The organism is Kribbella sp. NPDC049174, assembly GCF_043197365.1.
Lineage (GTDB): Bacteria > Actinomycetota > Actinomycetes > Propionibacteriales > Kribbellaceae > Kribbella.
The window spans coordinates 225,319-279,989 of sequence record NZ_JBICSZ010000001.1 but is presented as its reverse complement, the minus strand read 5'-3'; the positions used below and the strand labels follow the sequence as shown (position 1 = coordinate 279,989).

General features: G+C 68.3%; 59 protein-coding genes and 1 riboswitch (2 of these 60 only partly in view). Of the genes, 31 read left to right on the top strand and 28 right to left on the bottom strand.

Going from position 1 to position 54,671, the window contains the following annotated elements:
* From ACGFIF_RS01365 to ACGFIF_RS01345, 5 genes are all read left to right on the top strand, one after another.
* Positions 1-62 carry the 3' portion of an SgcJ/EcaC family oxidoreductase gene (locus tag ACGFIF_RS01365; protein WP_393150154.1) on the top strand. The gene continues 373 nt to the left of window position 1, outside the view, so only the last 62 of its 435 coding nucleotides appear in the window; its start codon lies off the left edge, out of view; it ends in the stop codon at positions 60-62.
* Positions 63-127: 65 nt separating this feature from the next.
* On the top strand, positions 128-724 hold the full coding sequence (locus tag ACGFIF_RS01360) for a hypothetical protein (RefSeq protein WP_393150152.1): 597 nt from the start codon (positions 128-130) through the stop codon (positions 722-724).
* An 83-nt stretch (positions 725-807) separates the two neighbouring features.
* Positions 808-1,731: a hypothetical protein gene (locus ACGFIF_RS01355; protein ID WP_393150150.1), complete on the top strand. Its 924-nt coding sequence runs from the start codon at positions 808-810 to the stop codon at positions 1,729-1,731.
* A 104-nt stretch (positions 1,732-1,835) separates the two neighbouring features.
* Positions 1,836-2,201, top strand: coding sequence for a hypothetical protein (locus ACGFIF_RS01350; protein WP_393150148.1), 366 nt, complete (start codon positions 1,836-1,838; stop codon positions 2,199-2,201).
* Between the two features lie 54 nt (positions 2,202-2,255).
* Positions 2,256-2,543: a YiaA/YiaB family inner membrane protein gene (locus tag ACGFIF_RS01345; RefSeq protein WP_393150146.1), complete on the top strand. Its 288-nt coding sequence runs from the start codon at positions 2,256-2,258 to the stop codon at positions 2,541-2,543.
* Between the two features lie 37 nt (positions 2,544-2,580).
* Here the strand turns inward: ACGFIF_RS01345 and dnaG are convergent, their stop codons facing one another.
* Positions 2,581-4,491: a DNA primase gene (dnaG, locus tag ACGFIF_RS01340; protein ID WP_393150144.1), complete on the bottom strand. Its 1,911-nt coding sequence runs from the start codon at positions 4,489-4,491 to the stop codon at positions 2,581-2,583.
* Between the two features lie 40 nt (positions 4,492-4,531).
* On the opposite strand from dnaG, the gene ACGFIF_RS01335 reads away from it, so the two are divergent.
* Entirely contained in the window at positions 4,532-5,395 is an 864-nt protein-coding gene (locus ACGFIF_RS01335) for a TolB family protein (protein ID WP_393150142.1), read from the top strand.
* On the opposite strand, the gene ACGFIF_RS01330 is transcribed toward ACGFIF_RS01335, so the two are convergent.
* Entirely contained in the window at positions 5,392-6,633 is a 1,242-nt protein-coding gene (locus ACGFIF_RS01330; protein ID WP_393150140.1) for an NAD(P)/FAD-dependent oxidoreductase, read from the bottom strand. The two genes, ACGFIF_RS01335 and ACGFIF_RS01330, sit on opposite strands and share 4 nt — an antisense overlap.
* Positions 6,634-6,728: 95 nt before the next feature.
* Here ACGFIF_RS01330 and ACGFIF_RS01325 point away from each other — a divergent pair, with 95 nt between their 5' ends.
* The gene (locus ACGFIF_RS01325; RefSeq protein ID WP_393150138.1) at positions 6,729-6,875 is read left to right on the top strand and encodes a hypothetical protein; all 147 of its coding nucleotides are present in this window, start codon (positions 6,729-6,731) and stop codon (positions 6,873-6,875) included.
* On the opposite strand, the gene ACGFIF_RS01320 is transcribed toward ACGFIF_RS01325, so the two are convergent.
* Complete coding sequence (locus ACGFIF_RS01320; protein WP_393150136.1) at positions 6,864-8,093, bottom strand: deoxyguanosinetriphosphate triphosphohydrolase; 1,230 nt, start codon at positions 8,091-8,093, stop codon at positions 6,864-6,866. The two genes, ACGFIF_RS01325 and ACGFIF_RS01320, sit on opposite strands and share 12 nt — an antisense overlap.
* 145 nt (positions 8,094-8,238) lie before the next feature.
* On the opposite strand from ACGFIF_RS01320, the gene ACGFIF_RS01315 reads away from it, so the two are divergent.
* Positions 8,239-8,967 (top strand): DUF899 family protein, encoded by a 729-nt coding sequence (locus ACGFIF_RS01315; RefSeq protein WP_393150134.1) that lies wholly within the window; start codon positions 8,239-8,241, stop codon positions 8,965-8,967.
* Here ACGFIF_RS01315 and ACGFIF_RS01310 read toward each other — a convergent pair.
* The gene (locus ACGFIF_RS01310; protein ID WP_393150132.1) at positions 8,964-9,566 is read right to left on the bottom strand and encodes a RibD family protein; all 603 of its coding nucleotides are present in this window, start codon (positions 9,564-9,566) and stop codon (positions 8,964-8,966) included. The genes ACGFIF_RS01315 and ACGFIF_RS01310 overlap by 4 nt on opposite strands.
* A gap of 74 nt (positions 9,567-9,640) precedes the next feature.
* Here ACGFIF_RS01310 and ACGFIF_RS01305 point away from each other — a divergent pair, with 74 nt between their 5' ends.
* Together ACGFIF_RS01305 and ACGFIF_RS01300 are read left to right on the top strand one after the other, a co-directional pair.
* Positions 9,641-10,219, top strand: a complete 579-nt coding sequence (locus ACGFIF_RS01305; RefSeq protein WP_393150130.1) for a helix-turn-helix domain-containing protein — start codon at positions 9,641-9,643, stop codon at positions 10,217-10,219.
* On the top strand, positions 10,216-11,475 hold the full coding sequence (locus ACGFIF_RS01300) for an MFS transporter (RefSeq protein ID WP_393150128.1): 1,260 nt from the start codon (positions 10,216-10,218) through the stop codon (positions 11,473-11,475). The genes ACGFIF_RS01305 and ACGFIF_RS01300 overlap by 4 nt, the downstream gene beginning before the upstream one ends.
* On the opposite strand, the gene ACGFIF_RS01295 is transcribed toward ACGFIF_RS01300, so the two are convergent.
* Positions 11,421-12,041 (bottom strand): TetR/AcrR family transcriptional regulator, encoded by a 621-nt coding sequence (locus ACGFIF_RS01295; protein WP_393150126.1) that lies wholly within the window; start codon positions 12,039-12,041, stop codon positions 11,421-11,423. The two genes, ACGFIF_RS01300 and ACGFIF_RS01295, sit on opposite strands and share 55 nt — an antisense overlap.
* A gap of 84 nt (positions 12,042-12,125) precedes the next feature.
* Between ACGFIF_RS01295 and ACGFIF_RS01290 the strand changes: the two genes are divergently transcribed.
* Entirely contained in the window at positions 12,126-12,989 is an 864-nt protein-coding gene (locus tag ACGFIF_RS01290) for an alpha/beta hydrolase family protein (RefSeq protein ID WP_393150124.1), read from the top strand.
* On the opposite strand, the gene ACGFIF_RS01285 is transcribed toward ACGFIF_RS01290, so the two are convergent.
* On the bottom strand, positions 12,954-14,480 hold the full coding sequence (locus ACGFIF_RS01285) for a UDP-N-acetylglucosamine 1-carboxyvinyltransferase (protein ID WP_393150122.1): 1,527 nt from the start codon (positions 14,478-14,480) through the stop codon (positions 12,954-12,956). The genes ACGFIF_RS01290 and ACGFIF_RS01285 overlap by 36 nt on opposite strands.
* A gap of 139 nt (positions 14,481-14,619) precedes the next feature.
* Here ACGFIF_RS01285 and ACGFIF_RS01280 point away from each other — a divergent pair, with 139 nt between their 5' ends.
* The gene (locus ACGFIF_RS01280) at positions 14,620-15,897 is read left to right on the top strand and encodes a hypothetical protein (protein WP_393150120.1); all 1,278 of its coding nucleotides are present in this window, start codon (positions 14,620-14,622) and stop codon (positions 15,895-15,897) included.
* 17 nt (positions 15,898-15,914) lie between these two features.
* Here ACGFIF_RS01280 and ACGFIF_RS01275 read toward each other — a convergent pair whose 3' ends face one another.
* The 3 genes from ACGFIF_RS01275 to ppdK all read right to left on the bottom strand — a co-directional run bounded on the left by ACGFIF_RS01275 (position 15,915) and on the right by ppdK (position 19,825).
* Positions 15,915-16,193, bottom strand: a complete 279-nt coding sequence (locus ACGFIF_RS01275; RefSeq protein ID WP_393150118.1) for a YciI family protein — start codon at positions 16,191-16,193, stop codon at positions 15,915-15,917.
* 137 nt (positions 16,194-16,330) lie between these two features.
* Positions 16,331-17,125: a class I SAM-dependent methyltransferase gene (locus ACGFIF_RS01270; RefSeq protein ID WP_393150116.1), complete on the bottom strand. Its 795-nt coding sequence runs from the start codon at positions 17,123-17,125 to the stop codon at positions 16,331-16,333.
* A gap of 42 nt (positions 17,126-17,167) precedes the next feature.
* On the bottom strand, positions 17,168-19,825 hold the full coding sequence (ppdK, locus tag ACGFIF_RS01265) for a pyruvate, phosphate dikinase (protein ID WP_393153605.1): 2,658 nt from the start codon (positions 19,823-19,825) through the stop codon (positions 17,168-17,170).
* A 341-nt stretch (positions 19,826-20,166) separates the two neighbouring features.
* A riboswitch (cobalamin riboswitch) is annotated at positions 20,167-20,370 on the top strand.
* 92 nt (positions 20,371-20,462) lie between these two features.
* Here ppdK and metE point away from each other — a divergent pair.
* A complete protein-coding gene (gene metE / locus ACGFIF_RS01260) occupies positions 20,463-22,694 on the top strand; it encodes a 5-methyltetrahydropteroyltriglutamate--homocysteine S-methyltransferase (protein WP_393150114.1) in 2,232 nt (743 codons plus the stop codon).
* Positions 22,695-22,737: 43 nt separating this feature from the next.
* Here the strand turns inward: metE and ACGFIF_RS01255 are convergent, their stop codons facing one another.
* The 4 genes from ACGFIF_RS01255 to ACGFIF_RS01240 are packed head-to-tail and all read right to left on the bottom strand — an operon-like array spanning position 22,738 to position 28,121.
* Positions 22,738-24,693 (bottom strand): VWA domain-containing protein, encoded by a 1,956-nt coding sequence (locus ACGFIF_RS01255; RefSeq protein WP_393150112.1) that lies wholly within the window; start codon positions 24,691-24,693, stop codon positions 22,738-22,740.
* A gap of 2 nt (positions 24,694-24,695) precedes the next feature.
* On the bottom strand, positions 24,696-26,093 hold the full coding sequence (locus ACGFIF_RS01250) for a sigma 54-interacting transcriptional regulator (protein WP_393150110.1): 1,398 nt from the start codon (positions 26,091-26,093) through the stop codon (positions 24,696-24,698).
* A gap of 45 nt (positions 26,094-26,138) precedes the next feature.
* Entirely contained in the window at positions 26,139-27,416 is a 1,278-nt protein-coding gene (locus tag ACGFIF_RS01245) for a serine hydrolase domain-containing protein (protein ID WP_393150108.1), read from the bottom strand.
* 9 nt (positions 27,417-27,425) lie between these two features.
* Positions 27,426-28,121, bottom strand: coding sequence for a Clp protease N-terminal domain-containing protein (locus ACGFIF_RS01240; RefSeq protein WP_393150106.1), 696 nt, complete (start codon positions 28,119-28,121; stop codon positions 27,426-27,428).
* Between the two features lie 64 nt (positions 28,122-28,185).
* Here ACGFIF_RS01240 and mug point away from each other — a divergent pair, with 64 nt between their 5' ends.
* On the top strand, positions 28,186-28,686 hold the full coding sequence (gene mug / locus ACGFIF_RS01235) for a G/U mismatch-specific DNA glycosylase (RefSeq protein ID WP_393150104.1): 501 nt from the start codon (positions 28,186-28,188) through the stop codon (positions 28,684-28,686).
* On the opposite strand, the gene ACGFIF_RS01230 is transcribed toward mug, so the two are convergent.
* Positions 28,679-29,608, bottom strand: a complete 930-nt coding sequence (locus ACGFIF_RS01230) for an alpha/beta hydrolase (RefSeq protein ID WP_393150102.1) — start codon at positions 29,606-29,608, stop codon at positions 28,679-28,681. The two genes, mug and ACGFIF_RS01230, sit on opposite strands and share 8 nt — an antisense overlap.
* Positions 29,609-29,721: 113 nt before the next feature.
* Between ACGFIF_RS01230 and ACGFIF_RS01225 the strand changes: the two genes are divergently transcribed.
* The 4 genes from ACGFIF_RS01225 to ACGFIF_RS01210 all read left to right on the top strand — a co-directional run bounded on the left by ACGFIF_RS01225 (position 29,722) and on the right by ACGFIF_RS01210 (position 32,328).
* Positions 29,722-30,294, top strand: a complete 573-nt coding sequence (locus ACGFIF_RS01225) for a TetR/AcrR family transcriptional regulator (RefSeq protein WP_393150100.1) — start codon at positions 29,722-29,724, stop codon at positions 30,292-30,294.
* 29 nt (positions 30,295-30,323) lie between these two features.
* On the top strand, positions 30,324-31,376 hold the full coding sequence (locus ACGFIF_RS01220; protein ID WP_393150098.1) for a hypothetical protein: 1,053 nt from the start codon (positions 30,324-30,326) through the stop codon (positions 31,374-31,376).
* A 40-nt stretch (positions 31,377-31,416) separates the two neighbouring features.
* Positions 31,417-31,860: a hypothetical protein gene (locus tag ACGFIF_RS01215; RefSeq protein ID WP_393150096.1), complete on the top strand. Its 444-nt coding sequence runs from the start codon at positions 31,417-31,419 to the stop codon at positions 31,858-31,860.
* A 162-nt stretch (positions 31,861-32,022) separates the two neighbouring features.
* Positions 32,023-32,328 carry a hypothetical protein gene (locus tag ACGFIF_RS01210; RefSeq protein ID WP_393150094.1) on the top strand — a complete coding sequence of 102 codons (306 nt, stop codon included), beginning with the start codon at positions 32,023-32,025 and terminating at the stop codon, positions 32,326-32,328.
* Between the two features lie 35 nt (positions 32,329-32,363).
* Here the strand turns inward: ACGFIF_RS01210 and ACGFIF_RS01205 are convergent, their stop codons facing one another.
* The 10 genes from ACGFIF_RS01205 to ACGFIF_RS01160 form a co-directional block, all read right to left on the bottom strand.
* Complete coding sequence (locus tag ACGFIF_RS01205) at positions 32,364-33,317, bottom strand: phosphotransferase family protein (RefSeq protein ID WP_393150092.1); 954 nt, start codon at positions 33,315-33,317, stop codon at positions 32,364-32,366.
* A gap of 68 nt (positions 33,318-33,385) precedes the next feature.
* The gene (gene ligD / locus ACGFIF_RS01200) at positions 33,386-34,357 is read right to left on the bottom strand and encodes a non-homologous end-joining DNA ligase (RefSeq protein ID WP_393150090.1); all 972 of its coding nucleotides are present in this window, start codon (positions 34,355-34,357) and stop codon (positions 33,386-33,388) included.
* A 123-nt stretch (positions 34,358-34,480) separates the two neighbouring features.
* Entirely contained in the window at positions 34,481-35,983 is a 1,503-nt protein-coding gene (locus ACGFIF_RS01195) for a DUF4832 domain-containing protein (RefSeq protein ID WP_393150088.1), read from the bottom strand.
* Positions 35,984-36,040: 57 nt separating this feature from the next.
* Complete coding sequence (locus ACGFIF_RS01190) at positions 36,041-37,186, bottom strand: ROK family protein (RefSeq protein ID WP_393150086.1); 1,146 nt, start codon at positions 37,184-37,186, stop codon at positions 36,041-36,043.
* 291 nt (positions 37,187-37,477) lie between these two features.
* A complete protein-coding gene (dusB, locus tag ACGFIF_RS01185) occupies positions 37,478-38,599 on the bottom strand; it encodes a tRNA dihydrouridine synthase DusB (RefSeq protein ID WP_393150084.1) in 1,122 nt (373 codons plus the stop codon).
* A gap of 2 nt (positions 38,600-38,601) precedes the next feature.
* Positions 38,602-39,288, bottom strand: a complete 687-nt coding sequence (locus ACGFIF_RS01180; RefSeq protein WP_393150082.1) for a hypothetical protein — start codon at positions 39,286-39,288, stop codon at positions 38,602-38,604.
* A 2-nt stretch (positions 39,289-39,290) separates the two neighbouring features.
* Positions 39,291-40,676, bottom strand: a complete 1,386-nt coding sequence (locus tag ACGFIF_RS01175) for a glycine--tRNA ligase (RefSeq protein WP_393150080.1) — start codon at positions 40,674-40,676, stop codon at positions 39,291-39,293.
* A 91-nt stretch (positions 40,677-40,767) separates the two neighbouring features.
* Positions 40,768-41,058: an antibiotic biosynthesis monooxygenase family protein gene (locus tag ACGFIF_RS01170; protein ID WP_393150078.1), complete on the bottom strand. Its 291-nt coding sequence runs from the start codon at positions 41,056-41,058 to the stop codon at positions 40,768-40,770.
* 13 nt (positions 41,059-41,071) lie between these two features.
* Positions 41,072-41,740, bottom strand: a complete 669-nt coding sequence (locus ACGFIF_RS01165) for a hypothetical protein (protein ID WP_393150076.1) — start codon at positions 41,738-41,740, stop codon at positions 41,072-41,074.
* On the bottom strand, positions 41,737-42,231 hold the full coding sequence (locus ACGFIF_RS01160) for a hypothetical protein (protein WP_393150074.1): 495 nt from the start codon (positions 42,229-42,231) through the stop codon (positions 41,737-41,739). The genes ACGFIF_RS01165 and ACGFIF_RS01160 overlap by 4 nt, the downstream gene beginning before the upstream one ends.
* Positions 42,232-42,306: 75 nt before the next feature.
* On the opposite strand from ACGFIF_RS01160, the gene ACGFIF_RS01155 reads away from it, so the two are divergent.
* Positions 42,307-42,615 (top strand): DUF6703 family protein, encoded by a 309-nt coding sequence (locus tag ACGFIF_RS01155; RefSeq protein WP_393150072.1) that lies wholly within the window; start codon positions 42,307-42,309, stop codon positions 42,613-42,615.
* A gap of 20 nt (positions 42,616-42,635) precedes the next feature.
* Here ACGFIF_RS01155 and eboE read toward each other — a convergent pair whose 3' ends face one another.
* Positions 42,636-43,790, bottom strand: a complete 1,155-nt coding sequence (gene eboE / locus ACGFIF_RS01150) for a metabolite traffic protein EboE (protein WP_393150070.1) — start codon at positions 43,788-43,790, stop codon at positions 42,636-42,638.
* A 124-nt stretch (positions 43,791-43,914) separates the two neighbouring features.
* Entirely contained in the window at positions 43,915-45,210 is a 1,296-nt protein-coding gene (locus tag ACGFIF_RS01145) for a YibE/F family protein (RefSeq protein ID WP_393150068.1), read from the bottom strand.
* Between the two features lie 52 nt (positions 45,211-45,262).
* Between ACGFIF_RS01145 and ACGFIF_RS01140 the strand changes: the two genes are divergently transcribed.
* From ACGFIF_RS01140 to ACGFIF_RS01125, 4 genes are all read left to right on the top strand, one after another.
* Positions 45,263-46,243, top strand: a complete 981-nt coding sequence (locus ACGFIF_RS01140; RefSeq protein WP_393150066.1) for a metal ABC transporter substrate-binding protein — start codon at positions 45,263-45,265, stop codon at positions 46,241-46,243.
* Entirely contained in the window at positions 46,240-46,995 is a 756-nt protein-coding gene (locus ACGFIF_RS01135) for a metal ABC transporter ATP-binding protein (protein ID WP_393150064.1), read from the top strand. The genes ACGFIF_RS01140 and ACGFIF_RS01135 overlap by 4 nt, the downstream gene beginning before the upstream one ends.
* Positions 46,983-47,996: a metal ABC transporter permease gene (locus tag ACGFIF_RS01130; RefSeq protein ID WP_393150062.1), complete on the top strand. Its 1,014-nt coding sequence runs from the start codon at positions 46,983-46,985 to the stop codon at positions 47,994-47,996. Before ACGFIF_RS01135 ends, ACGFIF_RS01130 begins: the two co-directional genes overlap by 13 nt.
* Before the next feature lie 69 nt (positions 47,997-48,065).
* Positions 48,066-48,461 (top strand): Fur family transcriptional regulator, encoded by a 396-nt coding sequence (locus tag ACGFIF_RS01125; protein ID WP_393150060.1) that lies wholly within the window; start codon positions 48,066-48,068, stop codon positions 48,459-48,461.
* A gap of 9 nt (positions 48,462-48,470) precedes the next feature.
* Here the strand turns inward: ACGFIF_RS01125 and ACGFIF_RS01120 are convergent, their stop codons facing one another.
* Entirely contained in the window at positions 48,471-49,085 is a 615-nt protein-coding gene (locus ACGFIF_RS01120; RefSeq protein ID WP_393150058.1) for a hemerythrin domain-containing protein, read from the bottom strand.
* Positions 49,086-49,204: 119 nt separating this feature from the next.
* On the opposite strand from ACGFIF_RS01120, the gene ACGFIF_RS01115 reads away from it, so the two are divergent.
* From ACGFIF_RS01115 to ACGFIF_RS01095, 5 genes are all read left to right on the top strand, one after another.
* Entirely contained in the window at positions 49,205-49,831 is a 627-nt protein-coding gene (locus tag ACGFIF_RS01115; protein WP_393150056.1) for a TetR/AcrR family transcriptional regulator, read from the top strand.
* Between the two features lie 56 nt (positions 49,832-49,887).
* Positions 49,888-50,376: a MerR family transcriptional regulator gene (locus ACGFIF_RS01110; RefSeq protein ID WP_393150054.1), complete on the top strand. Its 489-nt coding sequence runs from the start codon at positions 49,888-49,890 to the stop codon at positions 50,374-50,376.
* Positions 50,377-50,428: 52 nt separating this feature from the next.
* Complete coding sequence (locus ACGFIF_RS01105) at positions 50,429-50,647, top strand: aldo/keto reductase (RefSeq protein ID WP_393150052.1); 219 nt, start codon at positions 50,429-50,431, stop codon at positions 50,645-50,647.
* On the top strand, positions 50,587-50,997 hold the full coding sequence (locus ACGFIF_RS01100; RefSeq protein WP_393150050.1) for an aldo/keto reductase: 411 nt from the start codon (positions 50,587-50,589) through the stop codon (positions 50,995-50,997). The genes ACGFIF_RS01105 and ACGFIF_RS01100 overlap by 61 nt, the downstream gene beginning before the upstream one ends.
* An 84-nt stretch (positions 50,998-51,081) precedes the next feature.
* On the top strand, positions 51,082-51,576 hold the full coding sequence (locus ACGFIF_RS01095) for a GNAT family N-acetyltransferase (RefSeq protein WP_393150048.1): 495 nt from the start codon (positions 51,082-51,084) through the stop codon (positions 51,574-51,576).
* A 10-nt stretch (positions 51,577-51,586) separates the two neighbouring features.
* Here the strand turns inward: ACGFIF_RS01095 and ACGFIF_RS01090 are convergent, their stop codons facing one another.
* Entirely contained in the window at positions 51,587-52,681 is a 1,095-nt protein-coding gene (locus ACGFIF_RS01090) for an S-(hydroxymethyl)mycothiol dehydrogenase (protein WP_393150046.1), read from the bottom strand.
* A gap of 153 nt (positions 52,682-52,834) precedes the next feature.
* Here ACGFIF_RS01090 and ACGFIF_RS01085 point away from each other — a divergent pair, with 153 nt between their 5' ends.
* The 3 genes in view from ACGFIF_RS01085 to ACGFIF_RS01075 are tightly spaced (at most 35 nt apart) and all read left to right on the top strand, a layout consistent with a single transcriptional unit that may run on beyond the window.
* Positions 52,835-53,713, top strand: coding sequence for an ABC transporter ATP-binding protein (locus tag ACGFIF_RS01085; RefSeq protein ID WP_393150044.1), 879 nt, complete (start codon positions 52,835-52,837; stop codon positions 53,711-53,713).
* On the top strand, positions 53,710-54,519 hold the full coding sequence (locus ACGFIF_RS01080; RefSeq protein WP_393150042.1) for an ABC transporter permease: 810 nt from the start codon (positions 53,710-53,712) through the stop codon (positions 54,517-54,519). The genes ACGFIF_RS01085 and ACGFIF_RS01080 overlap by 4 nt, the downstream gene beginning before the upstream one ends.
* Before the next feature lie 35 nt (positions 54,520-54,554).
* A protein-coding gene (locus tag ACGFIF_RS01075) for a histidine kinase (RefSeq protein ID WP_393150040.1) crosses the window boundary here: on the top strand, positions 54,555-54,671 show its beginning. Its footprint extends 1,095 nt past the window's final position; 117 of the gene's 1,212 nt are visible here — the first part of the coding sequence; it begins with the start codon at positions 54,555-54,557; the stop codon falls past the right edge of the window.

Below are 54,671 nucleotides of genomic sequence, written 5' to 3'. Positions count from 1 at the left end.
CCAAGGAGGACGGGCAGTGGCGCCTGGTCGCCTGCCAGAACACCGAGGTCGTTTCCGACTAGGTCGGGCCGATCGATAACTTCTGACCTCCCGGGGGCATCTAACGAGTGTCCTTAAGGGGGGCACCGTGAAATGTATTCCCACCATCCACATCCGCAGTCCGATCCGCACCGCCATCGCGGTGCTCGCTGTAGCCGCCGTACCGGCGGGCGCGGTCGCTGTACCGGCGCTCGCCGGACCGGCCACGACCGTCACCGCCGCCGCCACCTGCCCGACCGGCTGGGGTTCGTTGCCTGAAGCAAGTACATTCCAAGGCGTCGGTCACCTGACCGACGTTCGCACCGGCCGGCACGGCTGTTTCGACCGGATCGTGTTCGACATCGACGGCAAGCCGTCCTGGTTCCGCGTGCAGTACGTGCCGGACATCTCCAGTGTGGGCGAGGGCAAGCCCATTCCGGTCCGCGGCGGCGCCAAGCTGGCGATCGTCCTGCTGACACCGTCGTACGACGAAACGAACCACTACACGTATGACCCGGCGAACTACGACGAACTGACGAACGTGAGCGGCTACCGGACCTTCCGGCAGGTCGTCAGCGCCGGCAGCTTCGAGGGAGAGACGACGATCGGACTCGGCGTCCGCGCCCGACTGCCGTTCCGGGTCTTCACTCTCGCCGGCTCAGGCTCCACGAGCCGCGTCGTCGTCGACGTCGCCCACAGCTGGTGACCGCCGTGCGCACGCATCCAGCCGGCAACAAGGCCAACGAGAGGTTCACCATGTCCCGACGGAAGCGAAGTGCAGGAGTGGCGATGGCCGCTGCTCTGATGTTGGCAGGAACCATTTCTGCAACCGCTGACGCGGCGACCTCCCGAGCCGGCGCGATCGCCGCGGCGTGTGGGCTGGGCGTGGGTTCCGTGACGCCCGGCGGTGATCACACGTCCACTTGGCTCACGGCAACGTCGCCCATCACGTCTCGGCCGGGCGCTGTGCGCAAGAACATCTATCCGGACGGCCAGGTCCGCCTCAGTGGAGCCATGGCGACCGACCCCGATGTCACTGGATACGACTCGGTGGTCGGTGGCTGGGTCGTGATGGGCTCGACGATGTACCAGAGCAGCTACCGCGTCGGACTGGACGGCGAGATCAACCCCGAGCACATCGGGCTCGTACCCGTCGGCAGTGGGTGGGGTGACATGACCGCGTTCGAGACGGTCAGGTACTACCCGTTCACTCCCAACGGCATGCCCGGGGTGACGAATCAGTACGCACTCCGCGCGGACGGCACGCTCTTCCGCTGGACGATGGCCAGCGCCGACAGCCGTCCTCTCTGGAGCAACAAGCAGTCCGCGCCGGGGTTCGCGGCGGTGAAGACCATGGCGATGATCAGTCAGACGGCCACCTACGACACCTTCCTGGCAACCACCCGAGGCGGAGCGCTCTACACGATCCGGATCCCGCGCACCTCGCCGATGAAGCCGATCGTGAAGCAGGTGCGCAGTTCCACCTGGCAGGGGTTCGAGTCGCTCATCATCGAGAAGTGCGGTGCGTACGGGACATTGCTACTCGGCATCGACAAGGACACCGGCTCCGGATACCTGTACGCCGTCGGCCACGCCAACGGCACCGCCACGGTGATCAAGGGCCTCGGCAAGGTGCCTGGGACCTTCACCGACCCGGTCTACTTCAGGCAAGCCCTGCGCCCGAACGACGCACCGATGCTCTTCGGCGAATGACGCAACTTCTGCCGCGGCAGACGCATCAAGTTCAGTAGAAGCACACCCCTTGTGCGCGCCGACAGGCGCGCACAAGCCAACTTCGGGGAACAGATGCTCAGTCCATGGAGAACGCGCAGGCAGAGCCGTGCCGCCGCACGTACGAGACGTTCTTGATGAACACTCGCGGCGGGGCGCTCTACACGGTCCGCATCCCGACTACTTCGCCGATGAAGCCGATCGTCAAGGTCGTGCGCAGTAGCACCTGGCAAGGCTTCGAGTCGTTGACTGCACAGAAGTGCGGCCAGTACGGCGTACTGCTGCTCGGCATCGGCAAGGACACCGGCGCCGGCTACCTGTACGCCTTTGGTCACGCCAACGGCACCGGCGCGGTGATCAAGGGCCTAGGCCGAGTCCCCAGCACTTTCGACGACCCGGTCTATTTCCGCTGGGGCGTCATATCGGTCCTGGACCCGATCTTCGGCGAGTAGATCTGAGTAGTTCACCGCATGTGGTGCAGCCGGTCGCGAAACGACGATGAGCGCATGACGAAGCCTATTCAGCCATCGAACACTGCTGCGTATTACGTCCAGGCCGTTCTGTCGTTCGCTATCTCGTTGACTGCGATGGGACTCGCTCTGATCTACCTGCCCGCGGCCGGATGGGTGCGAGCGTTCCTGGCCCTCGGTCTGCTGTTCGTCGTCACGTCGACGATCACGCTCTCCAAGGTCATCCGCGACCGGCAAGAGATGTCCGAGGTCACCAACCGCGTGGATCAGGCCAGACTCGACAAACTCCTCGCCGAACACGACCCCTTCAAAGTCGACGGGTGAAGGTCAGCGGCGGGGCAGCTCGGGCATGGGGCACACGCTAGAGGGCGCCGGAGATCGCCTTCTTGCGGAGTTCGGCGCGGTAGGCCTCGAGGGCGATGAGTTCGCCGAACATGCGGTTGTAGTCGTCCGCCCGGTCGATCGGGTTGGTGCGCTGCAGCTTCGACTTCAGGTCCTGGATCCGGCGCGCGCAGGTCAGCTCCTGCAACCGGGCCAGCAGGGCCAGCGCGTACGCCTCGTCCGGTTCGCGGCCGAGCCGGAGCGGGTCGACGGCCAGCGCGCCCACCACCGCGGCGGCGGGATCGTTGCCGATGGCATCGCGTACGGCGACCACCCATGCCTCACCGGGAGCCGCGGCCGCTGGGCCGCCCGCCTTCGCCATCGCGGACCGGATCGCGGCCAGCCACGGATGGGTGAAGTCGTGGTCGTCCAGCTCGTCGAAGGCGACACCGACCAACGCCGGATGCTGCATCGCGATCTTCAGCACGTCCCACTCGATCACGAACCGCTGGTCCCGCGGCGACGGCACGTCGACCCGGGGCGGCGGCGGAGGAGCGGCCTCCCCCTGGACGACGACCGGCCGGTCACGCTCACGCTCCGGTGTGGGGGCGGCGGGACGGGACGCCGCGCGATACACCTCGGTACGCACCTGGTCGACCTCCATCCCGAGATGCCCGGCGAGCTCACGGGTGAACGCGTCCACCTTCGACCGGTCGCGGATGCTGACCACCAGGCGAGCGGCGTCGCGCAGCGCGTCGATCCGCGTGTCGGCGCGATCCAGGTCGTACTTCGACAGCACGTTCGCGAGCACGAACCGGTACAGCGGCACCCGCCGGCCGATCAGCTCGCGGACCGCGGCGTCACCCTTCTGCAGCCGCAGATCGCACGGATCGAGTCCGTCCGGCTCGACCGCGACGTACGTCTGGGAGGCGAACGCCTGGTCCCCCGCGAACGCCTTCAGCGCCGCCCGCTGGCCGGCCTCGTCACCGTCGAAGGTGAAGATCACCTCGCCGCGGAACTGGTCGTGGTCCAGCAGCAACTGCCGCAGCACCCGCGCGTGGTCGTCGCCGAACGACGTCCCGCAGGTGGCGACGGCCGTCTGGACGCCGGACAGATGGCACGCCATCACGTCGGTGTAGCCCTCGACGACCACGGCCTGGCGGCCCTTCGCGATCTCGCGGCGGGCGAGGTCGACGCCGTACAGGACCTTGGACTTCTTGTAGATCGGGGTCTCGGGGGTGTTCAGGTACTTCGCTTCGATCCTGTCGTCGTCGAAGAGCCGCCGGGCGCCGAACCCGATCACGTCCGACGATGCGTCCCGGATCGGCCACATCAGCCGGCCGCGGAACCGGTCGTACAGCCCGCGCTGCCCGTCGGCGGAAAGCCCGGACGCGACCAGCTCGGCGTTGGTGAAGCCGCGACCCCGCAGATGCGCGGTCAGCGCCTCGCCGCCACGCGGCGAGAACCCGACGCCGAAGTGCACGGCCGCGTCCTTGTCGAACCCGCGTTTGTCCAGGAACTGCCGCCCGAGCGTCGCGTCGGGCGCGCCGAACAGCTGCTCGACGAAGAACTCGGCGGCGACCTTGTGCGCCTCGACCAACCGGGGCCGCTGGTTCGCCGGGCCGCGCTGGATCGGCGCGCCGGAGTCGTCGTACCGGAGCTGGATGCCGACCTTCGCGGCCAGCGTCTCGACCGCCTCGTGGAAGGTGATCTGGTCGATCTTCTGGATGAAGTCGATGACGTCGCCGCCCTCTTGGCAGCCGAAGCAGTAGAAGAATCCGCGCGACGGGGTGACATTGAACGACGGCGACTTCTCGTCGTGGAACGGGCACAGACCCTTCAGCGATCCGCCGCCGGCGTTCTTCAAGGTCACGTACGAGCCGACGATGTCGTCGATCCGGGCTCGCTCGCGCACCAGCGCGACGTCCTCGTCCTTGATCCGGCCTGCCACGCCGTGAGTCTAACTGGATCGATCACATAGGTTGGCGGGCATGCCACGAACTCTTCGCCCAGGTCAGCGAGCCGAGCTGTACGTCGTCGACGTGAGCACTGGCGACCACCGGCTGATCCACAGCTCGACCACCGTGCTCTTCGAGGCGCCGAACTGGACCGCCGACGGGCGGCTCGTCGTCAACGGCGACGGCCGCCTGTTCACGGCCGCACCGGACGGGCTGACCGAGATCGACCTCGGCGGGATCCCGCCGATCAACAACGACCACGTCCTGAGCCCGGACGGTACGACGATCTTCGTGTCGGCCGATGACGGACATTTGTACGCCGTACCGCTCGACGGCGGCGCTCCACGGCGGGTGAGTAACGACCGCGGACCAGGCTTCCACCACTACCTGCATGGGGTGTCGCCGGACGGGCGGACGCTCGCCTACATCGGTCTGGAGCAGGTGGGTGACCGCCGGGTGACCAACGTGTGGACGATCCCGGCGGCCGGCGGCGCCGACGTCCAGGTGACGAACGACGAGCACGCGGACGACGGCTCGGAGTACAGCCCGGACGGGAAGTGGATCTACTTCAACTCCGAGCGGGCGTCCACGACGCCGGGTCACGCGCAGCTGTTCCGGATCGCGGTCAGCACCGGCGAGGTCGAGCAGCTGACGTTCGACGAGCGGGTCAACTGGTTCCCGCACCCCGCGCCGGACGGCTCCGCGATCGCCTACGTCAGCTTCCCGCCCGGCGCCCAGGGGCATCCCGCGGATGTGGACGACGTACGCCTGCGCCTGCTGAGCCCCGACGGTGAGATCCGTGAGGTCGCGACGCTGTTCGGCGGCCAGGGCACGATGAACGTGCCGAGCTGGTCGCCGGACAGCCAGAGTTTCGCGTACGTCGCCTACCCGCTCTAGACGTCGGCCAGGTCGATCGAGGAGTCGGCGAGCCGTTCGGGGTCGAGCTGCTTCCGGGACCGGATCAGCTCCTGGATGGCGTCGGTCGCGCCCCACGTGTTGACGTGCATCCCGGCCAGCATGCGCCGGTCGTCGTCGAGCCAGAAAGCGAGATACGCACCCGAGGCCGGGTCACCGCGCAGCACCACCTGGTACGACGCCCCGCGCGGAACGTCACCGGCGTACTCCATGCCGAGGTCGTACTGATCGGTGAAGAAGAACGGGAGCGCGTCGTGCGCGACGTCCTGACCGAGGATCGCCTTCGCCGCCGACTTCCCGGTGTCCTTCGCGTTCTGCCAGTGCTCGACCCGGACCGGCCGGCCGAACAGCGGGTGCTCCCACCGGACCACGTCGCCGGCCGCGTACACATCCTCGGCGGAGGTCTGCAGGTCCGGACCGGTCACGATGCCGGACCCGTTCTCCGGTGTGGCGACCTCGATACCGGCGTCCGCGGCCAGCTCGGTGTTCGGCTGCACGCCCACGCCGACGATGACCAGGTCCGCCGGGATCACCTCGCCGTCGGAGGTCCGCACGCCGGTCACCTTGTCGGTGCCTTCGAAGCCCTCGACCCCGGTGCCGAACTTGAGGTTCACACCGTGCTGCCGGTGCAGCTCGGCGAACAGCTCCCCGACCTGCTCACCGAGTACGGCAGCCAGCGCGGTGGACTGTGGCTCGACCACGGTCACCTCGCAGCCGCGTTCCCGCGCGGCCGACGCAGCCTCGAGGCCGATCCAGCCCGCGCCGACCACGACCACTCGCGGCTTGGCGGCGTACGCGTCGGACAATGCCTGCGACTCCTCGGCCGTCCGCAGGTAGCGGATCCCGGGCAGGTCGGCACCAGGTACGTCGAGACTCCGCACGCGGCTGCCGGTGGCGATCAGGAGCTTGCTGTAGGACACCGGTGAACCGTCGTCCAACGTGACGGTGTGGGCCGCGGTGTCGAGGCCGGTGACGGTCGTGCCGAGTCGCAGGTCGATGCTGTTGTCGTCGTACCACTGCTGGTCGTGCAGTTGCGCGACGTCGGTCTGGTCCTTGCCGAGCAGGACGCCCTTGGACAACGGCGGTCGCTCGTACGGCAACTTGGTCTCGCTGCCGATCAGGACGATGCCGCCGGTCCAGCCGTCGTTCCGGAGCTCTTCGGCGGCGGTCGCACCCGCGAGACTCGCGCCGACGATGACAATCTGCTCTGCGTCAGTCATACCGACGACTCTAGTCGTCGAACCCCTGTCGCGTTCCTCGCGAGTCGGCTACCTTGTCGCAGGACATCATACGTCCTATATCCTCACCCACAACGGTGCGGCGCCGCTTCCAGGGCACCGTCGACGAGGTCCGCATGTACCGCAGCGCCCTGCCGACGGCCGACCTCAACCAGATCCGCCTGACCAACAAGCCCATCCGCTCCCAGCTCGGCCTGGACCTCCCGTTCAGCTCAATCAACTAACAGCTGGGTGTGCCAGGCCTGGGCGGAAGGGTCGGTAAGAGAGGCGACCTGGTCGACGATGACGCGCAGGCGGGCGTTGTCGTCGGGTGCATCGGCGAAGTCGGCCTTGAAGGCGGCGTCGAGGTGCAACGGCGCGGACTTCCAGAGCGCCTCGACCAGTTCGGTGAGGAGCTCGCGTTGGGAGGCGCGGCGGGCTTGGCGTTCCGGGGAGTTGAGGACGTGGAACATGCCGACGCCCTTGAGCAGACCGATCTCCACCCGGATGCCGTCGGGGACGATCAGGTCCGCCTCGTAGCGGATGAGTCGTGACCGGCCGAAGACAGCGTGCGTCGCCTGCTCGGCCGCGGTGCAGAAGCGGCCGATCAGCTGACTGGTCAGGTCCTTCAGCCCGCCGAGCGCCCGCCGGCTGTCGTCGAACGACGCACCCGGCCAGTACGGCAAGCCGGTCAACCGCCGCCACCCCTCGTCCAGCTCCGCATCCGTTGCCTCCGGCAAATACAGCCGCCGGACGATCTCCCAGTACGGCGCCCGGTCCGCGGCCACCGCGGCCAGGTCGATGTGATGGGCAACGATCCCGTCCTCGACGTCGTGCACCGAATACGCGACGTCGTCGGCGAAGTCCATCACCTGCGCCTCCAGGCACCGCCGTTCACCGACGCCCTGACGCAACCACTCGAACACGGCGAGATCGTCGTCGTACACACCGAACTTCCGCTCACCCGACCGCCGGGGCCACGGGTACTTCGTCGCGGCGTCGAGCGTCGCCCGGCTGAGGTTGAGACCGACACTGCGGCCGGCCGGATCGAACGCCTTCGACTCCAGCCGGGTGAGCAGGCGCAGCGTCTGTGCGTTGCCCTCGAAACCGCCGATGTCCGCCGCGACCTGGTCGAGCGCCCGCTCGCCGTTGTGCCCGAACGGCGGATGACCGAGGTCATGCGACAGGCAGGCCGCGTCGACGATGTCCGGATCGCAACCGAGCGTCGAGGCCAACTCCCGGCCGATCTGCGCGACCTCGAGGCTGTGCGTCAGCCGATTGCGGACGAAGTCGTCACTACCGGCCGTGACGACCTGCGTCTTGGCCGCCAGCCGTCGCAATGCGGCACTGTGCAGCACGCGCGCGCGATCGCGAGCGAAGGCGGTCCGCCCCGGCCGCTTGACCGGCTCGGCCACCCATCGCTCGGCGTCGTGCTCGTCGTACCACTCATGCTGCTTCCTCATCACAGCTCAGCGTAGCCGCCGCCACCGACAGTTTCGTGAACAGAACAAGGGGAACCCGGAAAGAGCACAGGGCCCAGGTCGAGACCGACGAACCGGCTCCGACGTCCCGATCATGACCGAGAAGAAGCAACGACAGGAACCAGTCATGAAAACGGCAACGAACCTGCCCCCGGTCGTCGACCGGGATGCCTTCGAGGCCGAGATCGAGGAACTCCGGATCCGGGAGAAGGCACACAGCCACGAGGGCGACGCGATCGCCGCGGCACGGCGCCGGCTACCGATGGTCGAGGTCGACCCGAACACCCAGTTGATCGGGCCCGACGGACCACTCACCCTGCTGGACGCCTTCGAAGGCCGCAAGCAACTGATCGCCTACTACTTCATGTGGCATCCGGGCCATCCCGCGGCCGAGCAGTGTCAGGGCTGCACCTGGTGCAACACCCATGTCTCGGAGCTGTCCTACCTGCATTCCCGCGACATCACGTACGCCGTGTTCTGCCAGGGCCCGTACGACGAAAGCCGCCGCTACCACGACTTCATGGGCTGGACCATGCCGTGGTACTCGGCTCTGGACTCCCTCGACACCCTCCTCGTCGGCCGCGTCATCGGCCGGATGCATCTCGTCTGTTACGTCCGCGACGGCGACCGCGTGTTCGAGACCTGGTGGACGACCCTCCGCGGCGTCGAGGTGATGGACAACAGCTACTCGCTGATGGACCTCACCGTGTACGGGCGTCAGGAGGAGCACGAGGACTCACCCGACGGCTGGCCACAAGACTGGGAGGTCGGCGGACTGATCACCAACGGACGCCCCATCTCCCAGTGGTCCCGCGTCGAAGCCGGCCGCCCCGACGACCTCACCAGCAACCGCTAAGACAGGCAGTACCGCAGCCAGACGACGCCACCCTCGAAGACCTCGGTGCCGGCGGGCTGGAGGTCCAGGCTGTGCCCCTCCGACCAGCGTTGGCCAGAGCCGACGACGACCGGATGGACCAGCAGAGCCAGTTCGTCGACCAGACCGAGGTCGAAGAGGGCGCCCAGCAACCCGCCCCCAGAGTCGACGCGGACCGTCCGGGCGCCACGTGATCCGAGGACGTTCAGGATCTCGACGAGATCCACCCGGTCGTAACCGGTGACGAGCTCGCGCGTGGTGCTGTCGGGCGGTCGCGCCGGCGTCTGGTCGGCGTACAGGGCAACGACGTCGGACCAGTAGCCGAGCTGTCGGAGGCCCTCCCACTCGCGGACCCGCGCACGGCTGTCCACGACCGCAAGCAGTGGCCCCTCCGGCCGCGGACCCGGATGCGGTGCCGACCGTACGGCGACCTCCTGCGCCAGGATCGTGTCGGCGCCGACCAGCGTCACGTCTTCCTGCCACAGCGTCGCCAGCGCATAGAAGCGCGCGACATCGATGTCGAACCCCGACGTCCTGCCGTCGAGCGACACCGCCACCTGAGCCACCACATGAGGCCGCATGCCGGACAAGCTATGCGCCGCCACCGACAGTCCACATCTTGCAGAGATTTCTTTGCAGAGACTACTCTGCAACTATGCGACGGATTGATGCCCGCAGCCTGCGCGGACTCGCGCACCCGCTCCGGATGAACATCCTGGAGGCGCTCGAGCTGGACGGCCCGGCCACCTCGACCACCTTGTCGGCCAGGCTGGGCGAGAACACCGGCACGATCAGCTGGCACCTGCGGTTGCTGGCCGAGCACGGGTACATCGAGGAGGACGTCGAGCGCGGCACCAAGCGGGAGCGCTGGTGGCGGATCCCGGGCCGGACAGTTCTCGACCCGGCCGAGTTCCGCGACGACCCGGAGACCAGCGGCGCACTGGACGTCTACCTGCGGCATCTGGTCGAGCGGTACTTCGACCGCGTCCGCACGTACGTCGACGAGAACTGGCCGAGCGAATGGCAGACTGCGGCAGCCTTGTCCGACTGGCGCGATCTCCGCCTCACCCCGGGACAACTCCACGCCCTCAACGAGGAGATCGGTGCGGTCATCGACCGCTACACGACGGTCGAACCGGCCGGTCCCGACGCCGAACGCGTCATCGTCCAACTCCAGTCGTTCCCGCGACACTCGTCGACCGCCGGGGACGACTCGGCTTCGGAACAGCCATGAGTCTCCTGCGGCGGCATCGGGACTTCAGGCTGCTCTGGATCGGTGAGACGGTCAGCCGGTTCGGCAGTGCGACGTCGACGGTGGCACTCCCCCTCATCGCCATCTCGATGCTCGAGGCAACCACCTTCCAGGTCGGCCTGCTCACCGCGGCCGCCTGGGCGCCCTGGCTGCTGATCGGCCTGCCGGCCGGCGCGTGGATCGACCGACGCCACCGCCGGCCGGTCCTGCTGGCAACGTCGGCCGCATCCTTCCTGCTCACGGCCGCACTGCCGTTCGCAGCCTGGGCCGGCGTCCTCACGATCCACCTCCTGCTGACCGCCGCCCTCCTCGTCGGCGCCGCAGCGGTCCTCTTCCAAACCGCCTACACCGCCTACCTGCCCACGCTTCTCGACCGCACCGATCACGCCGAGGGCAACGCGAAGCTGCACGGCAGCGCCTCCGCCGCGCAACTCGCCGGCCTGGGCTGCGGCGGCCTCCTCGTCCAGTTCGCCGGACCAGCCAACGCACTCCTCGTCGACGCCGCCACCTTCCTGATCGCCCTCGCCTGCCTGGCGGCCATTCAGTACCGCGAACGCCGTACGACGGACGTCCGCCGAGCAGGCGACGGCATCAGGACCGGCATCGCGCTGGTCGCCAAGGATGTCTGGCTGCGCACCCTCACGATCTTCGGCGCAGTGTCGAACCTTGCCCTGATGGGCTATCAAGCGATCGTGGTCGTCTTCCTGGTCCGCGAGGCCGGCCTGTCCCCCGGCACGGTCGGCGCTCTGATCGCCGCGGCCACGAGCGGCGGCATCCTCGGCGCCTTCGCGGGCCGGCGCCTCGCCGCGCGCTTCGGCACCGCACGTGCGCTGCTCCTCTGCGAACTCGGTCTGCCGACCCTCGCACTGCTGATCCCGCTGAGCAGCCTGAGCCCGTGGCTCTACCTGGTCGGCGGCTTCGGCGTCAGCCTGGGCGTGGTCGGCGGCAACGTGGTCAAGGCGACGTTCCATCAGTCCTACTGCCCGCCCGAACTCCTCGGCCGGCTCACGGCAACAACCTCGTTCGTGAACTACGGGACGATCCCGCTCGGCGCACTGCTCGGCGGCACGCTCGGCGAACTACTAGGCCTCGGCCCAGCCCTGTGGATCACTACAGCCGGCGTACCGCTGGCCGGCCTCGTCCTCTTCTTCTCACCGATCCGGCGACAGCGCGACCTGCCGACTCACCAGGGCAGTGGCGCACCGGTCGCCGACTCCAGCCGGGTCCGAATGGACTGACGCGCCTGGTCGTAGCCGGCCTGGTTGTCATGCAGGATCGAGGCAAGGTTGGCAGCCTCGTAGTACGCGTTCAGGTCGAAGGCCAGTTGCGCCGGATCCGCCTCCAGCTCCCCGCGCTCGACCGCCTCGCGTACGACGTCCTCCATCAGATCCATCCACTCCCGGTGCACACCGGCCAGTGCCTCATGGACGGCTCCCCCGCGAGCGGCGTACTCATGGGAGACCTTCTGGAAGAAGCATCCGCCGGGAAACACCCGGCGACGCGAGTAGTCGATCCAGCACTCGCTCAGCTTCCACACGCGCTCGAGCCCCGGCTCGACCGCGAACGCCGGCGTCACCACTTGGTCCGCGTAGATCCGTCGCGCGGCCCGGATGGTGGCGAGCTGCAGCTCCTCCTTCGAACCGAAGTGCGCGAACAGCCCGCTCTTGCTGATCCCGAGCTCGGTGGCCAGCCGCCCGATCGACAGCCCTTCGAGCCCGTCGACCGACGCGATGTCGACCGCCCGGCGCAGCACCGCGCGGCGGGTCTGATCACCGCGTACCAACCGTCCGTCGACCTTCTCCACCCCGCGATCCTATTCCGCTTGACCTCGCCCTCGTTCCGAACTAATAATACGATCGTTCGTATTGTTTGCCAGCCGAGGAGCGAGATGACAGACATGACAGCGGCGGTCGGGGTGGGGCTGCGGGCGATCGGCGCGGTCTCACCGCGGCTGGCCGGGCGGGTCGCGTTCGAGTTGTGGCGGCGGCCGATGGCCCGCGGTCAGGTCCGCTCGTCGGAGCGGGCAGCGCACGAGTCCGCCCGGGCCGAGGTCGTCGACGGGATCACGACGTACGCCTGGGGCGACGGCCGGCGCCCGGTCCTGCTCGTCCACGGCTGGCGCTCGCGCGCGTCGCGGTACGCCGGTTTCATCACCCGGCTGCTCGAGCTGGGCTACAGCCCGATCTCGTACGACGGCCCCGGCCACGGCGACACGACCCAGCCGATGGGCACGATCCTCGACCACCAGCGCATCATCACCAGACTGGCCGAGCGGTACGGCGACTTCGAGGCGCTGATCGCCCACTCGCTCGGCGTGCCGTTCGCCTTGTACGCCGTCCGCCAGGGAGTCGCGGCCGGACGCATCGTCTCGATCAGCGGGTTCGCCGACTTCGGTTACCTGGTCGACAAGTTCGGCGCCGAGCTGGGCCTGGGGACCAAGGTGAAGAACAACCTGCGCCGCGAGATCGAACGACAGTTGTTCGGCGGCGATCCGGAGATCTGGACCAAGTTCTCGGTCGGTCCGGGTGATGCCGACCTGCTGGTGATCCACAACGACGTGGACGATGTGGTGGATCCGGCGCAGGTCGCCGTACTGCTGGCGTCGTACGGGCCGCGGGCCCGCTTCTCGCCCAAGACCGGACTCGGCCACGGCCGGATCCTGTCGGACCCGGCCGTGATCGAGGAAGCGATCGCCTTCCTGGCAGTCCAGAAAGGCCTAGATGTCGCGGAAGGTCTCGATCTGAGCGCCTAGCGAGTTCAGCCGGGTGGCCAGGTCCTCGTAGCCGCGGTTGATCACGTAGACGCTGCGCAGCACCGACGTACCCTTCGCGGCCATCATCGCGATCAGCGTGACGACGGCCGGCCGCAGCGCCGGCGGGCACATGATCTCGGCACCGGACCAGTGCGTCGGGCCCTCCACCATCACCCGGTGCGGGTCGAGGAGCTTGACCCGGCCGCCCAGCTTGTTCAGGTCGGTCAGGTAGATGGCGCGGTTCTCGTAGACCCAGTCGTGGATCAGCGTCTGCCCGGTCGCCGAGGCCGCGATCACCGCGAAGAACGGCAGGTTGTCGATGTTCAGGCCCGGGAACGGCATCGGGTGGATCTTGTCGATCGGCGCGTGCAGCCGGGACGGCCGGGTCACCAGGTCGACCAGCCGGGTCCGGCCGTTCTCGGCCAGGTACTCCTCGGAGCGGCTGTAGTCCAGCCCCATCTCCTCCAGCAGCGCCAGCTCGATCTCGAGGAACTCCACCGGCGCACGCCGGATGGTGATCTCCGAGCCGGTCACGATCGCGGCGGTGAGCAGGCTCATCGCCTCGATCGGGTCCTCCGACGGCGCGTAGTCGACGTCCACGTCGATCTCCGGTAAGCCGTGCACGGTCAGCGTGGTCGAGCCGATGCCGTCGATCTTCACGCCGAGCAGATCGAGGTAGAAGCACAGGTCCTGGACCATGTAGTTCGAGCTGGCGTTGCGGATCACCGTCACGCCGTCGTACCGGGCCGCGGCCATGATCGCGTTCTCGGTCACCGTGTCGCCGCGCTCGGTCAGCACGATCGGCTTGCCCGGCATCACCGCCCGGTTCACCATCGCGTGGTACTCACCACCGGTCGCCTTCACGTCCAGCCCGAACGGCCGCAGCGCCGCCATATGCGGCTCGACCGTCCGGGTGCCGAGGTCGCAGCCACCGGCGTACGGGAGCTGGAAGGTGTCCTCGCGGTGCAGCAGCGGGCCGAGGAACATGATGATCGAGCGGGTACGGCGGGCGGCCTCGGCATCCATCGCGCCCAGGTCGAGGTGGGCCGGGGGGACGATCTCCAGGTCGCCGGCGTCGTTCAGCCAGGTGGTCCGGACGCCGATCGAGTTCAGCACCTCGAGCAGCCGGTTGACCTCTTCGATCCGGGCGACCTTCCGCAGCGTGGTGCGGCCCTTGTTCAGCAGGCTGGCGCACAGCAACGCGACGCCGGCGTTCTTGCTGGACTTCACGTCGATCGATCCGGACAACTGCCGTCCACCGGCTACGCGAAGGTGGACCGGGCCGCCACCGAGAGAGACAATTTCAGAGTCGAGTGCCTCGCCGATCCGGGCGAGCATCTCGAGGGTGAGGTTCTGATGACCCTTCTCGATCCTGTTCACCGCACTCTGGCTGGTGTTCAGTACGTCGGCGAGTTGCGCCTGCGTCCACCCGCGGTGCTTGCGGGCGTCCCGGATGAGATTGCCGATCCGGCTCAGGTAGTCATCAGTCATGCGCGGGACCTTATCTCACATGTGAGATACCCCAGCACCGACCCGCCGTTGTCAGCGTAGCCAATGTCACTTCACCCCGATCACCCACCCCCGGACCGCTGGCAGGACAGCAAGTCTCGGCCCCCTACAGACTGTTGAGATGTCCGCCGCCTACAGTTACCCCCAACTCCCGCCGCCACCCGGAGAGGACCAGCAGATGCCCGACGACACCTCCGCCGCGGTGGTGAACGAGTTCGAGGCGGAGTCGTGGCCGCTCGAGGCGGCGGCGGACAGCCTGCACTCGGTGATCGACGGCTTCCAGAACGGCGACACCCGGCCGCTGGTCATCGGCGACGGCGACCAGCCGGTGCTGGTGGTGCTGGCGATCGCGGACCTGGCCGACTTCCGGGCCCGGATCGCGGAACTGCTGGCGAACCCGGTCGACGCCGGCTGGCTGCGTTACTACCTGCGCTCCCACTTCGACATGAGCTCCGAGCGGCTGGTCGAGCTGCTCGGGGTGGACACCGACCACGGCCTGTCCTCGCTGGCCAGCCAGGTGAACGTCGAGCAGGCCGCCGTACTGATGCCGGATCATCTGCGCCGGACCGAGGCGGGCGGGAACCCGCTGATGCTGATCGGCGACGGGATGATGGCGACCGCGGCCCTGCTCGCGTTCCCCGCGTTCCAGGTGCTGCTGGCGATGGACGACGAGGGCAAGGTCGAGGACGACTCATGCGCGCACGACGACGAGGAGAAGCCGACCACCCCGCTCGAGGTCCTGGCCGACCGGCTCGGTCCGGTGGCGACCCAGCTCGTCGCCCAGATCAACGCCGGCCGCGAGCCCGGGCTGCCGCGGTACGAACTGCACTTCGAGGACGACCTGGTCGAGCACCTGCGTGACCTGGAGAACCGCGCGGAGAAGGCTCCGGGCGGCGGTGCGTACGACGAGCTCCATGACCTGCTGCACCAGTTCGACCAGATGCGCAGCGGGCTCGTCGAGGTCGAGGAGGACGACGAACCGGGCGAGGCACCGTACCTGGAAGCGGCCGACCTGAAGGCCGCGTTCCCGGATCTGCGGGACAACTTCCGCCGCGGTGCCGACGACCCGTACCTGATCGGTCTCGACGGCCGCCCGCTGGCCGGGCTGATCACCTTCGACCTCTACGAGGAGCTGCAGAAGGTGTCGGTCGAGCTGGACGGCAGCGACGAGGCGCCGGTGCTACCGCTCCCCCAGCCGCGCTGGGAGCAGGGGCCGCCGTTGCTGCCGTTCGAGGCCGCGGTCGAGGTGTGCGAAGCGGTGGTCGAGGACATCTCCAACGGCGAGGCGTCGATGGTGTTCGTCGCCGACGAGGACGGCGAGCCCGAACTGGTTCTCGCCCCCCTCGTCTGGCTCTGGGCCTACGTAGACCACCTCAACCTCGAGGCAGCAGACGTCTAACTCGACCCTCACGGCCCTTAGCTCAACGGAAAGAGCGGCTGCCACTCCGCGAGGGTAGCGATCTCGTAGACACCTGCCGGGGTGTACGGGTCCTTGGCGAGGATGTCGCGGAGCTCGGCCTCGTCGGCGACGTCGTACACGAGCAGGGCGCCGGTCTGGTCGGTGAACGGGCCGGCGGCGACGAGCTTGCCGGCTTCCTTGAGCGCGACCAGGTACTCGCGATGGGCCGGACGGACCTCCAGCCGACGGTCGGTCTCGGCGAGGTCGAAGCGCAGTTGCACGACATAAAGGGCCATGCCGAAAACCCTACACGGCCCCGATTACAAGGGAATTTGGTGCGGGAAGGGAGTCACGAGCCGCCACAGCGGCTGGTTCAGGTCAGACCCGAAAGTCGACGAGTGATCGCCCTTCCCGCCCGGTTATTTTCACTGGTCTATGAGCCCGGATGCAAGGGGTTGGTTAAGGAAATTGCTGCGGACAGTTGAGTCAGGTAACGCTTGGTGATCGAACCCCCGCCGGCGTCGATCAGAGTGCCGATGCAGTCGTACAGTCCGTCACGCCGCTCGGTTGTCAAGGCCCGATGTCCCGAGTACGACGACAGCACATCGAGGTACTCCGAGGTCGTATAGGTCAGCTCCCACTCGTACCGCCGGAACTCCACCGGCGCGAACCGGCCGGTCGCGTCGACCTCGGACGAGTCCTTCGGAATCGCATCCGCCGGCTGCAGTCCGGTCGTGTCGGCATCGTCCATGAACCGCTGGTAGCAACCCATCATGTCCGCGAAGAACTGCACGCTGCCGCCGAGGATGTGCTCGGTCGACACGACGGCGAGCAGGCCGCCTGGCCGCAGTACGTCGGCACATCGCGCCACCCGGGTCGCCGGGTCGAGCCAGTGGAACGCGGTGGCCGAGATGACCAGGTCGAACTTCGCGGCCGGCAAGTCCCAGCTATCGAAGTCCGCCACGATCACCTCGACCTCGGGGAGTTTGGCCTGCGCGACCCCGGCCAGGTCGGGACTCAGCTCGACTGCCGTGACCGACCAGCCACGCTCGACCATCGGCTTCGTTGCCTGACCGGTGCCGGGGCCGATCTCCAGCACCCGCGGCTGATCCGGATTCCCGAGTAGTTCGGCGATGTCGTCGTACAAGGCCGGTGGGTAGGTCGGTCTGACCCGGTCGTACAGCTCGGCGTCTTCCCCGAACGTCTGGCGCAGCAACTCCCGGCTCATGCTCGCAGGTTAGTGAGCACGAGCCGGGGGCGCTGCTGATTTTCAGGCCAGTGCGGAGCGGCCGGCCTCCAGCCGGGCGACCGGGATGCGGAACGGCGAGCAGGAGACGTAGTCCAGGCCCACCTCGTGGAAGAACTGGATGCTGTCCGGGTCGCCGCCGTGCTCACCGCAGATGCCGAGCTTGAGGTCGGGCTTGGTGGCCCGCCCGCGCTCGACCCCGGTGCGGACGAGTGCGCCGACACCCTCGCGGTCGATCGACTCGAACGGCGACACCGCGAAGATGCCCTTCTCCAGGTAGCGGGAGAAGAACGCGCCCTCGACGTCGTCGCGGCTGAAGCCCCAGGTGGTCTGGGTCAGGTCGTTGGTGCCGAAGGAGAAGAAGTCCGCCGCCTCGGCGATCTGGTCCGCGATCACCGCCGCGCGCGGCAACTCGATCATCGTGCCGATCGGGATCGACCATTCCACGCCCACCTCGGCGAGCACACCTTCCACCTCGTCCCGGGCCAGCATCAGCTCCTGGACCGCGCCGACCAGCGGGATCATGATCTCCGGCCGCGGATCCTTGCCCTGCTCACGCAGTTCGGCGGCCGCCGACGCGATCGCCCGGACCTGCATCGCGAACAGGCCGGGGATGACCAGGCCGAGCCGGACCCCGCGCAGGCCGAGCATCGGGTTCTCCTCGTGCAGCCGCTCGACCGCGGTCAGCAGCGCGGCGTCGTGCCCCGGGTCCTGACCCCGTTCGCGCGCCAGCGCCACCTTGACCGCCAGCTCCTCCATCGACGGCAGGAACTCGTGCAGCGGCGGGTCGATCAGCCGGATCGTCACCGGCTGCCCGTCCATCGCGGCCAGCAACTCGAGGAAGTCGCCGCGCTGCAGCGGCTCCAGCTCGGCCAGCGCGGCCGCACAGTCGGCCTCGTTGTCGGCCAGGATCAGCCGCTCGACCGACTCCCGCCGCTCACCCAGGAACATGTGCTCGGTCCGGCACAGCCCGATCCCCTCGGCCCCGAACCGCCGGGCCCGGGCCGCGTCGTCGGCCGTGTCCGCGTTGGTCCGGATGCCGAGGCGCCGTACCTCGTCCGCGTGGGTGATCAGCCGGTGGACCGCCGCCACCAGTTCGTCGCCGTCGTCGGCGGCCAGCGAGCCCTCGAAGTACTGGACGACCGGGGACGGGACGACCGGGACCTCACCGCGGAACACCTCGCCGGTGGTGCCGTCGATCGAGATCGTCTCGCCGGCCTCGATCACCGCGCCGTGCACCGTGATCGTGCCCTCGGCAACATTCACGTCGAGTTCCTCGGCACCGCAGACACAGGTCTTGCCCATGCCGCGAGCCACCACGGCCGCGTGCGAGGTCTTGCCGCCGCGGCTGGTCAGGATGCCCTGGGCCGCGATCATGCCGTGCAGGTCGTCCGGGTTCGTCTCACGCCGGACCAGGATCACCTTCTCGCCCTTCTCCGCGGCCTCCACCGCGGCGGCCGAGGTGAACACGACCGTGCCCGAGGCCGCCCCCGGGGACGCACCGATTCCCTTGGCGATCTTCTCCTTGTCCGCGTCCGCGTCGAACCGCGGGAACATCAGCTGCGCCAACTGGGCGCCCGTGACCCGGCGGAGCGCCTCGTCGGTGTCGATCACACCCTCGTCGATCAGGCTGGTCGCGATCCGGAACGCGGCCGCCGCGGTGCGCTTGCCGACCCGGGTCTGCAGCATCCACAGCTTGCCGCGCTCGACGGTGAACTCGATGTCGCACAGGTCGCGGTAGTGCCCCTCGAGCTTGGCCATGATCGCCATCAGGTCGTCGTACGACGTCTTGTCGAGCTGCTCCAGGTCCGCCAGCGGGACGGTGTTGCGGATGCCGGCCACGACGTCCTCACCCTGCGCGTTCTGCAGGTAGTCGCCGTACACACCGGGCTGGCCGGTGGACGGGTCGCGGGTGAACGCGACGCCGGTGCCGGAGTCCATGCCGAGGTTGCCGAACACCATCGCGCAGATGTTGACCGCGGTCCCGAGGTCGGTGCCGATCCGCTCCTGGCGGCGGTAGAGGATCGCCCGCTCGGAGTTCCAGGAGCCGAAGACCGCCGCGATCGCGAGGTCCATCTGGGACCGCGGGTCCTGCGGGAACTCCCGGTCGGTGTGCTCGTGCACGGCGTGCTTGAACGTCTCGACGAGTGCCTTCAGGTCGTCGGCGTCCAGGTCGAGATCACTGCGCGCCCCCTTCGCCTCCTTGGCCGCATCCAGCGCCTGCTCGAAGACCTCACCGTCCATCCCGAGCACGGTCTTGCCGAACATCTGGATGAGTCGCCGGTACGCGTCCCAGGCGAACCGCGGGTTCCCGGACTGATGGGCCAGACCGTTGACCGAGTCGTCGTTCAGGCCGACGTTGAGGACCGTCTCCATCATGCCCGGCATCGACGCCGCCGCACCGGATCGGACCGATACCAGCAGCGGGTCGTCGGCCTGGCCGAGCTTCTTGCCCATCTTCTGCTGCAGCACGTCGACATGGTGGTCGATCTCGTCGGCCAGCTCCGGCGGGACCGCTCCGGTCCGCAGGTAGACCTTGCAGGCCTCGGTGGTGATGGTGAAACCGGGCGGCACGGGAAGGCCGAGATTCGTCATCTCGGCCAGGTTCGCCCCCTTTCCGCCGAGTAGCTCCTTCATGTCCTTGTTGCCTTCGGCGAAGTCGTAGACGAGTTTCGACACGATCACTCCCTGGGTTGCAGGCGGTGTTTGCGGCGCGGTGAGATGGCCCGCTCGGCCCATCGACTCCGGTGGCGGGGGCGTGTTTTCAGAGTAAGCCCAAAAACCAGTCCAGTTGAACACTGGTCTCACGATGTCGACGTGACCCTGCCCACAGGTCGAAGGCCGGAAAACCCTTCCCTGGTTGACAACGCGAGACAATCACCACGTTTGACGTCGATTCGCAGTAACCGCGGTTCAGTCGCCTTTCAGTTGGGTATCGGAGTGCTTCCGGGTGTCCACTGGGTGGGCTTTTTCTCGGACAGCGGCGGCCGTGAGCGGAAGCGGATACGCTCGGCGGTACCGACGGTTCGCCTGGCACACGCGGTACGTGCCGGGCGAGGCAAGAGGGAACCCGGTGTGAATCCGGGACTGCCCCGCAGCGGTGAACGGGAACGACCGCCGTCAACAGCACTGGACACCTCGTCCGGGAAGCGACGGCCAGTAGGACCACCGGCCAGTGGCCGGCTCGCCCGTGAGTCCGAAGACCTGCCGCCGGTCCGCGCCCCATCCGGTGCGCGGAGGATCGGTGGTCTCGTGGGAGGACCCGTCCGGCGTCCTCGCGACCCCGCCGATCCATCGGCACGCTCGCGAGGAGAGAGACGTGAACACAACAGTGCTGGGCTACCCGCGCATCGGTGCGGCCCGCGAACTCAAGCACGCCGTCGAGAAGTACTGGTCCGGCAGCAGTGACGCCACCGAACTGGAGGCGACCGCCCGCCGACTCCGGGCCGGCACCTGGCGCGACCTGGCCGGCCTCGACGTCGTCCCCGGCAACACGTTCTCGTACTACGACCAGATGCTCGACCACGTCGAGCTGTTCGGCGCCGTCCCGGAACGCTTCCGCGCACTGGGCCTGTCCAGCCTCGACACGTACTTCGCGATGGCCCGCGGCCGCGACGGCGTCGTACCGCTCGAACTGACCAAGTGGTTCGACACGAACTACCACTACCTCGTCCCGGAGCTGGACAAGAGCACGGTCTTCCGGCTGAACCCGGCCAAGCTCGTCACCGAACTCGCCGAAGCACGCGACCTCGGTGTCGAACTGCGCCCGGTCCTGATCGGGCCGCTCACCTTCTTGTTGCTCTCCAAGTCGCAGGACTGCGAGCCGTTGAGCCTGCTGGACCAACTCGTCGAGGTGTACGCCGAGTTGCTCGGCCGACTCGACGTCGACTGGGTCCAGCTCGACGAGCCGGCTCTGGTCCAGGACCGCACCCCGGCCGAGCTCGACGCGCTCCGGCGTACCTACGACAAGCTCGCGGCACTCACCGACCGCCCACGCCTCCTGGTGGCCACGTACTTCGGCGACCCGGGTCCAGCGCTACCTGTGCTGGCCTCCACGGACGTGGACGGTCTAGCCGTGGACCTGGTCTCCGCACCCGGTCTCATCCCGCAGGTCGCCGCACTGCCGTCGCTGCGACGCAAGACCGTCGTCGCGGGCGTGGTCGACGGCAGGAATGTCTGGCGCACCCCACTGGGCGATGCACTCTCCACCTGCACCACTCTGCTCGGCTCTGTCGGCCGACTCGAGGTCTCCACCGCCTGCTCGCTCCTGCACGTGCCGTACGACATGGAGGTCGAGGACGAGCTGGATCCGCGAGTGCGCGAGCGCCTCGCGTTCGCCCGTCAGAAGGTCGACGAAGTCATCCTGCTCGGGCGTGCGTTGAGCTCTGCCGAGGGTGTCGACGTCGACCTCGCCAAGCCGGCAGGTGGCCCGGTGAAGGAGTCCGACCTGGTCCGCGACCAGGCCGTCCGGGACCGCGTCGCCGCAATCCGCCCCGACGACAGGCAACGCCCGCCGTACGACGAACGCCGCGAAGCGCAACGATCACTGGGACTGCCGCTGCTCACCACCACGACCATCGGGTCGTTCCCGCAGACCGCCGACCTCCGCCGTACCCGGGCCGACCTACGAGCCGGCCGGATCGACGAGGCCACCTACGACGAGCGGATCCGGGCCGAGATCGCCGATGTGATCCGGCTGCAGGAGGACCTCGGTCTGGACGTCCTGGTCCACGGTGAGCCCGAGCGCAACGACATGGTTCAGTACTTCGCCGAGCGGCTCGACGGCTTCGCCACCACCCGACTCGGCTGGGTCCAGTCGTACGGCAGCCGGTGTGTCCGCCCGCCGATCCTGTACGGCGAGGTGTCGCGGCCGACCGCGATGACCGTGCCGTGGACGTCGTACGCCCAGTCCCTCACCATCCGACCGGTGAAGGGCATGCTGACCGGGCCGGTGACGATGCTGGCGTGGTCGTTCGTCCGCGACGACCAGCCGTTGCCGGTGACCGCGGACCAGGTCGCGCTGGCGTTGCGCGACGAGGTCGCCGATCTCGTCGCGTCCGGGACCAGGATCATCCAGGTCGACGAACCGGCTCTGCGCGAGCTGCTCCCGGTGCGCGAGGCTGATCGGAAGGCGTACCTCGACTGGTCGGTCGGCGCGTTCCGCCTGGCCACCGGTGGCGCGCCCGCAGCGGTCCAGGTGCACACGCATCTGTGCTACTCGGAGTTCGGCGCGGTCATCACCGGGATCGACGGGCTGGACGCGGACGTCACCACGATCGAGGCGGCGCGGTCGCGGATGGAGGTGCTTGCGGATCTGGCCGCCGTCGGCTTCCGGCGCGAGGTCGGGCCCGGCGTCTACGACATCCACTCACCGCGGGTGCCGAGCCTCGAGGAACTCACCGTGCTGATCCACTCAGCACTCGCCACGACGTCGGCCGAACAACTGTGGATCAACCCGGACTGCGGCCTGAAGACCCGCGGCTACGCCGAGGTCGAGCCGGCCTTGCGCAACCTGACCACCGCCACCCAGCAGGTCCGCGCAACTCTCTAAACCCGCGGACCGGGGGCAGCCTGCGCTGTCCCCGGTCTTGTGGTCACAGCTTGCGACGGGTCCTCAGGTAGTCGCCGACCACGGCTGCGCCCAGTCCGTCGAGGTCGGGCGCCAGCACACGGCCGCCGCTGCGGCGAGCCAGGAGATCGACGAAGGCGTTGAGTCGTGGGTCCTCGCCGAGCCGGAACACGGTCAGCGACGCGCCCAGCTTGGCCAGTCGGTCCACCTCGAAGATCGTCTTCCGCAACGTCGCCGGCTCGGGCGGATAGGAGAACTCCGCCGTCCCGTCCGGCTCCAGGTGAGCGGTCGGCTCGCCGTCGGTCACCATCAGCACGACCGGCTGCGCGTCCGGGTGACGACGCAGGTGCCGGCCGGCCAGCAGCAGGGCGTGATGCGCGTTCGTCCCCTGCTCCCAGGTGCCCTCCATCCCGATCAACTGCGGTAGCTCGACGACTGCGGCGTGCCGCCCGAAGGTGATCAGCTGGAGTGCGTCGTTCCGGTACCGCGTCGAGATGAGTTGGTGCAGCGCGAGTGCCGTCCGCTTCATCGGCAGCCAACGGCCCTCCTGCACCATCGACCACGACGTGTCCACCAGCAACGCGACCGCGGCCCGGGCCCGATGCTCGGTCTCAGCGATCTCCACATCCGCCACGTCGAGCTTGACCGACCCACTCCGCGAGGCAGTCCGCAGTACGGCGTTCCGCACCGTCCGAGGCACGTCCCACGGCTGGGTGTCGCCGAACTGCCACTGCCGTGTGGACCCGACCAACTCACCGGCCGCACCGGCGTTGGCGGCGTCGCGCTCACCAGAGCCCCGAGCAGTCCGCAGTACGTCGGCCAACGCCGTCTGACCGAGTTGCCGCAGCGCCTTCGGCGACAACCGCAGCGATCCGTCGGGCGCACGCTCCAGCAGCCCTTGGTCGCGAAGCTGTCGCTCGAGCTCGGTCAGCCGACGCGCGTCGACCGTCGCCTCATCGCCGAGCTGCCGGGTGAGTGCCTCGAGGTCGATGTCCTCCAGCCGCGCACCCGGATACGACTGCGCGAGCTGCTCGGCCAACGCATCCAGCTCGGCCAGGTCCGACATCGCCCGCGCACCCTCGGCCAGACCGAGCGGATCGTCACCACTCATCCGCTCCGAACCACTCCAGTCCTCCCCCGGCCGGAGCGACTGCAGCTGCGCGTCCAGCTGCGACAGCTGCTGGGCGAGCTGCGGACTGCCGAACGCCTGCTGCGACAACTCCATCAGCTCGGCCCGCTGCTCAGGAGTCATCGAGTTGAGCATCCGCTGCGCCGCGGCCGCCCGCTGCGCCAGTACGTCGATCAGTTCGTCGACGTCCCGTGGATTCTCCGGGAAGAACTCGCCGTGCTTGGCCATGAACTCGTCGAACAACTGCGGCACGTCCGGCCGGTCCTGCGCGTGCGCGGCGAGCAACGCGTTCAGGTCGGTGAGCATCTCGTTGATCCGGGCAACGTCCTCGGGCGTGGTCTGCTGCAGGGCCTCCTTCATGCCCTCGAACCGCGACCCGAGCAGCTCCCGGCCGAGCAACTCCCGGATCTGCTCGTACTTCTCCCGCGCCTCCGACGACTCCCACTCGTAGTTGGCGAGCTCCCGGACGGCGGCCGCCGTACCGGACGGGAGTGCGTCGAGCTCGGCCTCCTTGAACCGGGCGTCGTCGGACGGGTTCGGGAACAGCTCGCGACGTTCGGCCGCCAGCGCCTCGTCGAGCAGGCGCTGGACGTCTCGCAGCGTCCCGTCCAGGTTGTGCCGCCGCTGGATCTCGCGGCGGCGCTCCCACAGCCTGCGGGTCAGATCGTCCAGACCCTGCGTACTCCGGGTGCCGCGCCGGAGCATCTCCTCCAGCGCGGACCGCGGCGACGAACCGTTCATCACGTCGCGGCCGATCTCGTCCAGCGCGTCGCGCAGATCCACCGGCGCGGCGAGCGGATCCGGCCCGTCGTGCCACGGACCGTAGGACCAGCCTTCCGGTATGGAAGTCATGGTCAGGCTCCGTACACCGTGGTGTCGTTGTCGGCGTCCTTGGCCACCCGCTTGGACAGATACAGCGCTTCCAACGCGAGCTCGACCGCGGCGGCGATGCGACCCGGCGACTCGTCCGGCTCGACGCCGGCCCGGGCAGCGACATCGTGCAGCACCGGCAGCTCGGGTAACGCCGCGAGCACGTCGCGGCCCGGCACTCGTTCACCCGTGGTCACAAGGTTGCCGTCGGCAATGGCATGCGCGAGCGGGCTGAGGTCGAGACCCGCGAACCGCTCCCGCGCGGTGTCCGCGACCGACCGGCGCAGCAGGTACTCGAGCAACTCGATCTCGCGCCCTTCCTCGCCCGGCTCGAACTCGAGCTTGCCCCGCAGGACGGCGGGCACCGCCTCCAGGTCGACCGGACGCGCCACCGCCGGCACCTCACCGGTGATCGCACTCCGCCGCAACGCGGCCGCGGCGATCGTCTCGGCCGCGGCCACCGCGAACCGGGCCGAGACACCCGACCGCTGGTCGATCGCGTTCGACTCGCGCAGGTGCCGGACGAACCGGGCCAGCACCTCCAGCAACGGCTCGCCGACCTCGGCGGTGAACTCGGCCTCCTGCCGGATCACGTCCACCTCGGCCTCGATGTCGAGCGGGTAGTGGGTCCGGACCTCGGCGCCGAACCGGTCCTTCAGCGGGGTGATGATGCGGCCGCGGTTGGTGTAGTCCTCCGGGTTGGCCGTTGCCACCAGCAACACGTCGAGAGGCAGCCGCAGCGTGTACCCGCGGACCTGGATGTCGCGCTCCTCCATCACGTTCAGCAGCGCGACCTGGATCCGCTCGGCCAGGTCCGGCAGTTCGTTGATCGCGACGATCCCGCGATGCGACCGCGGCACCAGACCGAAGTGGATGGTCTCCGGATCACCCAGGCTGCGCCCCTCGGCCACCTTCACCGGGTCCACGTCGCCGATCAGGTCACCGACGGACGTGTCGGGGGTCGCGAGCTTCTCGGCGTACCGCAGGCTGCGGTGCAGCCAGGCGACCGGGAGGTCGTCGCCGAGCTCGGCGGCCCGGCGACGCGACGCGGGCGTGATCGGGTCGAGCGGGTGCTCGGGGAGCTCCGCCCCCTCGATCACCGGGGTCCACTCGTCCAGCAGACCCACCAGGGTGCGCAGCAGCCGGGTCTTGCCCTGACCGCGCTCACCCAGCAGTACGACGTCATGCCCCGCGAGCAGGGCGCGTTCGAGTTGCGGAATCACCGTCCGGGTGAATCCGACGATCCCGGGCCAGGGGTCACGACCGGCCCGGAGTTCCTTCAGCAGATTGTCACGGATCTCGGCCTTGATCGACCGTGGAAGATACCCGGCGGCCCGGAGGTCACCGGCCTTACGGGGAAGTTCAGCAGGTGCACTAGTCACCCTGAAGACGTTAGCTCGGTCACCCCAAAATGCACCCGGTTTATCTCATCGCCTGGGCGTGACCCGGCCCGAGGTGAACACGTGGGTCGGGGTGAAGGTGATCGGGACCCACGGGTGCGTCGGCGACTCCCGGGTGACGAAGTGGTTGCCGTCGGCAGGCAGGGTCGGGCGCAGCTCGTACTCGTGCACCGGCTCCTCGGCGAACGCCAGCCGCTCCCCGGTGGCCTGGTAGCGCATCACCAGCCCGTCCTCCCGCCGTACGACGTCCAGCCGCACGCTGGCCCGTTCGTAGCGGCCGACCTGACGATCGTCGATTGGAACGTCGGCAGGCTGCGGCGGCTTCGGATGCGCGACACCGACGTAGTGCGTGAAGATATCGGACGCGAGCGGCTCGAACAGCGTGGTGCCGTTGCCGGAGTTGGTGAGCAGGCACATGACCAGCCGGGCCTCGGGATCGATGCGAAGGAACGCCAACTGGGAGATCGTCGTACCGTCGTGGCCGAAGAGTCGGCGGCCGTTCCAGTCGTAGATGCGCCAGGCAAGACCGAGGTCGTTGAAGCCGCCGATACCGCCGGCGTACGGCACCTGTGGCTCCTGCATGGCCGCGTAGCGCTCGTCGGTCAGGTGCATCCGGGCGAACTCCAGCAGATCGCCCGCACTCTGTGTGATCAGCCCCGCCGGGCCGATGCTGCGCGGGAGCTGCCAGGTCTTGACCGGCGAACCGTCGCTCAGCACGTGGCCGAGCGCCGCCCGATGCAGGATCGCTTCCTCCGGCAGCGTGACTGTCTCGGTCAGCCCGAGTGGCTCGACCAGTCTGGCCTTGAGCGACTCGTCCCAGGTCCGGCCGTCGAGGACTTCGATGACCCGCCCGAGCAGGACGAAGCCGGCGTTGCAGTAGGAGTACGCCGTACCAGGCTCGAACAGATTGTCCACCTCGCCGAGCAGTCCGACGTACTTCTCGAGGCAGTCGTCACCACGGCCGGTGTCGGTGAACACGTCGCCGTCGATACCGCTGGTGTGGGTGAGCAGGTGACGGACCGTGATCCGTGGATCGATCGGTGCCTCGGGCAACAGTTTGACGACCGGGTCGGCCAGGTCCAGCCTCTGCTCCGCCGCCAGCTGGACGATCATCGTCGCGGTCCACGGCTTGGTGATCGAGCCGACCTGGAAGAGCGAGTCGGCGGTCGTCTCGACCCCGGTCGCCGCGTTCAGGACGCCGTACGGCGCGATCGTCGTCTCGCCGTCGTGCCAGATCCCGAGCACCGCACCGGGAACCTCCGCCGCCACCGCCAACTCACTCAACCGCGCAGACCAGTCAGGCATGCGCCCAACCTACTTGGCTGCCTCGATCAGTACTCGGAGTGCGGCCCAGCACGCCGACTCGTCGAGCCCTTGCTCCTCGAGGATCTTGGTCGCGATCCCGGCCGAGTCGCGGTAGAAGGCGAGCAGGATGTGCTCGGTGCCGACGTAGTTGTGGCCGAGCGTCAGCGCCTCGCCGACGGCGCCTTGCAGGACATGGGCCGCCCGGCGCGTGAAGGACGGCTCCTCCTCGACCGCCTGGGGACCATCCGGGCTGTGTACGGCGACGGCCTGGTGGACGGCTTGCTCCGTGATGTCACGGTCGACGAGGACTCGGGTGGCCAGCGCCTGCGGCTGCGTGAAGAACGCGAGGAGCAGATGCTCGGTGCCGATGAAGCTGTGCTTGTGTGCCCGCGCCACGTCGGCCGCCGCGTTCACCACGGCCTGCGTGCGCTGGGTGTAGCGATCGAAGGCCGGCTTGGCCGTCCAGGAGTCGGCGAACCGTTTGTGCGCGGCCTGTTTGCTGACACCGAGCACGGCGCTGATCTCGACCCACGACTTGCCCGCACCGCGGGCCCGGTCCACGAAGAACCCGAGCGCGGCGTCGCCGGTGCTGGTCAGTTCGCTGATCGTGGTCGCCGCCGTCGCGAGCTGCTCGAGCTCGTCGTCACTGCCGGCGTCCGCCTTGATCGTCGTGATGAGTTGCTGCAGATCAGGTCCCGGAGTCATGCGTCAACCCTAGGTTGACGGACCGATCGCGTCAACCCTGGGTTGACGCGGTAGGGTGTCGCGCGTGCAGGGCATACCGGATGTGATCGACAGCGGGTTGCGGGTGTTGTTCTGTGGGATCAATCCCGGACTGATGTCCGCGGAGACCGGGCGCCACTTCGCCCGGCCCGGGAACAGGTTCTGGCCGGCACTGCACCTGAGCGGCTTCACACCCCGACAGCTCAAGCCGTCCGAGCAAGGCGAGTTGCTGACCTACCGGCTCGGCATCACGAATGTCGTCGATCGTCCATCCGCGCGGGCCGACGAACTGACCCGCGCGGAGTACGTCGCCGGCGGGGAGAACCTGGTCGAGAAGATTCTCCACTATCGGCCGGAATGGCTTGCCGTCGTGGGCGTCACGGCGTACCGGGATGCTTTCGGTGAAAAGACGGCGAAGATGGGCAAGCAGGACCGGGTGATCGGTGACACGCGGGTCTGGATCCTGCCGAACCCGAGCGGACTGAACGCGCATTACACGCTGCCCAAACTCGCCGACGCCTTCGCCGAACTCGAGCGGATCAGTTGAGCGCGGTCCGCAGGGTCGAGATCGCCAGGTTGATCGCCGCATTGGCGGCGTGCGTGTCGCGCAGCGCGTCCAGCATCACGAAGTCGTGGATGATCGCGGCGAACCGGACGGCGGTCGTCGGCACACCGGCCTCGAGGAGCTTGGCGGCGTACGCCTCACCCTCGTCGCGCAGGACGTCGGCCTCGCCGGTGATCACCAGCGCCGGCGGCAGGCCGGCCAGCTGGTCGGTGCTGGCGCGCAGCGGGGATGCGGTGATCTGGTTCCGCTCCTGCTCGTCGGTCGTGTACTGGTCCCAGAACCACTTCATCCCCTCGCGCATCAGGAAGTAGCCCTCGGCGAACTCCCGGTACGAACCGGTGTCGAACGACGCGTCGGTGACCGGGTAGAACAGCACCTGCTGGACGAACCTCACGTCGCCGCGCTCCTTGGCGAGCAGCGTCACCGCGGCGGTCATATTGCCGCCGACCGAGTCGCCCGCGATCGCCAGCCGGGTCGCGTCCAGGCCGTGGTCCTTGCCTGAGGCAAGGATCCACCGGGCGACGGCGTAGTTCTGCTCGAGCGCGTGCGGGTAGCGCACCTCCGGCGACAGGTCGTACTCCGGGAACACCACGGCCGCACCCGCGCCGACGGCGAGCTCGCGGACCAGACGGTCGTGAGTGTGCGCGTTGCCGAACACCCAGCCCGCGCCGTGGATGTAGAGGATGACGGGCAGTACGCCGGTCACGCCGGCCGGCTTGACGATGCGGGCCTTCGTACCGTCGGCGGCGGTCACCCACTCCTCGTCGACGTCCAGCTTCGGGAAGTCGGTCGTCTGCACCTCGTCGACCAGCTTGCGGCCCTCGGCGGGCTCCAGCTGGAACAGGAACGGCGGCTTGGCGGTCGCGTCGGCGAAGTCCTGGGCAGCGGGCTCGAGCACAGTCATGGGAAATCTCCTCCTCGATCGGAGAACGTGCGTTCTCCGGGATGTCCGGTACTCTAGGAGAACGATGGTTCTCCGCGCAACGTGGCGCGGATCACGGCGTCGAGGAAGGGCCTATGACGATCGATACGGCGACGGCACAGCGGCAGGTGCTGGCCGCGGCGGACGAGTTGTTCTACGAGCGCGGCGTACAAGCGGTCGGGATGGATGCGATCCGGACGGCGTCCGGGGTGTCGCTCAAGCGGCTGTACCAGCTGTTCCCGTCCAAGGACGCCCTGATCGAGGCGTACCTGGACCGCCGCGACGGCCAGTGGAAGTCGATGCTGGCCGAGCACGTCGACGCGGCGACGGATCCGCGGGACCGCCTGCTGGCGGTGTTCGACTTCCTGCACGACTGGTTCCTGCAGCGGGACTACCGCGGCTGCGCGTTCATCAACTCCTTCGGCGAGCTCGGCACTGTCTCACCCCGTGTCGCCGAGCTGGCCATGCAGCACAAGGAAGGCTTCCGGCAGGCGTTGACCCAGCTGTCGAAGGATGCCAGCGCCCCGGACCCCGAGCGCCTCGCCGACCACCTCATCCTGCTCAGCGAAGGCGCGATCACCCGCTCCGCGATCTCCGGTTCCGCCGATCCCGCGGTCCGTGCTCGCGAGGCCGCCGTACTCCTCCTCGATGCGACCCTGCCGAGCTGATTGACACCCACGCTCGGCAGGATTGGCCCATGCGCGCGAGCGAGTTACTACGGTCGATCGACGGGCTCTCGTACGGACAGCGAGTGCGGTTCATCGCCGACCGGGCGCAGCAGCTGACCGGGTTCCTCGATGAGCTGGGACAGGGTGACTCGTTCGAGCGGACGCTCGGGATCCAGATCGCCGAGGTCGCACGGTCGACGTCGTACATCAGCCGCGTTCTCCGGGACCCGGATCCGGCGGTGCAGTCACGCGCACTGGCAGCGGTCGGGCGCGGTGTTCCCGTCTCGGACGACGACCTCCGGATCCTGTACGACGACGCACCCGCGGCACTGCGCTCCAAGCTCGTCGCCATGGTACGACGGATGCGCCGCGAGCACCTCGCCACGCGCCTGATCGACGAGCACCGCGCTCGTTGGGGCGATGTGGCGGCAGTGGGTCTGCTCGAGGCGACCGACCGCGCGACCGTTGCACGCCTCCTCCCTGAGCTGGCGTACTGCGTGACTCCGGGCGGCTGGCGTCGTCTCGCCGTACATCATCCGGAGGAAGTGCTCGCCTTCGCGTCGCGCACCCTGCCGATCGGTGAGGACCGGGACGAGTGGTGGCAGGGTGTCGGGCACGGTGTCACGGCGGCCCTCGACCACGATCCGGATGCGGTGTCGGCGCTGATCAAACAAGCGATTCCGGCACACGACCTGCCGGTCGCAGTCCTCGACATCATCGGGCGACTCACCGATCGCGACCCGGCCGGCGTTCTGGCCCTGTTGCTCGAGTCCGACCGGCAGGCCGCCGTACCCAAGGCGGTCGACAACCCAGCGTTTCGTCGTCGGCTGCACAGGTATGCGGACGACGAACTGATCGCGCTCGGCCGGATCGCGTGGCCGAATCTGGCCGGGCTCTTGCATGACCTGGCGCCGTCCCGTCGGGCGACGATCTTCGAAGCGGTCACCAGGTCGGTCGACCTGAGTCAGGCTGTGCTGTCCGAGGAACCGCTCGACGTGCTCCCGCACGCGACCCGCCAGGCGCAGGCCCGGCGAATGATCGCTCTCCCGGTGGTCGCGGAGCGCTTGCGCCGTACTCACTGAGACCTGGTCCAATGCGCATCGGGATGTGCGCGCGGGCACGGTGTCACAGCACTTGCTGTACGACCCGGCTGCGTGGGCGGTGCTGGAGCAGGCAGTGCACGACTCCGCGGCGACTGCGGTGGTGCTGACCGAGCGACGGGCGTACGACGTACCAGCGATGTACCGGTCGCGGTACGCGGACCTGTTGATCGCTGTAACGACCAGAAGCGAGCCCGAGGTGGTCGGGCACGCGCTGGCCGCGTTGCGGCAGTGGGCCCGCCACAACCGCGCTGCCGCTCGGGTGTGCGCCGACTTTGTCGTCGATCTGACTCAACTCGGTGTCTGGCGTACGGCGGTCACAGCACTCGTCGGGATCGTGGCGACCAACCGGACGACGGACTGGACGAACTGGTCGACGTCGTGCGATTGCTCGTCCGCTTGGAGGATGACCCCGACCTACCCAACGCGACCGCCGACCGAGACCACCCCGCCAGGCAACGTCTGATCTACCTGGCTCAGCAACTGACCGCGCAGCTGAGCGGGCGCTCGGCCACGGTCCGCCAACTCCTCAAGCAGGTTCGCAGCCGAGCTGACCGGCCCAGACTTCCTGCAAGTCCGCCTACAACTTCTGGTCACGTCACTCCAGGTCCCGCACCTCGCCGAGGAAATGGCCGCGCTACAGCTGACTGTCGCCGACAATCCCCTCGCGGCCCAGGCTGCGGCTGACCTCCTCCGCGCCCGCCTGTCCACCGACCAAACCTGGAGTCCAGCCGCGCTCCTCCCAGTCACCGACGCACTGGCGCGCTCCACCGACGCCTCCGTCGGCATCCTGGCGCTGGCCCTCATCACCACCGCCGGCCCTCGTGCGGGCTGGCCCTCCGAGTGGCGCGCCCTCCTGGCAGCCTTCCGCGATCACCCCCACCCCACCATCCGCCACCTCGCCCTGGACCAAACAACCGCCAACGAGCCCTAGGCCATTGGGAATGCCCGCCCCGGATCGCCCTTGGCTCAGCCCAGCGCGTCCATCAGGGCGGTGACATAGGCGTCCAGCCGCTCCTCCACGGCTCGGGTCGTCAGGTCTGTTCTCCCTGCCTCCCGCCATGGCTGCGACACCACCTGCACCTCTTCTGAGAACGCCAGCCCGTCCCGCACCTGCCAGTACAGCCGCTCGCTCGCGGTCGCGGCCAGCACCCCGCCGGCCTCCTCATACGCCTCAGCGAACCGCAGACCCCACTCCGGGCCGTGCAGCAGCGCGAGATTGGTGGAGCAGTGCGCCACATCGAGATCTGCCGGGCCCCAGCAGGTCCCTGCCCAGTCGACGACGCCGGTGATCCGGGCGCCTGCCGGCCCTGCGGGCGGCACGTCGAACAGCACGTTGCCGGGTTGGAAGTCCCGGTGCAGGAACCGCCCGTCATGGGGAGGCGCGGGCTTGCGAATCACGTCGATCGCTGCGGCCCATGCCGCCGCGTCGGCACCCTTCGGAGGCACGACGGTGTCGGCGGTCGTCAACGCCACATACTTCCCGGGCCGCTCGGCAGGCCGCAGCGCGTGGATCGCCACGAGCTGACGAGCCAGCAGCGAGACGCGCGTCTCCAATCCCTTGTCGTCGAGAACCGTCCGGCCCGCCAGATGTGTCATCAGGAGCGATGGATACTCGCACTGCGCGGCCGTCGGATCAACCGCGACCAGGCCAGGAGCCGTCACTCCGGTCTCCGTGAGCAGGGTCAGGGCCTCGGCCTCCCTGGTCAGCCAGTCCTCGGCGTGGGCCACGTTGACGACGGTCCGCAGCACCAGGTGACGGGTGCGCCCGTCCTGCGTGCCGATGGTCAGTCGTCGCATTTCGGCGGTGATGCCGCCGTGCAGCACCTCGGTTCTGACGATCCGTTCGCCGGCCTCCAGGTGCCGGCTCACCCAAGCCAGTGTCAACGGCCGGACGGCTGCCGTCTCATCGCGGTTGGTCACCGTGCCACCTCATCATCCGGACGGCGACCCGCGCGACCGACTTATTCCAGGCGAAACTCTGCGATCCCTCAGCCTTCCTCTCCGGCTGCTTCGCGGGCTCGTTTGCGGCGTTTGCCTTCGTGCATGGCTACGACTCGGGCGATGGGGATGGCGCGCCCCTCTTCGAGGAGCTCTTCCGGGAGCGATTGTGGTGCCGGCAGTTGCTCGGCCCAGCGGTCGGCGTCACCGAGCAGGCCGGGCGCCGTACGGATGGTGAAGTCTCGTGGGGTGACTCGGTCGAGGTCGTCCCAGCCGACCGGGAACGACACCGGCGTACCGGGCCGGACGCGTGGACTGTAGGCCGCGACCACGGTCGCCCCACCCGAACGGGTCGAGTCGACGAAGACCTTCCCGTGCCGGTCCTCCTTGATGTACGCCGTCGTCGCGACCTCCGGATCGATCCGCTCGGCCCGCGCCGCGATCGCCCGGGTCGCGGCCGCCGCATCCTCGATCGACACCGACTCGTCGATCGGCACGAACACGTGCACGCCCTTCGCCCCGCTCGTCTTGACCGCTCCCGACAACCCGGCGTCGGCCAGCGCCTGCCGGACCAGGAACGCCGCCTGCACCGCCATCGCGAACGTCTCGCCCTCCGGCGGGTCCAGGTCGAGGACTAGGTGAGTGACGTGGTCCCAACGGTCGGCGCGCATCAGCGTCGGGTGGTACTCGACGGCGCGCTGATTCGCGAACCACAGCAGCGTCCGCCGGTCGTCGCAGAGCGCGTACGACACCTCGCGCTTGGACGCCTCCGCCCACAGCGAGACGGTCTTCACCCACTCGGGCGTGTACTTCGGCACGTTCTTCTGCATGAAGGCCGGCTGCCCCGGCCGGATCCGGATCACCGACAACGGCCGGTCCCGCAGCTCCGGCAGGATCCGCTCGTGCACGGCGTCCAGATAGTCGACCAGATCCCGCTTGGTCGCGTCGGCATCGTCGAACAGCGGCTGATCCAAATTGGTCAGCGGTACCCCGTCACGCGTCTCGTCCGGCTTGCTCGCCATTCCCAGAGCTTAGAACCACCACGTCCTCCCCCGCCTGCGGATTCACCGCGATCTCGTCCTTCCCACCGCAGAAACGCGCCCGCCCCGCCCAAAGTGGGCGGGCCGGGCGCGTGGCAAACGGGGTTAGTGGATGGGCTGTGGTCTCGGCAGGTTGCCGCAGGAGCCACTGCGTTCTGGGGTGACGGTCAGCGTGTGGCCGAGGTCGTTGTAGCCGGTCGCGGCTTGCCAGGTGTTGGTGTTGGCGAGCTGGATCGCGTACGCCGAGTTGTAGGTCTCGGTGGAACCTGGCATCCGGCCCTGGGACTGCAAGCGAGGCGCCGCATCGGCGATGTTGAGCAGCAGCCGATAGCTGCCAGGCTCAGCCGGCGCGCAGACCTGCCGGTCGAGTGTGGTGGTCGTACCGGCGCCCCAGCGTCGTGGGTCGGCCGGCAGAGTCACCCGGTAGCTGTGCTTGTCACCATGGAAGATCAACTGGACCTGACGAGGGTTGTACGGCGCGGCCCAACCGTCGTTGCGAATCCTCAGATCGACCTCGACCGTGCCACTCGGCCTGGTGGCGTCCGTGAACGTGCCCTGCGTCAGTGCGAACCGGTAGCCGAGCTTCTGCTTGGCGATGGTGATGTTGTCGCCCCAACTGTTCAGCACGTCCCGGTTGTAGTCGGTGTTCAGGTAGGAGAAGTGCAGCCGGGCCATCTCCGCGGCCGCCGAGTCCCATTCCGACCTCGGCGGGTTGACCGCACAGGTCTCACCGCCCTCGGGCACGTAATTGGTGTCCTGGGCAACGAAATCCTTGTCGAGCTCGATCGGGTCACTGAGGTAGGTCCCGAAGTCGTCCGGGCTGGCCAGGAAGCAGTCGTTGTGATGACCGGTCCGCGCCACCGGCGTACCGTCGTACGCCTGGTCCGCGGTGAGTCCGCCCTCGGCTCCGGTCGGTACGCCGAGCATCCGCTGCTTCATGTATGGCGTACGTACCTGGATCATCCGGTTCGCCGGGAGCGCCTTCAACAGGGCGAGGATCACCGCGCGGCGATCGGCCCAGTTCTGGTCCGAGACCTGGCTTGGGTCCTGGGGGTCGGCGAAGTGGTCGGTGTAGTACCCCTCACCCCACAGACCGACGAACCCGGACTGCACCACCGCGATCACGTCCGCGTTCTCCCGAAGGACAGGCGTCAGTTGGGCGATGTGCTTCAGGACGCGCGCGACCGGCGCGTCGCCGTACGGGATGGTGGGCGGCCAGCCAGGCGGCTGGGCGTAGGCGAACCGGACGATTGCTTTGACACCCGCCGCGCGGATCGTCCGGAAGTCGGCCCGGACCAGATCGAGGTAGGCCGGGTCGAGCGTGTCCTGGCCGGCGAACTTCTCCAGGTAGAAGACGCGAAGGATCTGCGTCACGTCCTCCTGGGTCCGGTAGCCGCGCAGGGTCGCGACGTTGAGTGGCACGTAGCCCGAGCCGTCGGCGCGGTAGTGCGTCTCAGTGTGGTGGTAGAAACCGCGTTCCTGGTTCGCGAGCACCGCATCGGTCGGTGCATAGCTGTGCGTCGTCCCCGGCGCGGAGCCGTGGGCCGACGCGACCTGTGGCGCGAACAGCAGACTGACGAGGGCAATGACCGTGACGAGCCGTCTCATGATCGGTCCTCCTGGGGCGTTCTGCGACCGTGGGAATAATCATGGACTCCAGGGAAACTATGTCAAGAGCTCGGCCGAGTCCACCGAGAGGTTCCCGTCGTACCGCGTGGCCTCGACCTCCTCGAGGGCCAGCCGTACGGCACCGAGCGTCACTCCCTCGTCACCGAATTCCGACACCCTGATCTCCGGGGTTCGCAGGCACCAGCGATCCAGCTCACGGCGCAGCGGCTCGACGAGTACGTCGGCGGACCGTGAGAATCCGCCACCGATCACGACGAGCTCCGGATCCAGCGTCAGAACCAGCGCCGACGCCCCCACCGCGATGTCGCGAACGTAGCCACGGACCGCCCGGATCGCCGCCCGATTTCCATCCCGCGCGGCGAGGAAGACCTGCTCCACGTCGTCGCCGGCGCCCAGCCAGTCGTCTAGGTGCTGCGGGGCCCGCAACCATCCGGCCGCCGGCAATGCGCCGATCTCCCCCGCGGCGTTGGAGAACCCGCGGTGCAGCTTGCCATCGATGATCAGCCCGGCACCGGTCCGCAGGCCGGCGAGCAGGAACACGACGTTCCGCGAGTACCGCGCCACACCGCGCCAGGACTCCGCGAGCGCGGCCAGCTTGCAGTCGTTCTCCACCCGGACGGGCCCGGGCACCAGCCGACGGAGATGCTGGGCGAGGTCGACGCCGGTCCACTCCGGCACAGAGTCCGACAACATCACCTTGCCGGTGCCGTCGACGAGTCCGGTACTGGCGACTCCCGTAGACCAGATCTGATCGGGAGTGACGCCGGCCGCGGCAAGCGTCCTGGTCACACAGTCGTCGAGCGTCGCGAGACGTTCCCGCCGCCCGATCCGGGGACTCACCGCGACGCGGGTCTGCTGCAGTACGACGCCCTCGAGATCGGTGACCATCGCAAGGATCTTGTGGCCGCCGACATCAACCCCGAGAATGCGCCCGGCATCCGCCCTGAACCGATACCGCCGCGCCGGCCGCCCCACCGTCCCCGCCGCCGGCGCAACCTCACTCACCCACCCCCGCGCCAACAACTCCCGAGCAACATCCTCAGTCGAAGCCCTGGAAAGCCCAGTCCGCCGAGCCAACTCCGTCAACGTCAACGGCTGCTCATCCCGCAAAACCCGCAACACACCCAGCGCATTCAGCTGCCGCAACCGCGAGAGATCCCCACCACTCGGCTCATCATTCATCGCGGCCCCCGTATCAGCAGCACTCGCTACATAATGCTGGACTCCCAAATATCTATCAACAGATCCCCGCCGTCTTACAGGTGCACGCGGCCCCGCGGCAGGCGCCCAAAGCAACAGCCACCGACGGAGGCGGTGTCATCGCGCGAGCCGGCAGGCCCTACTCAGTCACGATCCGCACAACACACCCACCAACCACAGCACATCCGCCAACCACAGCCAGCCGTATCACCAGTCCGCGGCCCCGCCGAAGGCGGCAACAGAACAGCCGCCGCCGGAGGCGGTGTCCTTTGGTTAGCCGCCGGAGACGCCGATCTCGGCTGCTGCTAGATCGGCTGACAGGCCGTCGGTGTCGTTTAGCCAGCCTTCGGGGAGGACTATGTGGTCGCGGGGGCTGCCTTGGCGGCCTCGGGGGGCGCCTAGTTCGGCAACTGGGAAGGGGACGGCGGGGTCGAGCTGGGCTAGTAGCTCGTCGAGTTGGGCCAGGGACTCGACCATGCCTAGGGCAGCGCGGAGTTCGCCGCCGGCGGGGAAGCCCTTGAGGTACCACGGGACGTGTTTGCGGAAGTCGCGCAGGCCGCGCGGCTCCCCCATCAGGTCCGCCAAGAGCTCGCCGTGCCGGCGCATCACCACGGCGACCTCGCCAAGGGTCGGCAGGTTCAGCGCCTCACCGCCGGTGAACGCGACCGCGAGGTCGCGGAACAACCACGGCCGGCCGAGACACCCACGACCGACGATCACCCCGGCGCAGCCGGTCTCCGCGACCATCCGGAGCGCGTCACCGGCTTCCCAGATGTCGCCGTTCCCGAGCACCGGAATGCTCACATGCTCCACCAGCGAAGCGATCGTGGACCAGTCCGCCTGACCGGAGTACGCCTGCGCCGCCGTACGTCCGTGCAGACCGATGGCCGCGGCGCCCGACTCCTCCGCGATCCGGCCGGCGTCGAGATACGTCTGGTGCGCCTGGTCGATGCCGATCCGCGTCTTCATCGTGACCGGCACGCCGTACGGCGTCGCGGCGTGAACGGCCGAGTGGAGGATCGCGCCGAGCAGGTTGCGCTTCCACGGCAGCGCGGCACCGCCGCCCTTCCGCGTCACCTTCGGGACCGGGCAGCCGAAGTTCAGATCGATGTGGGCGACGCCGTACTGGTCACACAGGATCTGAACGGCGCGGCCGATGTAGACCGGGTCGACGCCGTACAGCTGGACCGAGCGGACCGTCTCGCGCTCGTCGAACGTGAGCATGTCGAGCGACTTCTGGTCACCCTCGACGATCCCGCGCGAGGTGATCATCTCGCACACGTACAACCCGGCGCCCTGCTCCGCACACAGCCGCCGGTACGCCGCATTCGTGATGCCCGCCATCGGCGCCAGCACCACGGGTGTGTCGATCGTCAGGTTGCCGAGCGTGAGCATTACTACGCCTTCGCCACCAGGACCTGGCCGTTGCCGGAGACCTGCGCCTTGTACGGCTGGACCGCGTTCGCCGTGGTGGTGACGTCACAGGCGATGCCGTCGCCGGAATGCTTGACCACGGCAACATCATCCATCGTGCAGGTCACCTTGGCGGCGTCGGGCGCGGTCCGCAGCACGGCGTCGACCACCTTCGGCTTCACGATCGCGACCGACTCGGAGGTGAACTTGTACGACGCGGTGTACGTCTTCGCGTCGACGATCAGCGTGCCGACGTAGGGCTTCCCGGCGTACGTGACCGTGCAGGTCAGCTCGTGCTTGCCGGGCTTCTCGACGTCCGCGATGCCCGGGCACTTCACTGTCGTCGCGGCGGCCTTGCCGGCCGCGACCTGCGCCTCCTTGGCGATCGCGAACTGGATCCGCTCGGCCAGTGGGGCGTCGTTCTCGGGCTCGCCGGTGACCTTCGGCGTCGGCCACGGCTTCGATGGGGTCGGCAGCGGGGTGAGCGACGGCGTGGAAGCGGTCGGGATCGGCGCAGTCGAGTTCGCCGGCGTCGACGGAGCCGGGGTGTTACCCGCCTGCGGCTCGCTGTCGGAGCAGGCGGTCAACGCGAACGCCGCGATCGCGGACAGGCCGAAGACAGCCAGCCCGAACCGGATCCGCTCCGGCGACAGCAAGCGCCGTACCCCCATCGTCAGCAACCGATCAGGTGCTGGGCGAGGTAGCCGGTCACCTCGGTGAGGGCGACCCGCTCCTGCTTCATCGAGTCGCGTTCGCGGATCGTCACGGCCTGGTCGTCGAGGGTGTCGAAGTCGACGGTGATGCAGTACGGCGTGCCGATCTCGTCCTGACGGCGGTAGCGGCGGCCGATCGCACCGGCGTCGTCGAAGTCGACGTTCCAGTTCTTCCGCAGCTCGCCGGCGAGATCCTTCGCCTTCGGGGACAGCTCCGCGTTGCGCGACAGCGGCAGCACGGCCGCCTTGACCGGGGCCAGGCGCGGGTCGAACCGCAGGACGGTCCGCTTGTCCACACCGCCCTTGGCGTTCGGCGCCTCGTCCTCGGTGTACGCGTCGAGCAGGAACGCGAGCACGTTACGGGTCAGGCCGGCCGCCGGCTCGATCACGTACGGCGTCCAGCGCTCACCCTTCTCCTGGTCGAAGTACGACAGGTCGGCACCGGAGTGCTTGGAGTGGGTGGACAGGTCGAAGTCGGTCCGGTTCGCGATGCCCTCGAGCTCGTCGAACTCCTTGCCGCCGAAGTTGAACCGGTACTCGATGTCGACGGTGCGCTTCGAGTAGTGGCTGAGCTTCTCCTGCGGGTGCTCGTAGTAGCGCATGTTGTCCGGGTTCAGACCGAGGTCGAGGTACCAGTCCCAGCGGGCCTTCAGCCAGTACTCGTGCCACTCCTCGTCCGAGCCGGGCGCGACGAAGAACTCCATCTCCATCTGCTCGAACTCGCGGGTCCGGAAGATGAAGTTGCCCGGGGTGATCTCGTTGCGGAAGCTCTTGCCGACCTGGGCGATCCCGAACGGCGGCTTCTTCCGCGCCGTCCCCATCACGTTGGCGAAGTTCACGAAGATGCCCTGGGCGGTCTCCGGGCGCAGGTAGTGCAGCCCTTCCTCGGACTCGACCGGGCCGAGGTAGGTCTTCAGCAGGCCGTTGAACATCCGCGGCTCGGTGAAGGTGCCCTTGTTACCGCAGTTCGGGCAGGCGATCTCGGCCAGCTTGACGTCTTCGGGGTCCTTGTTCTTCCGCCGGGCGAAGTCCTCGCGCAGGTGGTCGTCGCGGAACCGCTTGTGACAGGACTGGCACTCGGTCAGCGGGTCGACGAACTCCGACAGGTGACCGGACGCCTCCCACACCTTGGTCGGCAGGATCACCGACGAGTCCAGCCCGACGATGTCGTCACGGCTCGTCACCATCGCCCGCCACCACTGGGTCCGAACGTTGTTCTTCAGCTCGACACCCAGCGGCCCGTAGTCCCAGGCCGACTTGGTACCACCGTAGATCTCGCCGCACGGGTACACGAAGCCTCTCCGCTTGCTGAGGCTGACGACGGCATCGACGGTTTCCACGGGCACTTTTCGACTCCAGTAACGGCACTTTGCAACTCGGAAGGGTCCAGGCTATCGGTCCTACCGGCCCCTGGTGGAATCCACGCGGGGATCGGTGCTACGGCAGGAACTCGGGGAGGTCGTCGTACGCGGTCGGCTCGTCGATCGCCAGCGAGAGGAGCGGCACCGCGGTCAGCTTCACCTCGTACGGCGACAACGCCCGACGGTAACTGCCGATGTTCTCCCACTCCAGGGTCAGTGCGATCAACTCCGGGTCATCCACATTCCACCCGGCCCGGGCCGCCACGAAGCCTTTCTGCTTGCGCAGTACGTCGACCGCAGCCTGCAACCGTACGGCGAACTCCGCCTGGTCGGCCTCCGGTACCCGAAACCTGATCACCACGAACACGCACCCACCCTATTCACCCCCACCCACGCCCAGGCCACCCGGTAGCCCCCGCCCGCCCGGGCGGGGCACTCCCCCGGGCCCACACGTCGGCAAGTCGCCGCCGGCCACCGTGCTCCGTTGGTGCGCGCGATGCGCTGCCACCCAATTGCAGTGGGCGCGACGAGGCGAGTGGTTGTTGGCCGCTCCAGGCGTGGGCGATCGCGCGTTTCGTGTCGAGCTCGGCCTGGCGGCTTGCCTGACTGCCACCGGAGTCGGCGGGGCGGTCGCCGAACGTGTTCAGGCCAGGCTGACGGTCGTTTGGGTGACGGTCCAGGCGGGCGCAGACGTGGGCGTAGATGTTGTTGGAGCCTTGGCGCGGTTTGATTGCCAGGAGCTCGCGCCGTGGCAACTCCCCCGGCGCACCGGGGCCGATTTCCCGGAACACCAGACGGTGATCAGGCTTCTGCTCCGGATCCGACTGCACGTATCCGACCACACAGTCCCGGAGATCGCCCTTCCCGGGCTCATACCCCAACGCATGATGCCCGACGGTGCTACCGGAGCTGAGCTGATCGATCTGCCGCAGGACCTGCTGTCGCAGGAACACCTTGCCGGGATCGCGCCGGGCGTCAGCCGCCAGCCGTCGCAGGTCGTCGACGAACTTGTCGGTGAGCAACAGCTCGTAACCCGAAGGGCTGCTCACGGCTTGTTGCCTTCACGGCGAATCTCCTCCAGGTCTTGAACAGCCTCCGGCCCCATCAACTCCGCGATCTCGTCCAGGTTCAGGGGGCGGCTGCCTGGCAGAGGTTCAGTGGCATACGTGCGGACCGTGGGGTCGTCGACCACACCAGGCGGTGGTTCGTCGTCGCCACGCAACTGTCGGTACTGCGTTGTCGACAGGATCACCGCCTCCGGCTCGCCCGACTCGCCCCAGACGACCGGCCCGCCAGACCCCGCGCGTGCGGCGTCCACCACAGCCGCCAATCGCTCCGCCAGTTGCTCAGGCTCGAGCACGTCCGCGCCGACGGCGAACTTCGCCTCGCCGCCGAGGTCTTCGAACTCGTCGTACGTCAGCAGCACGGCATCGGGCGCGCCCGCGCCGAAGCTGAAGGCACGCGTGCGGCCCGCGCGGAAGCGCGCCAGGACGGCGGGCAGGTCGGCGCGGATGTCGTCTACGGAAGGCAAACCGGTCATGCCCTGAATCTATTGGTTTCCGCGCCACCGGGTCCGAAGTTATCCACAGCTCCGCGTGCCTGGAACAATAGGAAGATGAGTTCCCCGAGCAGTCAGCCGGTGAGCCCGCTGAGGAAGCGGATCACCAAGTTCAGTTACCCGTACGTGGCGAAGCTGCACGGGATGCCCCGACTCACCCTGCCCGGCATCACCTTGGTCCTGGCGTTGGCCGGAGTCCTCGCTCCGGTCCCGGTCGCCGTCCCCGCACTGGTCGTCCTCGCCCTGCTGCTGGCCTGGCTCGGCTTCCTGTCCTGGCCCGTCGTCGGCACCGGCGCCCGCTTCATCCGGATCTTCTCGATCCTGATCATCCTGCTCTTCGCGGTGTCACGGGTCGCCAGCGGCTGAGCCGAGTTGGTCGTCGCGAATCAGCCTGAGACTTCCTGGAGGCCCAGTGCGGTCAGGCGATGGCGCAGCCAGGTCAGCTCCTTGGCGATCTTCTTCGCCAACGTCTCGGGGGTCTTGGGCTTCCGCGACCAGGCGTACGTCTCGGACTCGAGGTGATGGGTGAGCGGCTGACCGCAGCCGACCAAGCGAGTCAGGCAGTCCTCGAGTACGGCGTTGGTGCCGCTGAGCGGATCCGGCAGCGCGCAATAGGCCGGGACGTGGGCGTGCATCCGCCACGCCGCATGTCCGGACAGCTGGTAGGCCAGCTCCACGTCGTCGACACCAGGCCCGCACCACTCCCGGACCTGACGCAGGTACTTCGGGTCGCCGAGCTCGGCAAGTCGCCGCCGGGCAGCGGTGTCGGAGGGATCCACGAGCTGTGGAGCCGCCGACAGTTGCGCCTTCACCACATCCACGCCGGCTCGCCACAACGTCTCGAACGCATAGTCGGGCTCCTCGAACTGCACGGCGAGGTGACACGTGTCGAACCCCAGTCCGATCCGCGACGCACCGGCGTACGGGCTCGCGTAGCGACTCAGCCACCCGGCGGCCTGCGGGATCATCTCCAGCACACAACCCGGTTCGGGTTCGACGGCGACCCGGATCTTGCGGCCGGTGCGCTGCTCGGTCCGCTCCAGATGCCAGTCGAGTCGCTCGAACGCCTTCTGCGCGGCCTTGTCGCGCGCCTTCGACCAGGGCACCCGCCAGGCCAGCGGGATGGTCGAGATCGATCCGTACGGCGCATCGCGCGGAAGCAGCACGGCGAGTACGTCGACCAGGTCGAGGGTGTAGCGCAGTCGCTCGGGCTCGGTCCAGTCCGGGCAGTAGAGCTTGGTGCCGATGACCTGGTCCTTGAACGCCGAGTGCGGGATTCCGTTGAGCGTAACGACTTCCAGCTGGTTGCGAGTGAGTGCGCGGCGCAGCTTGTTGACCGCGGCCGGCGAGTTCGCCAGCCGGTCGGCCAGCGGGCTTGCGAACCACAGTCCGACGCCGAGCAGCGGTACGTCCAACTCCTGGCGGACCAGCGATGCGCAGCCGTCCAGCCCGGCGATCACTCCGTCGAGGTCCTCGGCCGGGTGCACGGTGGCGCTGTAGCCCAGATGGACGGTCGACCCGTCCCGATGCCGGAATCTCATCCGACCTCCTCACCCCGTCAGCCACAGAAAGTGGTGAAGGGCGGACTTTCTGTGACTCTAATACGCACTGTAGAAGGTGAAGCGACTCGCTGTGAAGGCCTGATTCCCTTTTGTGACAAGGGTTTTAGGCGGTGATGTGTTCCGGTTCGGTGGTGACCAGCTCACGGGAACGGTCCGCCACGGCCATGGCCGCGAGAGCGGTGGTCAGCGGCACGGCGGCGATGATCCCGAGGCTGCCGACCAGGCCGCGAACCACCTCCATGGCCACTGTTTCGGTGGAGAGCACGTACTGTCCGGGCAGCCCCTGGATGGCGAAGGTGATCAGGATCGGCAGCGAGGCACCGGCGTACGCCAGGACGAGGGTGTTGACCACCGAGGCGACGTGGGTGCGGCCGATCCGGAGGCCGGCGCCGAACAGTTCGCGGCGGCTCGCCGTCGGATTCGCGGCGGACAGTTCCCAGACTGCGGCGGCCTGGGTGACCGTGACGTCGTCGAGTACGCCGAGCGCACCGATGACCATCCCGGCCACCAGCAGCCCGGTGAGATCGAGATCGGGCGCGAACTGTTTGGCCGCGGACGCCCCTTCGGACGCGAGCCCGCTCAACTGGCAGAACTTGGTGAAGAACCAGCCCAGCGCCACCGTCAACCCCAGCGCCGCGATCGTGCCGGACAGGGCGATCGAACTCTCCGCGTTGATCCCATGGGTGAGGAGTAACGCGACCGCCATGATCACCGTGCCACCGACGACCGCGACCAGCAGCGGATTGGACCCCTTCAGGATCGCGGGCAGGATGAACTGGGTCAGCATCACCGCCGTGACGGCCAGCGCGATCAGCGCCGCGAAACCTCGCCAGCGCGACAGCGCCACGACCGCTATCGCGAAGATCAACGCCAGTACGAGCAGCGGCTTGGTCCGGTCGTGGTCGACGTACTGGTACCGCTCGGCGATCGTCTTCGCGTCGGTCTGGACGCCGAGCATGACGGACTGTCCGACCTCGACCGGGATCGCGACCTGACCCGTCTTCGGCACCGCGACCGGCGCCAACTGGCCCTTGTCCGCGCCGGTGGTCAGTTTGACGGTCGCCTGGTCACACTGATCCTTCTGGTCGGCGCACGGCTTGATCGCCGTGACCTCGCCGCGGGCGGTCTCGGTCTGGTACGACGTGACCTTCAGGCCACCGCCCGGCCACATCACCACCATCGCGATCAGGGCGGCCGCGATCAGCGGGATCAGGACCGCGGCGACCACTATCCGGACGCGCCGGGCGACGATCGCGTCCGAGTCGACCACCGAGGTGTCGACCACATGCTCGCCGTGCCCGTGGCCGTGACCATGCCCGTGACCTGCGGGAATGTCGAGCCCGCGGCGACGGTTGGCCCGGTGGTCGGCTCGTCTGCGTCCAACGTTGCGGCTGGCCATCGGTCAACTCCCTGTTTTGACAACCAGTTCCGATTAAATGAAAATGATTGTCATGAGATCTAGTACTCGTGCTGTCGTCGCCGGCGCCACCGCCCTGGCCGCCGCCTTCACCCTGGCCGGATGCGGCGGCGACAACGCCGCCAGCGGCTCCGGTGGCGACAAGCTCGACGTCGTCGCATCGTTCTACCCGCTCGAGTTCATCGCCCGGACAGTGGGGGGTGACGCGGTGAACGTGACCACCCTGACCGCACCCGGTGTCGAGCCGCACGACCTCGAGCTCACCCCCAAGCAGGTCGGCGAGATCGCCGGCGCGAAGCTGGTCGTCTACGAGAAGGGTCTGCAGCCCGCGGTCGACGAGGCGGTCGAGCAGAACGCCAGGGACGCCGGTTTCGACATCGCCCCGGCGGCCAAGCTGGAGGCGACCGGCGCCGACTTCGAGGAGCACGAGGAAGGCGAGGCCCACGCGGAGGAGAGCAGCACCCCGGTCAAGCCCGCCGCGTACGCCGACGAGGCGCTCGACCCGCACTTCTGGCTGGACCCGGTCCGGTACGCCGGCGTGGTCCAGGCTGTGACCGACAAGCTGGTCGAGACCGACAGCGCCAACGCCGAGGGGTACAAGGCCCGGGCCAAGACCCTGCTCGGCGAGGTCGGCACGCTCGACTCCGAGTACAAGACCGGTCTGGCGAACTGCAAACTCAAGACGTTCGTGACGAGTCACCAGGCCTTCGCGTACCTCGCGAAGCGGTACGGTCTGACGATGGTCGGCATCGCCGGGTTCACCCCGGATGCCGAGCCGACCCCGGCCCGGATCAAGGAGGTCCAGGACATCGTCAGGAAGCAGGGAGTGACCACGATCTTCTACGAGGAGCTGGTCAGCCCGAAGGTGGCCGAGACGATCGCCCGGGACGTCGGCGTCAAGACCGCCGTACTGAGCCCGATCGAGGGCCTGTCGGACGCCAACTCCCAGGAGACCTACCTGACCCTGATGCGGGAGAATCTGCAAGAGCTCCGGAAGGCGAACAGCTGCGCGTGACACCACAAGACACTGCTGGGAAGGCCGTCCAGGTCGCCGATCTCTCGGTCGACCTGGGCGGTCGTCTCGTGCTGCGGGGCGTCGATCTCCAGATCCGCCAGGGCGAGGTGGTCGCCATCCTCGGCACCAACGGCTCCGGCAAATCCACCCTGATCCGGACCGTGGTCGGCCTGCTGCCCGCGGCTCGTGGCGAGGTCCGGCTCTTCGGTACGCCGGTGCCACGCTTCCGGCAGTGGCAACGCGTCGGGTACGTTCCGCAACGCATCACCGCGGCCGGCGGCGTACCGGCGACTGTGGCTGAAGTGGTGTCGTCCGGACTGCTGTCCAAGCGGCGGCTGTTCACCCCGCTGCGGGCCGCGCAGAAGCAGGCGATCGACGAGGCGCTGCAGGTCGTGGACATGGCCGACCGGCGCAAGGATGCGGTCGCTGAGCTGTCCGGTGGGCAGCAGCAGCGGGTGCTGATCGCACGTGCGCTGGTGTCCGACCCGGAGCTGCTGATCCTCGACGAGCCGACGGCCGGGGTCGACCTGGCCAGCCAGCAGATCTTCGCCGACGCGATCCGCGAGCGGGTCGCGCGCGGCACCACCGTGGTGATGGTCAGCCACGACTTGGGCCCGATGGACGCTCTCATCGACCGTTCCGTCGTCCTGCGCCGCGGCCGGATCGTGTACGACGGCCCGCCGCACGCGTCGCAGACCCACGCACACGTCCACCACTCGCACGGTGGCGACGAACCGGGATGGTTGTCGTGACCCTGTTTGAGCTGGAATTCATGCAGCGGGCGCTCATCGCCGGTCTGCTCACCGGCCTCTCGGCACCCGCGATCGGGACCTACCTGGTCCAGCGCCGGCTGTCGCTGATGGGCGACGGCATCGGCCACATCGCCATCACCGGTGTCGCCCTCGGCCTGCTCACCGGGACTGCTCCGGTCCTCACTGCGATCGTTGTCGCCATCGCCGGTGCCACCGCGATCGAGCTGGTCCGCGCCCGCGGCAAGGCCAGTGGTGATGTAGCCCTCGCACTGCTCTTCTACGGCGGTATCGCGGGTGGCGTGCTGCTCATCGGTCTGGCCGGACAGGGCGCCGCCACACTGAACACTTATCTGTTCGGCTCACTGACCACGGTGTCGCCGAGTGACCTGTACGTCGTCGTCGGGCTGGCTGTCGCCGTACTGGTGGTGGCGATCGGCCTCGGACCGCAGTTGTTCGCGGTGTGCCAGGACGAGGAGTTCGCTCGAGTCACCGGGCTCAGGGTGCAACTGCTGAACCTGGTGATCGCTGTGATGGCTGCTGTCACTGTGACGGTGGCGATGCGGACAGTGGGGTTGCTGCTGGTCAGTGCGCTGATGGTTGTGCCGGTGGCGACGGCGCAGCAGATCACGCGGTCGTTCCGCAGTACGTTCGTTACGGCCTGTGGGATCGGTGTTGCGGCATGTCTGGCCGGCATCATCACGTCGTACAACGCGAACGTGGCTCCGGGCGCGACCATCGTCGTACTGGCGCTGGCTGGGTTCGTGGTGGCGGCAACGGTCGGGACACTGATCCGGCGGCGGCAGGGCCGGGTCGCACCGCTCGCCGACGAGGAGCCCGAGGTCGGCGTACCCGCGCCCGAGCCCCACGTGGTGAGCGCCGGGCACCCGCACACGCACAACCCGCAGTGCGGCCACACGAAGGTCGAGCACGGCGACCACGTCGACTACGTGCACGACGGGCACCTGCACGCGGCCCACGGCGACCACTGGGATGAGCACTAGATTGTTGACTTCTGAGAGAATTGGCGGGGTTACCGGGAAAATCACGGTGACGGAGTGACAGGAGGAACGGTGGCCATCGGAACACGCTCGACCCGTCAGCGCGCGGCGGTCGCGTCCGCGCTCGACAATCTCGACGACTTCCGGACCGCCCAGGAGATCCACCAGGAGCTCCGGGCCGCGGGCGAGGCCGTCGGCCTGACCACCGTCTACCGCACCCTGCAGGCGCTGGCCGACTCGCGTGAGGTCGATGTACTGCGCACCGCCGACGGCGAGACGGCGTATCGGCGCTGCTCGAAGGGACACCATCACCACCTGGTCTGCCGCAACTGCGGCCGCACCGTCGAGGTCGAGGGACCGGCGGTGGAGCGCTGGGCGGACAAGGTCGCGGCCGAGCACGGCTACGCCGACATCAGCCACACGCTGGAGATCTTCGGCACCTGCGCGGAGTGCCAGAAGGTCTCCTGACCAGGGCGGTCAGGTCCCGCGGACCGAGGCCATGAACCGCTGGTACCGGCGGCGCCCGATCAGCCACCAGACACCCTTGACCGGGGCCGGCAGGTTCGCCAGCATCCGGGCAGCTTCGTCGGGATGGGCGGACTCGAGGAGCTCCCCCATCGCGGTGAACCGCTGGTGCGGCTTGAACTTGCTGAACGCAACCTTCCCGAGGCGGTCCCACTCCGCCTGAGTCACATGCACCGCGATCAGCGGCACCACGTCACGCTCCTCCTCCCCGAGATGCTCCGCGAGCCGGGTCGAGATGGTCTCGAGGGCCGTGGCGAGCGACTCCGAGGCGGCTGTGGTGGGCGCAGTCTGCCAGGCCGCCAACTCGCCGCGGGCTGTCTCGACGGCATCGTGTACGCCGACATGCTGCTGCTCCATGCGGTGGATCAGAGCGGCTGACAGGCCGGCCCGCTCGAGCAGGACGGGCCAGAGCAACTCGTCCTCGGTCGAGTGATGGGCGTGCAACCCGTCGAGCTGAAATCCGATGTACTCCGCCACGGCAGCGGCTCGGGACTCCGCGCCCGCGGCCACCACATGGTCTCTCGCCTGCTCGAACCCCCGTTGGATCACGCGGTGGATCAGGGCCATTTCCCAGGGATCCGACGCCGTCACGGCACTGCTCGGTGTAACCATTCTGTTCCCCCATTTGCTCTTACCCATTCACTAGTGATTGTCACTAGTGAATGACTACTGCTAGTTTGGGTCGGGTGGCGAAGGCTGTCAACACACCGAAGCGCACCCGGCGCGAGCAGGCGGCCGCGACCCGGGAACGGATGATCCGGGCGGCGATCGAGGTCTTCTCCGAGGCGGGCTACGCCGGTGCGCGGATGAACGACATCGCCACCAGGGCCGGCGTTGCCGTGCAGACCGTGTACTTCACCTTTCATACCAAGGCCGAACTGCTGCAGGCGTGCTTCGACCACGCTGTGCTCGGACCGGACCGGCTTCCCCCGCTGGAGCAGCCGTTCCTCACCGATCTCGCCACGGCGGAGTCCGGCCGGTCGGCCTTGGCCGCCTTCGTCCGGGGCAATACCGCGATCCTGACTCGGGTCGCGGCCATCAAAGAGGTCGCCGAGTCGGCGCCGCACGAACCTGACGCCGCCGCCGTGGTCGAGCGCACTGAAGCGTTGCGTCGCCAGGGCCTGGGGCAGATCGTCGAACTGATCGCCGAGCAGTGGGGGCTGCGGTCCGGTCTGGACGTCGCCGAGGCGACCGACCTGCTGCTGATGCTCTCCTCGTCCGGCCCGTACCTCACGCTGCGGCGCTACGGCTGGACCGAGGAGACGTACGCCGCCTGGCTGACTGAAACGCTCGCCCGGGATCTGCTCGCCTGAGCGTGCTCCAGGTCACCTTTGCCTTTGAGCGCGCTCGAAGGCGTACGGTCGAAGACATGAACACGACCAGCATCCTCACCACTCCCGAACGGCGGCAGGCCTTCGTCGATCGCTACGAGGTGCCGCTGCTGACCCCGCTCGATCCCGAGCTGCTCCGGCTGCTGGAGCTTCCTGACGACCTGTCGGAGCGACTCAGCATCGCGGAGGCGGCCGAGGTCACCGGGCTGACCGCCCACACGCTGCGGTACTACGAGCGGATCGGACTGGTCCGCGTCGGTCGGGACCAGTCCGGCTACCGGTACTACGACCGGCAGGCGCTGGCCCGGATCGTGTTCATCACCAGGCTGCGGCTGTCGGACATGCCGATCAGCACGATCAGCCACTACCTGGAGCTGGTCGAGCAGGGCGAGGAGACCGCACCGCAGCGGCTCGCCCTGATGGAGGAGCACCGGGCGACGATCCAGCGGCGGCTGCGCGAACTGCAGGCGGCGCTGGCGGTGACCGACTACAAGATCACCACGTACGGCGGTCACGCCACTCCGTAACGACCAGCACCGCGCGGATCCCGCCGTACCGATCGAGGAAACCGTCGCGGCGATGGCTTCGCTGGTGGAGGCAGGGAAGGTCCGGTATCTCGGGTTGTCGGAGGCGTCGGCGGACACGATCCGGCGTGCGCACGCCGTCCACCCGATCACCGCGGTGCAGAGCGAGTGGTCACTGTTCAGCCGTGACATCGAGGAGTCGGTGCTGCCGACGTGCCCCGCGAGCTCGGCATCGGGATCGTGCCGTACTCGCCACTCGGGCGCGGGATGCTGACCGGCGCCGTACCGCGGAACCTCGCCGCTGACGACTATCGGCGGACCCTGCCCCGCTTCACGGGCGACAATCTCGACGCCAATCTGGCGCTGGTGGAGGAGATCCGGTCGGTTGCCGCCCGCTACGAGGCGACGCCCGGTCAGGTCGCGCTCGCCTGGGTTCTTGCTCAGGGCAACGACGTTGCGCCGATCCCGGGAACGAAGCGGCGCAAGTACCTGGAGGAGAACGCGGCGGCTCTCGAGGTCGTGCTCTCCGACGATGATCTGGCGGCGTTGTCGAAGCTGACGCCGGTGGGTACGCGGTACCCGGACATGACCTGGGTCGACCGGAGTACTGCACCGCTCGGGTGATAAACTGCTCCGCAGTAAGCCTTCCGCTGCCCGCGGGAGGCTTTTCTGCGTTCTCATCCCCTTTCTCTCGTTGTGAGGAGACCCATGTCTGATCTCGTCGTACGGCGTGCCGGTGAGGCCGATCGGGTGGTGCTGGAGCGGTTGTGGCTGATGTTCCGGCACGACCTGTCCGAGTTCCAGGGGCAGTTGCCGCGGCCGGACGGGAGCTACCGGAGTGAGCGGCTCGAGTCGGTGCTGGCGGGTGATCCGGACTGGGCGGGCTATCTGTTCCATACCGGGGAGAGTCCGGTCGGGATCTCCTTCGTGCGCGCGTTGACGCAGTCGGTGCGGGTGATGAACACGTTCTTCATCGTCCGGCCGGCACGGCGGAGCGGGTTCGGGCTGCGTGCCGTTCAGGAGGTCATCGCGCAGCATCCTGGGCAGTGGGAGGTGCCGTTCCAGGGGAACAACGCGACGGCGGTGCACTTCTGGCGGCGGGTCGCGACCGCTGTGTCCGGCGACGCGTGGTCCGAGGAGACGCGGCCGATCCCGGGCGATCCCGGCGCGACGCCGGACGTGTGGATCTCGTTCCAGGCTTAGTGTTTCGGCGTTAGAACAGCACCACCGAGCGCAGCACGTCGCCGTGGTGCATCTTGGCGAACGCGGCCTCGACCTCGTCCAGCGCGATCGTCTCGGAGACGAAGCGATCCAGCGGCAGCCGGCCCTGGAGGTGGAGATCGATCAGCAGCGGGAAGTCGCGAGTCGGTAGGCAGTCGCCGTACCAGCTCGACTTCAGTGAACCGCCGCGGCCGAAGAAGTCGAGCAATGGCATCTCGAGCGTCATCTCCGGGGTCGGTACGCCGACCAGGACGACGGTGCCGGCCAGGTCGCGGGCATAGAACGCCTGCTTCCACGTCTCCGGCCGGCCGACGGCGTCGATCACCACATCCGCGCCGAACCCACCGGTCAGCTCCTGCACGGCCTCGACCACTCCGTCGTGGTCCAGGCCCTTGGAGTTGATCGTGTGGGTCGCGCCGAGCTCCTGGGCGGTGGCGAGTTTGCGCTCGTCGATGTCGAGGGCGATAACCTTCGCGGCGCCGGCGAGCCGGGCTCCGACGACGGCCGCCGTACCTACGCCGCCGCAGCCGATGACGGCGACCGAGTCACCGCGGCCGACGTTGCCGGTGTTGATGGCGGCGCCGAGGCCGGCCATCACGCCACAGCCGAGCAGTCCGGCCACCTCAGCCTTGGCGGCCGGGTCCACCTTGGTGCACTGACCGGCCGCGACCAAAGTCTTCTCGGCGAACGCGCCGATGCCGAGCGCCGGTGACAGCTCGGTGCCGTCAGCAAGAGTCATCTTCTGCTTGGCGTTGTGCGTGCTGAAGCAGTACCACGGCCGACCGCGCAGACAGGCGCGGCAGTTGCCGCAGACAGCCCGCCAGTTCAGTACGACGAAATCGCCTGGCTGGACGTCGGTGACGTCGGCGCCGACCGACTCCACGATGCCGGCCGCCTCATGACCGAGCAGGAACGGGAACTCGTCGTTGATGCCGCCCTCGCGATAGTGCAGGTCGGTATGGCAGACGCCGCACGCCTGCACCTTCACCACCGCTTCCCCCGGTCCGGGATCCGGGATCGTGATCTCCTCGATCGAGACCGGCTGACCCTTAGCCGCCGCCACCACACCACGCACCGTCTGAGCCATGCCCCGACGCTACCGGCGCACCCACTGTCCCGTCAGCCCTTCCGGGCGTGGCGCATTTTCTGGTGGTTGAGGTGGCTTGTCCACCGGTTGGGGGACAGCGAGTCATCCGGGTGGTGCTCCCGGGGACGGTCGGGTGGGCGGGAGGGTTGAGGCATGGAGACAGATGAGGCTGTGAGGGTCCGGGGGCTGGTGAAGCGGTACCCGGACAAGGTGGCGGTGGACGGGGTGGACCTGGACATCCATCGGGGTGAGGTGTTCGCGCTGCTCGGGCCGAACGGGGCCGGCAAGACGACGACCGTGGAGATCCTGGAGGGGTATCGCCGGGCCGACGAGGGTGAGGTCAGCGTGCTGGGCGTCGAGCCGGCTCGCGGCGACCGGTACTGGCGGGCGCGGCTCGGGATCGTCGCCCAGACCTCCCGCGACGAGGCCGAACTGTCCGTCGCCGAACTCGTGCACCACTTCGCCGGCTACTACCCGGCACCGTGCGACCCCGACGAGGTGATCGCCTCGGTCGGCCTGTCGGAGAAGCGCAAGACCCGGACGCGGAAGCTGTCCGGCGGCCAGCGCCGCCGCCTCGACGTCGCCCTCGGCGTGGTCGGCAATCCGGAACTGCTGTTCCTGGACGAGCCGACCACCGGTTTCGACCCCGAGGCCCGCCGGCAGTTCTGGACCCTGATCGAGAGCCTGCGCACCGCGGGCACCACAATCCTGCTCACCACGCATTACCTGGACGAGGCCGAGCACCTGGCCGACCGGGTCGGCGTGATCGCCGACGGCCGCATGGTCGAGGTCGCGACCCCCGAGACACTCGGCGGGCGTGGCGCCCGGACCGCGCGGGTCTCCTGGCTGTCCGCGGACGGGATGCGCGAGATCCGCACCGACGAGCCGACCGCGGAGGTGGCCCGGCTGATGGCGCAGTACGGCGGTGAGGTGCCGGAACTCGAGGTACGGCGGCCGAGCCTGGAAGACATCTACCTGGAACTGATCGGAGCGGCCGCGGCCGCTCCGGCACTGGAAGGAGCTGTGCGGTGAGCGTCGTCCTGCCGTCGCCGATGAAGATCGGCCTGTCGCGGACCAGTCTGGAAGTGAAGCAGTTCTTCCGGGAACGAGAGCAACTGATCTTCACCTTCTTCTTCCCGATCATCTTCCTGGCCACCTTCTCCGCCGTGTTCAGCGGCACCGACTTCTCCGGCGGGGTCACCGCCGCCACCTACTTCACCCCCGGGATGATTGCCTCCGGCATCTTCCTGACCAGCTTCCAGTCACTCGCCATCACGATCGCGATGGAACGGGACGAGGACCTGCTGAAGCGGCTGCGCGGTACGCCGATGTCGCCGCAGGCGTACTTCATCGGCAAGATCGGGCTGGTCCTGGTCACCTCGATCCTGCAGTTCGGGCTGCTGCTCGCGATCGCCGGTCTGCTGCTGGGTGTCGACATTCCGACCGAGCCGGTGAAGTGGCTGAACTTCGTCTGGATCTTCGTGCTCGGCACGGCGTCCGGGTCGGTGCTGGGGATCGCGTTCTCCGTCGTACCGAAGTCGGCCAAGGCCGCGTCCGCGGTGGTCACGCCGGTCGTCCTGCTGCTGCAGTTCATCTCCGGGGTGTACTTCGTCTACAGCAGCCTGCCGGCCTGGATGCGGACGGTCGCGGAGTTCTTCCCGCTGAAGTGGCTGGCCCAGGGCATGCGGTCGGTATTCCTGCCGGACGGTTTCGAGGTGAACGAGCCGGGTGGGTCGTGGCAGCTCGGACTGGGCGCTCTGGTGCTGTCGGCCTGGCTGGTGGTCGGTCTGCTCGTCGCGCAGCGCGTCTTCCGGTGGACCCGCCGGGACGCGGGCTGATTGTCGACAATCGGCAGTAGAGGAAGATGGTGGCCGTGGAACCGACGCGGGTGGACGAACCGATCTGGATGCGATGGCTGATCGGGTGGCACATCGTGTTCTGGGTGCTGCTGGTGATGACGCTGGTCGTCTCGTTCTCGGCGGACCTCAGC

What these genes read in the sequence shown, in the direction of transcription:
- ACGFIF_RS01335 (WP_393150142.1), top strand. Translation starts at nt 4,532, where the DNA reads ATGCCACGAACTCTTCGCCCAGGTCAGCGAGCCGAGCTGTACGTCGTC.
- ACGFIF_RS01160 (WP_393150074.1), bottom strand. Translation starts at nt 42,231, where the DNA reads ATGACCGGTTTGCCTTCCGTAGACGACATCCGCGCCGACCTGCCCGCC.
- ACGFIF_RS01095 (WP_393150048.1), top strand. Translation starts at nt 51,082, where the DNA reads ATGTCTGATCTCGTCGTACGGCGTGCCGGTGAGGCCGATCGGGTGGTG.
- ACGFIF_RS01245 (WP_393150108.1), bottom strand. Translation starts at nt 27,416, where the DNA reads ATGCCTGACTGGTCTGCGCGGTTGAGTGAGTTGGCGGTGGCGGCGGAG.
- ACGFIF_RS01345 (WP_393150146.1), top strand. Translation starts at nt 2,256, where the DNA reads ATGACGAAGCCTATTCAGCCATCGAACACTGCTGCGTATTACGTCCAG.
- ACGFIF_RS01225 (WP_393150100.1), top strand. Translation starts at nt 29,722, where the DNA reads ATGACGATCGATACGGCGACGGCACAGCGGCAGGTGCTGGCCGCGGCG.
- ACGFIF_RS01300 (WP_393150128.1), top strand. Translation starts at nt 10,216, where the DNA reads ATGAGTCTCCTGCGGCGGCATCGGGACTTCAGGCTGCTCTGGATCGGT.
- ACGFIF_RS01275 (WP_393150118.1), bottom strand. Translation starts at nt 16,193, where the DNA reads ATGGCCCTTTATGTCGTGCAACTGCGCTTCGACCTCGCCGAGACCGAC.
- ACGFIF_RS01320 (WP_393150136.1), bottom strand. Translation starts at nt 8,093, where the DNA reads ATGAGGAAGCAGCATGAGTGGTACGACGAGCACGACGCCGAGCGATGG.
- ACGFIF_RS01220 (WP_393150098.1), top strand. Translation starts at nt 30,324, where the DNA reads ATGCGCGCGAGCGAGTTACTACGGTCGATCGACGGGCTCTCGTACGGA.
- ACGFIF_RS01140 (WP_393150066.1), top strand. Translation starts at nt 45,263, where the DNA reads ATGAGATCTAGTACTCGTGCTGTCGTCGCCGGCGCCACCGCCCTGGCC.
- ACGFIF_RS01350 (WP_393150148.1), top strand. Translation starts at nt 1,836, where the DNA reads ATGGAGAACGCGCAGGCAGAGCCGTGCCGCCGCACGTACGAGACGTTC.
- ACGFIF_RS01110 (WP_393150054.1), top strand. Translation starts at nt 49,888, where the DNA reads ATGAACACGACCAGCATCCTCACCACTCCCGAACGGCGGCAGGCCTTC.
- ACGFIF_RS01230 (WP_393150102.1), bottom strand. Translation starts at nt 29,608, where the DNA reads ATGACTGTGCTCGAGCCCGCTGCCCAGGACTTCGCCGACGCGACCGCC.
- ACGFIF_RS01270 (WP_393150116.1), bottom strand. Translation starts at nt 17,125, where the DNA reads ATGAGCCGGGAGTTGCTGCGCCAGACGTTCGGGGAAGACGCCGAGCTG.
- ACGFIF_RS01240 (WP_393150106.1), bottom strand. Translation starts at nt 28,121, where the DNA reads ATGACTCCGGGACCTGATCTGCAGCAACTCATCACGACGATCAAGGCG.
- eboE (WP_393150070.1), bottom strand. Translation starts at nt 43,790, where the DNA reads ATGAGATTCCGGCATCGGGACGGGTCGACCGTCCATCTGGGCTACAGC.
- ACGFIF_RS01090 (WP_393150046.1), bottom strand. Translation starts at nt 52,681, where the DNA reads ATGGCTCAGACGGTGCGTGGTGTGGTGGCGGCGGCTAAGGGTCAGCCG.
- ACGFIF_RS01180 (WP_393150082.1), bottom strand. Translation starts at nt 39,288, where the DNA reads ATGGGGGTACGGCGCTTGCTGTCGCCGGAGCGGATCCGGTTCGGGCTG.
- ACGFIF_RS01190 (WP_393150086.1), bottom strand. Translation starts at nt 37,186, where the DNA reads ATGAATGATGAGCCGAGTGGTGGGGATCTCTCGCGGTTGCGGCAGCTG.
- ligD (WP_393150090.1), bottom strand. Translation starts at nt 34,357, where the DNA reads ATGGCGAGCAAGCCGGACGAGACGCGTGACGGGGTACCGCTGACCAAT.
- ACGFIF_RS01310 (WP_393150132.1), bottom strand. Translation starts at nt 9,566, where the DNA reads ATGCGGCCTCATGTGGTGGCTCAGGTGGCGGTGTCGCTCGACGGCAGG.
- ACGFIF_RS01105 (WP_393150052.1), top strand. Translation starts at nt 50,429, where the DNA reads ATGGCTTCGCTGGTGGAGGCAGGGAAGGTCCGGTATCTCGGGTTGTCG.
- ACGFIF_RS01130 (WP_393150062.1), top strand. Translation starts at nt 46,983, where the DNA reads ATGGTTGTCGTGACCCTGTTTGAGCTGGAATTCATGCAGCGGGCGCTC.
- dusB (WP_393150084.1), bottom strand. Translation starts at nt 38,599, where the DNA reads ATGCTCACGCTCGGCAACCTGACGATCGACACACCCGTGGTGCTGGCG.
- ACGFIF_RS01285 (WP_393150122.1), bottom strand. Translation starts at nt 14,480, where the DNA reads ATGACTGATGACTACCTGAGCCGGATCGGCAATCTCATCCGGGACGCC.
- ACGFIF_RS01155 (WP_393150072.1), top strand. Translation starts at nt 42,307, where the DNA reads ATGAGTTCCCCGAGCAGTCAGCCGGTGAGCCCGCTGAGGAAGCGGATC.
- ACGFIF_RS01145 (WP_393150068.1), bottom strand. Translation starts at nt 45,210, where the DNA reads ATGGCCAGCCGCAACGTTGGACGCAGACGAGCCGACCACCGGGCCAAC.
- ACGFIF_RS01280 (WP_393150120.1), top strand. Translation starts at nt 14,620, where the DNA reads ATGTCCGCCGCCTACAGTTACCCCCAACTCCCGCCGCCACCCGGAGAG.
- ACGFIF_RS01255 (WP_393150112.1), bottom strand. Translation starts at nt 24,693, where the DNA reads ATGACTTCCATACCGGAAGGCTGGTCCTACGGTCCGTGGCACGACGGG.
- ACGFIF_RS01210 (WP_393150094.1), top strand. Translation starts at nt 32,023, where the DNA reads ATGGCCGCGCTACAGCTGACTGTCGCCGACAATCCCCTCGCGGCCCAG.
- ACGFIF_RS01355 (WP_393150150.1), top strand. Translation starts at nt 808, where the DNA reads ATGGCCGCTGCTCTGATGTTGGCAGGAACCATTTCTGCAACCGCTGAC.
- ACGFIF_RS01120 (WP_393150058.1), bottom strand. Translation starts at nt 49,085, where the DNA reads ATGGCCCTGATCCACCGCGTGATCCAACGGGGGTTCGAGCAGGCGAGA.
- ACGFIF_RS01305 (WP_393150130.1), top strand. Translation starts at nt 9,641, where the DNA reads ATGCGACGGATTGATGCCCGCAGCCTGCGCGGACTCGCGCACCCGCTC.
- ACGFIF_RS01195 (WP_393150088.1), bottom strand. Translation starts at nt 35,983, where the DNA reads ATGAGACGGCTCGTCACGGTCATTGCCCTCGTCAGTCTGCTGTTCGCG.
- ACGFIF_RS01330 (WP_393150140.1), bottom strand. Translation starts at nt 6,633, where the DNA reads ATGACTGACGCAGAGCAGATTGTCATCGTCGGCGCGAGTCTCGCGGGT.
- ACGFIF_RS01290 (WP_393150124.1), top strand. Translation starts at nt 12,126, where the DNA reads ATGACAGACATGACAGCGGCGGTCGGGGTGGGGCTGCGGGCGATCGGC.
- ACGFIF_RS01085 (WP_393150044.1), top strand. Translation starts at nt 52,835, where the DNA reads ATGGAGACAGATGAGGCTGTGAGGGTCCGGGGGCTGGTGAAGCGGTAC.
- ACGFIF_RS01315 (WP_393150134.1), top strand. Translation starts at nt 8,239, where the DNA reads ATGAAAACGGCAACGAACCTGCCCCCGGTCGTCGACCGGGATGCCTTC.